Source organism: Pseudomonas sp. OA65 (genome assembly GCF_017498305.1).
GTDB lineage: Bacteria > Pseudomonadota > Gammaproteobacteria > Pseudomonadales > Pseudomonadaceae > Aquipseudomonas > Aquipseudomonas zanjanensis.
Genome location: NZ_JAGDEZ010000013.1, coordinates 114,108 through 160,001, shown reverse-complemented (window position 1 = coordinate 160,001; position 45,894 = coordinate 114,108). Strand labels below are relative to the sequence as shown.

Annotated in this window: 43 protein-coding genes and 1 pseudogene (1 of these 44 cut by a window edge); 25 read left to right on the top strand and 19 right to left on the bottom strand. The window is 61.6% G+C overall.

The features are described from left to right. The coding region (locus J3361_RS14150; protein ID WP_057450451.1) for a carbon starvation CstA family protein at nt 1–280 on the bottom strand (280 nt) is incomplete at its 3' end. A 315-nt stretch (nt 281–595) separates the two neighbouring features. Between J3361_RS14150 and J3361_RS14145 the strand changes: the two genes are divergently transcribed. The 5 genes from J3361_RS14145 (at nt 596) to J3361_RS14125 (ending at nt 6,156) form a co-directional block, all read left to right on the top strand. After that, nucleotides 596–1,957, top strand: a complete 1,362-nt coding sequence (locus tag J3361_RS14145; protein WP_207965106.1) for a cache domain-containing protein — start codon at nt 596–598, stop codon at nt 1,955–1,957. Between the two features lie 29 nt (nt 1,958–1,986). Further along, nucleotides 1,987–2,619: a response regulator transcription factor gene (locus J3361_RS14140; RefSeq protein WP_207965115.1), complete on the top strand. Its 633-nt coding sequence runs from the start codon at nt 1,987–1,989 to the stop codon at nt 2,617–2,619. Nucleotides 2,620–2,674: 55 nt separating this feature from the next. After that, nucleotides 2,675–3,466 (top strand): transporter substrate-binding domain-containing protein, encoded by a 792-nt coding sequence (locus J3361_RS14135; protein WP_207965105.1) that lies wholly within the window; start codon nt 2,675–2,677, stop codon nt 3,464–3,466. 96 nt (nt 3,467–3,562) lie between these two features. Beyond that, nucleotides 3,563–5,440 (top strand): DUF294 nucleotidyltransferase-like domain-containing protein, encoded by a 1,878-nt coding sequence (locus J3361_RS14130; protein ID WP_207965104.1) that lies wholly within the window; start codon nt 3,563–3,565, stop codon nt 5,438–5,440. Beyond that, the gene (locus J3361_RS14125) at nt 5,437–6,156 is read left to right on the top strand and encodes a 3'-5' exonuclease (RefSeq protein WP_207965103.1); all 720 of its coding nucleotides are present in this window, start codon (nt 5,437–5,439) and stop codon (nt 6,154–6,156) included. The genes J3361_RS14130 and J3361_RS14125 overlap by 4 nt, the downstream gene beginning before the upstream one ends. A 41-nt stretch (nt 6,157–6,197) precedes the next feature. On the opposite strand, the gene J3361_RS14120 is transcribed toward J3361_RS14125, so the two are convergent. From J3361_RS14120 to J3361_RS14105, 4 genes are all read right to left on the bottom strand, one after another. Continuing rightward, nucleotides 6,198–7,868 carry a BCCT family transporter gene (locus J3361_RS14120; protein ID WP_207965102.1) on the bottom strand — a complete coding sequence of 557 codons (1,671 nt, stop codon included), beginning with the start codon at nt 7,866–7,868 and terminating at the stop codon, nt 6,198–6,200. 283 nt (nt 7,869–8,151) lie between these two features. Next, nucleotides 8,152–9,171 (bottom strand): TRAP transporter substrate-binding protein, encoded by a 1,020-nt coding sequence (locus J3361_RS14115; RefSeq protein WP_207965101.1) that lies wholly within the window; start codon nt 9,169–9,171, stop codon nt 8,152–8,154. A gap of 51 nt (nt 9,172–9,222) precedes the next feature. Continuing rightward, entirely contained in the window at nt 9,223–10,503 is a 1,281-nt protein-coding gene (locus tag J3361_RS14110) for a TRAP transporter large permease subunit (protein WP_207965100.1), read from the bottom strand. Continuing rightward, complete coding sequence (locus tag J3361_RS14105; protein ID WP_207965099.1) at nt 10,500–11,060, bottom strand: TRAP transporter small permease; 561 nt, start codon at nt 11,058–11,060, stop codon at nt 10,500–10,502. The genes J3361_RS14110 and J3361_RS14105 overlap by 4 nt, the downstream gene beginning before the upstream one ends. 519 nt (nt 11,061–11,579) lie before the next feature. Here J3361_RS14105 and J3361_RS14100 point away from each other — a divergent pair. Continuing rightward, complete coding sequence (locus J3361_RS14100) at nt 11,580–12,023, top strand: phage infection protein (RefSeq protein ID WP_207965098.1); 444 nt, start codon at nt 11,580–11,582, stop codon at nt 12,021–12,023. 231 nt (nt 12,024–12,254) lie between these two features. Here J3361_RS14100 and hpaR (J3361_RS14095) read toward each other — a convergent pair whose 3' ends face one another. Both hpaR (J3361_RS14095) and hpaA read right to left on the bottom strand, forming a co-directional pair. Continuing rightward, nucleotides 12,255–12,677: a homoprotocatechuate degradation operon regulator HpaR gene (hpaR, locus tag J3361_RS14095; protein ID WP_207965097.1), complete on the bottom strand. Its 423-nt coding sequence runs from the start codon at nt 12,675–12,677 to the stop codon at nt 12,255–12,257. A gap of 198 nt (nt 12,678–12,875) precedes the next feature. After that, a complete protein-coding gene (hpaA, locus tag J3361_RS14090) occupies nt 12,876–13,781 on the bottom strand; it encodes a 4-hydroxyphenylacetate catabolism regulatory protein HpaA (RefSeq protein WP_207965096.1) in 906 nt (301 codons plus the stop codon). Nucleotides 13,782–13,964: 183 nt separating this feature from the next. Here hpaA and J3361_RS14085 point away from each other — a divergent pair, with 183 nt between their 5' ends. The 8 genes from J3361_RS14085 to hpaI all read left to right on the top strand — a co-directional run bounded on the left by J3361_RS14085 (nt 13,965) and on the right by hpaI (nt 21,334). Continuing rightward, nucleotides 13,965–14,642, top strand: a complete 678-nt coding sequence (locus tag J3361_RS14085) for a fumarylacetoacetate hydrolase family protein (protein ID WP_207965095.1) — start codon at nt 13,965–13,967, stop codon at nt 14,640–14,642. Beyond that, nucleotides 14,639–15,409 (top strand): fumarylacetoacetate hydrolase family protein, encoded by a 771-nt coding sequence (locus J3361_RS14080; protein ID WP_207965094.1) that lies wholly within the window; start codon nt 14,639–14,641, stop codon nt 15,407–15,409. Before J3361_RS14085 ends, J3361_RS14080 begins: the two co-directional genes overlap by 4 nt. 5 nt (nt 15,410–15,414) lie before the next feature. Continuing rightward, complete coding sequence (gene hpaE / locus J3361_RS14075; protein ID WP_207965093.1) at nt 15,415–16,875, top strand: 5-carboxymethyl-2-hydroxymuconate semialdehyde dehydrogenase; 1,461 nt, start codon at nt 15,415–15,417, stop codon at nt 16,873–16,875. 177 nt (nt 16,876–17,052) lie between these two features. Continuing rightward, on the top strand, nt 17,053–17,910 hold the full coding sequence (gene hpaD / locus J3361_RS14070; protein ID WP_207965092.1) for a 3,4-dihydroxyphenylacetate 2,3-dioxygenase: 858 nt from the start codon (nt 17,053–17,055) through the stop codon (nt 17,908–17,910). A 45-nt stretch (nt 17,911–17,955) separates the two neighbouring features. Further along, nucleotides 17,956–18,348: a 5-carboxymethyl-2-hydroxymuconate Delta-isomerase gene (locus tag J3361_RS14065; RefSeq protein ID WP_207965091.1), complete on the top strand. Its 393-nt coding sequence runs from the start codon at nt 17,956–17,958 to the stop codon at nt 18,346–18,348. Between the two features lie 53 nt (nt 18,349–18,401). Next, nucleotides 18,402–19,706, top strand: coding sequence for an MFS transporter (locus J3361_RS14060; protein ID WP_207965090.1), 1,305 nt, complete (start codon nt 18,402–18,404; stop codon nt 19,704–19,706). Nucleotides 19,707–19,718: 12 nt separating this feature from the next. After that, nucleotides 19,719–20,522: a 2-oxo-hept-4-ene-1,7-dioate hydratase gene (gene hpaH, locus J3361_RS14055; RefSeq protein ID WP_207965089.1), complete on the top strand. Its 804-nt coding sequence runs from the start codon at nt 19,719–19,721 to the stop codon at nt 20,520–20,522. Between the two features lie 14 nt (nt 20,523–20,536). Then, a complete protein-coding gene (gene hpaI / locus J3361_RS14050; protein WP_207965088.1) occupies nt 20,537–21,334 on the top strand; it encodes a 4-hydroxy-2-oxoheptanedioate aldolase in 798 nt (265 codons plus the stop codon). A gap of 138 nt (nt 21,335–21,472) precedes the next feature. On the opposite strand, the gene hpaR (J3361_RS14045) is transcribed toward hpaI, so the two are convergent. The 3 genes from hpaR (J3361_RS14045) to J3361_RS14035 form a co-directional block, all read right to left on the bottom strand. Continuing rightward, nucleotides 21,473–21,895, bottom strand: a complete 423-nt coding sequence (gene hpaR / locus J3361_RS14045; protein ID WP_207965087.1) for a homoprotocatechuate degradation operon regulator HpaR — start codon at nt 21,893–21,895, stop codon at nt 21,473–21,475. A 224-nt stretch (nt 21,896–22,119) separates the two neighbouring features. Next, on the bottom strand, nt 22,120–23,061 hold the full coding sequence (locus tag J3361_RS14040) for a p-hydroxyphenylacetate 3-hydroxylase reductase component (protein ID WP_207965086.1): 942 nt from the start codon (nt 23,059–23,061) through the stop codon (nt 22,120–22,122). 58 nt (nt 23,062–23,119) lie between these two features. After that, the gene (locus tag J3361_RS14035) at nt 23,120–24,289 is read right to left on the bottom strand and encodes a p-hydroxyphenylacetate 3-hydroxylase oxygenase component (RefSeq protein ID WP_207965085.1); all 1,170 of its coding nucleotides are present in this window, start codon (nt 24,287–24,289) and stop codon (nt 23,120–23,122) included. Between the two features lie 311 nt (nt 24,290–24,600). On the opposite strand from J3361_RS14035, the gene J3361_RS14030 reads away from it, so the two are divergent. The 6 genes from J3361_RS14030 (at nt 24,601) to J3361_RS14005 (ending at nt 29,617) form a co-directional block, all read left to right on the top strand. Continuing rightward, nucleotides 24,601–25,899, top strand: coding sequence for an FAD-binding oxidoreductase (locus J3361_RS14030; protein WP_207965084.1), 1,299 nt, complete (start codon nt 24,601–24,603; stop codon nt 25,897–25,899). 188 nt (nt 25,900–26,087) lie between these two features. Further along, complete coding sequence (locus J3361_RS14025) at nt 26,088–26,453, top strand: cupin domain-containing protein (RefSeq protein WP_053122428.1); 366 nt, start codon at nt 26,088–26,090, stop codon at nt 26,451–26,453. A 51-nt stretch (nt 26,454–26,504) separates the two neighbouring features. After that, the gene (locus J3361_RS14020; RefSeq protein WP_207965083.1) at nt 26,505–27,164 is read left to right on the top strand and encodes a helix-turn-helix transcriptional regulator; all 660 of its coding nucleotides are present in this window, start codon (nt 26,505–26,507) and stop codon (nt 27,162–27,164) included. A 78-nt stretch (nt 27,165–27,242) separates the two neighbouring features. Then, entirely contained in the window at nt 27,243–28,064 is an 822-nt protein-coding gene (locus J3361_RS14015; RefSeq protein ID WP_207965082.1) for a molybdenum cofactor biosynthesis F family protein, read from the top strand. Further along, the gene (locus J3361_RS14010; RefSeq protein WP_207965081.1) at nt 28,057–28,857 is read left to right on the top strand and encodes an SDR family oxidoreductase; all 801 of its coding nucleotides are present in this window, start codon (nt 28,057–28,059) and stop codon (nt 28,855–28,857) included. Before J3361_RS14015 ends, J3361_RS14010 begins: the two co-directional genes overlap by 8 nt. Further along, nucleotides 28,850–29,617: an SDR family oxidoreductase gene (locus tag J3361_RS14005; protein ID WP_207965080.1), complete on the top strand. Its 768-nt coding sequence runs from the start codon at nt 28,850–28,852 to the stop codon at nt 29,615–29,617. Before J3361_RS14010 ends, J3361_RS14005 begins: the two co-directional genes overlap by 8 nt. A 68-nt stretch (nt 29,618–29,685) precedes the next feature. On the opposite strand, the gene feaR is transcribed toward J3361_RS14005, so the two are convergent. The 3 genes from feaR to J3361_RS13990 form a co-directional block, all read right to left on the bottom strand. Then, the gene (gene feaR, locus J3361_RS14000) at nt 29,686–30,648 is read right to left on the bottom strand and encodes a transcriptional regulator FeaR (RefSeq protein ID WP_207965079.1); all 963 of its coding nucleotides are present in this window, start codon (nt 30,646–30,648) and stop codon (nt 29,686–29,688) included. Between the two features lie 123 nt (nt 30,649–30,771). After that, the gene (locus tag J3361_RS13995) at nt 30,772–31,392 is read right to left on the bottom strand and encodes a DUF3156 family protein (protein ID WP_207965078.1); all 621 of its coding nucleotides are present in this window, start codon (nt 31,390–31,392) and stop codon (nt 30,772–30,774) included. Further along, nucleotides 31,337–32,836: an APC family permease gene (locus tag J3361_RS13990; protein ID WP_207965077.1), complete on the bottom strand. Its 1,500-nt coding sequence runs from the start codon at nt 32,834–32,836 to the stop codon at nt 31,337–31,339. The genes J3361_RS13995 and J3361_RS13990 overlap by 56 nt, the downstream gene beginning before the upstream one ends. A 293-nt stretch (nt 32,837–33,129) precedes the next feature. Here J3361_RS13990 and J3361_RS13985 point away from each other — a divergent pair, with 293 nt between their 5' ends. Further along, nucleotides 33,130–34,458: an alginate export family protein gene (locus J3361_RS13985; protein ID WP_207965076.1), complete on the top strand. Its 1,329-nt coding sequence runs from the start codon at nt 33,130–33,132 to the stop codon at nt 34,456–34,458. 42 nt (nt 34,459–34,500) lie between these two features. Here the strand turns inward: J3361_RS13985 and J3361_RS29500 are convergent. Next, nucleotides 34,501–34,635: pseudogene (locus tag J3361_RS29500) on the bottom strand (methyl-accepting chemotaxis protein); the annotation flags it as partial. Nucleotides 34,636–34,941: 306 nt separating this feature from the next. Here J3361_RS29500 and J3361_RS13975 point away from each other — a divergent pair. Continuing rightward, on the top strand, nt 34,942–36,429 hold the full coding sequence (locus J3361_RS13975) for an aldehyde dehydrogenase family protein (RefSeq protein WP_207965075.1): 1,488 nt from the start codon (nt 34,942–34,944) through the stop codon (nt 36,427–36,429). Between the two features lie 447 nt (nt 36,430–36,876). Here J3361_RS13975 and J3361_RS13970 read toward each other — a convergent pair whose 3' ends face one another. From J3361_RS13970 to J3361_RS13955, 4 genes are all read right to left on the bottom strand, one after another. After that, nucleotides 36,877–38,334, bottom strand: coding sequence for an amidase family protein (locus J3361_RS13970; RefSeq protein WP_207965074.1), 1,458 nt, complete (start codon nt 38,332–38,334; stop codon nt 36,877–36,879). A 17-nt stretch (nt 38,335–38,351) separates the two neighbouring features. Next, nucleotides 38,352–39,608, bottom strand: coding sequence for an MFS transporter (locus J3361_RS13965; RefSeq protein ID WP_207965073.1), 1,257 nt, complete (start codon nt 39,606–39,608; stop codon nt 38,352–38,354). 12 nt (nt 39,609–39,620) lie between these two features. Then, nucleotides 39,621–40,553, bottom strand: a complete 933-nt coding sequence (locus J3361_RS13960) for a transporter (RefSeq protein WP_207965072.1) — start codon at nt 40,551–40,553, stop codon at nt 39,621–39,623. A gap of 70 nt (nt 40,554–40,623) precedes the next feature. After that, complete coding sequence (locus tag J3361_RS13955; RefSeq protein ID WP_207965071.1) at nt 40,624–41,616, bottom strand: helix-turn-helix domain-containing protein; 993 nt, start codon at nt 41,614–41,616, stop codon at nt 40,624–40,626. Between the two features lie 141 nt (nt 41,617–41,757). On the opposite strand from J3361_RS13955, the gene J3361_RS13950 reads away from it, so the two are divergent. Beyond that, nucleotides 41,758–42,777: a helix-turn-helix domain-containing protein gene (locus J3361_RS13950; protein WP_243458869.1), complete on the top strand. Its 1,020-nt coding sequence runs from the start codon at nt 41,758–41,760 to the stop codon at nt 42,775–42,777. A gap of 26 nt (nt 42,778–42,803) precedes the next feature. Here J3361_RS13950 and J3361_RS13945 read toward each other — a convergent pair whose 3' ends face one another. Then, nucleotides 42,804–43,745 carry a LysR family transcriptional regulator gene (locus tag J3361_RS13945; protein ID WP_279382075.1) on the bottom strand — a complete coding sequence of 314 codons (942 nt, stop codon included), beginning with the start codon at nt 43,743–43,745 and terminating at the stop codon, nt 42,804–42,806. Between the two features lie 388 nt (nt 43,746–44,133). Between J3361_RS13945 and J3361_RS13940 the strand changes: the two genes are divergently transcribed. Both J3361_RS13940 and J3361_RS13935 read left to right on the top strand, forming a co-directional pair. Then, nucleotides 44,134–45,666 carry an ATP-binding protein gene (locus J3361_RS13940; RefSeq protein WP_347709629.1) on the top strand — a complete coding sequence of 511 codons (1,533 nt, stop codon included), beginning with the start codon at nt 44,134–44,136 and terminating at the stop codon, nt 45,664–45,666. Next, on the top strand, nt 45,663–45,894 hold the 5' portion of the coding sequence (locus J3361_RS13935) for a response regulator transcription factor (RefSeq protein ID WP_207965070.1). Its footprint extends 419 nt past the window's final position; 232 of the gene's 651 nt are visible here — the first part of the coding sequence; it begins with the start codon at nt 45,663–45,665; the stop codon falls past the right edge of the window. Before J3361_RS13940 ends, J3361_RS13935 begins: the two co-directional genes overlap by 4 nt.

Here is a 45,894-nt window from a genome sequence, read left to right as displayed (position 1 = left end):
AGTGGTGGCCGAAGAGAATGTGTTTGTTGGTCGGGACGTAGTCCAGGCCATCGTTGTTGAGCACGGCAGGCGTGGCCCGGCGCGCGTCGAGTTGCATCACGTTGTTGGCGATGAAGAGGCTGTAGTAGCGGTAGGCGACCAGGTAGATGGCCACGGCGGCGACGACGATCCAGAGGGCGTTGATGGGTTCGCCGCGGCGCAAGGCCACGACACTCAACGCACAGGCTCCCAGAACAGCCACGGCAAACCAGGCGAGGTGTTTAACCAGACGGGTTGTCATTGCATGTCTCCTGCCGATATCCAGTGGATTGCGGCGATTGTTTTTATAGTGTGCCCCGGCTATTCGGAGCCGGCCCAATATCCCTGCAACGGGTCAATAAATAAATCCGTAGTACTACGTAGAACCCCCAATCCCTCCTGTGGGAGCAAGGCTTGCCCGCGATAGAGTCAATACGGTCTTTCATGAACCGCGGCGCCTGCTTCGCGAGCAAGCTTTGCTTCCACGGATCTTGATCCACAGGTTTTATGCCACATCAATGGGTTTGGCATATGATGCCGCCATTCGCCTCCCCGCCGAGCCCGGACAGGAGTACAGATGCTGCTCAAACACAAAATCGTCGCCCTCGGCATCTTGCCGCTGGTCCTGGCCATCGCGGTCATCTGCGCCCTGGTGATCTCGCTCAACCGCCAATTGGGCGATCAACAGGCGCAACTGATCGAAGACAGCATCCTGGCGAGCAAGCGCGCCGAGCTGAAGAACTATGTCGAGATGGCGCAGAGCCTGATCGCCCCCCTATATGACGACGGCCAGGGCGATGCGCGCGCGCAACAGCAAGTCCTGGAAGAACTGCGCAAGCTCAGCTTCGGCATCAACGGTTACTTTTTCGTGTACGACCGCCAGGGCCGCAGCCTCATGCATGCCCGCCAATCGGAATTGGTGGGGCAGTACCTTTGGGACATGAAAGACCCCAAGGGCCTGCCGGTGATCCAGGCGCTGATCAGAAGCGCCGAGTCCGGCGATGGTTTCCAGCGCTACGCTTGGAACAAGCCCTCCTCCGGCCAGGTGACCGACAAGTTGGCCTACGTCGTGAGGCTCGACAAATGGGGCTGGACGCTTGGCACCGGGATCTACCTGGAGGATGTCGAACGCGCTACCCAACAAGCCCGTGACGAAGTTGCCCATGGCATCCATACCACCATGCAAGCCATCGCTGCCATCGCGTTGGTGGCCGTCCTGCTGGTATTCGCCGGAGGCATGACCTTGAACGTCAGCGAACATCGCCTGGCGGACAAAAAGCTGCAGCGGCTGAACCAGCGCATCGTCAGCTTGCAGGAAGAAGAACGCTCACGGGTTTCCCGCGAGCTTCATGACGGCATCAGCCAATTGCTGGTGTCGATCAAATTCCAGTTCGAACTGGCCAGCCATGTATTGGAGAACGGTCAGGAAAACGGCCTGGGCATCCTGAAGACCGCCACCGACCGACTGGGCGACGCCATCGGCGAGATCCGTAGCATCTCCCACGACTTGCGCTCCTCCCTCCTTGACACCTTGGGCCTGCCCGCCGCCATCGGCCAGCTCGCCAGCGAATTCCAACAGCGCAGTGGGCTGGAAGTGTCCTACCGCAGCAACGAATTCGATTGCCGCTTGGAAAATGGCGCCCCCGTCTCGCTGTTTCGCATTGCCCAGGAGGCCCTGACCAATATCGAGCGCCATGCCGGGGCGAAAAGCGTCGGCATCACCCTGTTCGGCTCCAGCCAGTCCTTGCGCCTGACGGTGGTCGATGATGGGATGGGGTTCAACGTCCCGCAAGTGGAACGCGGCCATGCCGGTATCGGCCTGCGTAACATCCGCGAACGGGTCGAGCATTTCGGCGGACGCCTGGACGTGACGTCGGTGCCAGGCCGTAGCGAACTGGACATCCTGCTGCCCATGAACCTCTCGGTCACGGAAAGCTGATGCACCCACTCCAACAAGAGCAATTGCCGATGACCCTGCCTCCCGTGATTCGCGTCGCGCTGGTCGACGACCATTCCTTGGTCCGCGACGGCATCAGGGCCCTGCTCTCGGTGATGCCGCAACTGGACGTGGTGGGCGAAGCCGAGAACGGCGCACAGGCGATCGAGATGGTCGGTCGCTGCCAACCGGACCTGCTGCTGATGGACATCGGCCTCAAGGACAAGAACGGCCTTGAGCTGACCCGATTGCTGGGCAAGCAATATCCCAGCCTCAAGATCCTGATCCTGAGCATGTACGACAATCATGAGTACGTGAGCGAATCCGTACGCGCCGGCGCCAGCGGCTACGTGCTCAAGAACGCGCCATCGCGGGAAATCATCGCGGCCATCGAGGCCATCATCAGCGGCGGCACCTTCTACAGTGCTGAAATTGCCCAGCGGCTCGCCACCGACCCGCACAGCGACAACGAGCTGACGCCACGGGAGAGCCAAGTGCTGGCGAAAATGGTCCAGGGCCTGAACAACAAGGAAATGGCCCGCGAACTGGACATCAGCGTACGCACCGTCGAAACCCATCGCCTGAGCATCCGCCGCAAGCTGAACATCGACAAACCCGCGGCCCTGGTTAAGTACGCGATCGACCACGGGATCATTTCCCGCTAGGCCCTTGCTACACTTCCCGGTCTTGTTCCCTTCCCTTGCGAGACGTCCTATCCCTATGAAAACCATAACAAGCTCGATGACGTTCTGTGGCCTGTTGGCGCTCTCATGCAGCGCCCTGGCCGAGCCGACACCTTCGCTGCTGGATCAGGTCCTGCAACGCGGCGAACTGAAGGTGTGCACCAGCGGCGACTACAAGCCCTACACCTTTAAAACCCAAGCAGACGAATACGAAGGCATCGACATCGACATGGCGCGCTCATTGGCCGCCAGCCTCGGCGTCAAGGTGCAATGGGTGCAGACCACCTGGAAAACCCTGATGCCAGATATGGTTGCGGGCAAATGCGACATCGGCATGGGCGGGATTTCAGTCACGCTGGAGCGTCAGAAGAAGGCCTATTTCAGCACCACCCTCGACGTGGATGGCAAGATCCCGCTGGTGCGTTGCGAAGACAAGGAGCGCTACCAGACCCTCGAGCAGATGAACCAGCCTTCGGTGCGTCTTGTCGAGCCGGCGGGCGGCACCAACGAAGCCTTCGTCCGCGCGTTCCTGCCCAACGGACAGCTCGCCTTCCACGACAATGTGACCATCTTCCAGCAACTGCTGGACAAGAAAGCCGACGTGATGATCACCGACGCGTCCGAAGCGCTCTACCAGCAAAAACTCAAGCCCGGCCTGTGCGCCGTCAACCCGACCCGCTATCTGCAATATGGCGAGAAGGCCTACCTGCTGCCACGGGATGACAACACCTGGAAGATGTACGTCGATCAGTGGTTGCACCTGAGCAAGGCCAATGGCAGCTACCAGAAGGTGATCGGCCAATGGCTGGCAGTGCCTGAAGGCCAGTAACGAAACGGTGGCCGCGCATACTCGCCAGCAGCGGATTTGTGCGCGGCGCCAGGGTCTGGCATGTTGATCCTCTGAAGCGAACAGCCCCGAGGCTCCATGCAAATCGAACTCTTGGAAATCAGCGAGCATCTGCATCGCTTTCCCCCATTCGATGACCTGCCCCAAGCAACGCTGGAAGACATTGCCCGGCGTGTCGAGGTCGCCTATTTCAAGGCCGGCAGCTCTATCCTCGAAGAGGGCGCTCCCATACATGACCTGCACTACGTGCGCAGCGGCGCAGTCGAAGTCTATCGGCGTGGCGGTGAGTTGTATGACCGTCTGGTGGAAGGCGATATTTTCGGCCAGGCCGGCCTGCTACGCAGCAACAAGGTGCGCTTTCCGGCCAAGGCCCTGGAAGACAGCCTGATTTATTTCATCCCGGCGGATGTCATCGCCCAATTGTGCAAGCGGCACGACAGCTTCGCCGACTTTGTCGAAGCCGAAGGTTACTCCAGGCTCAAATCGGCCGTTGAGGCCCAAGGGCGAGCGAGCGATCTGATCCAGCTTAAATCCCGTGCCTTGATTTCCCGGAAGCTGGTCTGGGTCACGCCACTGACCCGCGTCCAGGAAGCCGCCCAGCTGATGACCGAACAAAGCGTTTCCTGTGTCGTCGTCCTGGAGCGGGACGGAAACAATCCCGGGAAAATGCTCGGTATCGTGACCGACCGGGACCTGCGCACTCGCGTGGTGGCCGCCAATCGCAGCGGCGACACCACCATCGGCGAAGTGATGTCGAACGACCCGGTGTCCATCCAGGCCGACGACTCGCTGTTCGAGGCCATGTTGTGCATGCTTCGAAGCAACGTTCACCATCTTCCCGTGATGCACAAGGGCCGCACCCTGGGCCTGATCAATCTGTCGGACATTATCCGGCATGAGTCCCAGAGCAGCTTGTACCTGGTGAACAGCATCTCCAACCAGACCAGCGTCGAAGGTCTGCGATCATTGCTACGGGATCTACGCGGCACCTACATCCGCATGGTGCGCGACGGTGCCACCGCCCACATGATCGGCAGCGCCATTTCAGGCATTGGTCGCGCCTTCACCCAGCGCCTGCTCGAACTGGCGGAAAGGGCGTTGGGACCGCCGCCCATTCCCTACTGTTTCATGGTGCTGGGCTCGATGGCCCGGGACGAACAGTTGCTGGTGACCGACCAGGACAATGCCCTGGTGCTGGATGATCGTTTCGACCCGGCCCTGCACGATGAGTATTTCAGGAAGTTGGCCACGTTCGTCAGTGACGGGCTCGCCGCGTGCGGCTTTAGCTACTGCAAGGGCGGGATCATGGCGACCAACACCCAGTGGCGTCAGCCGTTGCGAGTCTGGCGCGATTATTTCACTCAGTGGATTGAGAAGCCGAACGCCGCCACCCTCCTCAACGCTTGTATTTTTTTCGATCTGGACGGGGTCTACGGTCGGTTGGAAATGGTCAACGAACTCAAAGCGCTTTGCGCTGAAAAATCAAAGGCCACGCCAGCCTTCCTGACGGCAATGGCGCGTAACGCACTGAACAGGACACCGCCCCTGGGGTTCTTCCGCACGTTTGTCATGGAAACCGATGGGGAGCAAAAACAGATCATCAACCTGAAGGGACGTGGCACAGCGCCCCTTACCGACCTGATCCGAATTCATGCGTTGGCTTGCGGGAGTAGCGCACAAAACTCGTTTGATCGACTCGAAGCCATCGGCACGACGAAATGGCTGCAACCGCAAGCCATTGATCATCTACGCTACGCGTTGGAGTTCCTGTCGATGGTGCGCATACGGCACCAGGTCCATTCGATCGAGCAGGGCCGGACGCCAGACAACTACATCGAGCCCGAGCGCTTTTCCACCATTGAGCGCCACAACCTCAAGGAAGCGTTCCAAGTGTTGAGCAATGCGCAAAAATTCTTGCGCTTCCGCTACCCCGGCCACGCACGGCCAACACGATGAGCGATGCACGGAACTCGAACAGGCAGGCAGCACCGGATTGGCCGGCGCGCTTTGAGCAACTGGCACAGCAAGCCAGACACCCGCTCTTGCAACGGTTCTACCAGGCCGGCGTGGCCGATGGACAGACGCCCCTTGAACAGGTGGAGCTACTGGCCTTGGACCTGGAAACCACCGGGTTGGATGCCCGTACCGACAGCATCGTCAGCATTGGCCTGATACCGTTGACGCTCAAGCGCATACGCTGCGGCGGAGCGCTGTACTGGATCATCAAACCCGCACGACTGACCCACGAATCGGTAGCGTTCCATCGCATCACCCACGCAGATGTTCGCCATGCCCCCCGCTTGCCGGACATCATGGAACAGCTGCTGGAAGCAATGACGGGGAAAATCATGGTGGTGCACTACCGGGCTATCGAACGTGATTTCCTGGATCAGGCGTTTCGTCACCACTGGGGAGAAGGTTTGCAATTTCCAGTCATTGACACCATGCAACTCGAGGCGCGGCAGGTCCGGGGCCATCGCACCTGGCTGGACCGACTGTTGCAACGCCCTCTTACATCCATCCGGCTGGCGGACAGCCGCCCGCGCTATCACCTACCGCCCTACCACGCCCATCAGGCCTTGACCGATGCCTTGGCCACAGCCGAGCTGCTGCAAGCGCAAGTAGCCACTCACTACAGCCCCGACGTTGCGATTGGAGAACTTTGGGACTAAGGCCGATGATGCCCCTTTCCATCATCGGCACTCGTCGAGCATCAGGATCGTGGTTCGGACAGCAATCCCTTGACCAGCGAAATGCAGCCCAGCAGCAGGACAATGGCGAAGGGCAATCCGGTGGACACTGCCATGGCCTGCAAGGCAACCAGCCCCCCTCCCAGCAACAGTGCGATGGCGATCACCCCTTCGATGACCGCCCAGAAGACCCGCTGCGGAACGGGTGCGTCAACCTTTCCTCCCGCCGTGATCGTATCGATCACCAGCGAGCCGGAGTCCGAGGAGGTGGTGAAGAACACGATCACCAGCACAATGCCCAGCAGGGACGAAATTTCCTTGAGGGGCAGCCCTTCAAGCATGACGAACAACTTGAGTTCCAGCACGGCATCCGTCACGCCGCTGAGCCCCCCCAGGGTGGCCTGATCAATGGCCGTCCCGCCAAAGGTCGTCATCCACAGTACCGACACCAAAGAAGGCACCAACAATACCGAGATCAGGAACTCACGAACGGTACGGCCACGACTGACCCTCGCGATGAACATGCCTACGAACGGCGACCAACTGATCCACCAGGCCCAGTAGAACGCAGTCCAGCCTTGGGTAAACTCGGTGTCCGTGCGCCCGAAAGGATTGGACAATGCCGGCAGATATTCAACGTAGGTCACCACATTCTTGAAGAACCCGGTGAGGATGGCCAGGGTTGGCCCCACGACGATGATGAACAGGAGCAACAGGAGCGCCAGGCCCATGTTGATTTCGGACAGCAGCTTGACCCCCTTTTCCAGCCCGGCAAGTACCGACCACAGCGCAATCAGGGTGATGCCGATGATCAACAGCACCTTGCTGACGTTGGTGGAGCGGATGCCGAACAGGTGCTCGATCCCCGCAGCGGCCTGCTCGGCACCGATACCCAGCGATGTCGCCAGCCCAAACAGCGTGGCAAAGACTGCCAGGATATCGATGATATGGCCTGGCCAGCCCCAGACACGCTCCCCCAGCAGCGGGTAGAAAATCGAGCGTATCGACAGCGGCAAGCCTTTGTTGAAGGAAAACAGCGCCAGGGACAACGCAACGATGGCGTAAATAGCCCAGGGGTGAAGACCCCAATGGAAGATCGTCGCAGCCATCGCCAGGTCCGCGGCGCCTTTCATGTCACCTTTTGCACCCTCAAGGGGTGCCCAATCCGTACGCACGCCACTGGCATCGACCGTAACTCCGCCCATTGCGGCGGCGTAATGTGACATCGGCTCCGCAACCCCATAGAACATCAACCCGATGCCCATCCCGGCGGCGAACAACATCGAGAACCACCCCAGGTACGTATGATCCGGCGTGGCATCACGACCACCCAATCGGACCTTGCCCAGAGGTGAAACAATCAGCGCCAGGCACAGCAATACGAAGATATTGCCTGCGCTCATGAAGAACCAGGCCAAGTGCCGGGTCAACCAACTGCGCATTGCGCTGAAAAGCGGCTCGACTTCGTTTTGCAGGGCTAATGTTATGACGACGAACAGCAAAACGGTGGCGGCAGAGATAAGGAAGACTTTGCCATGGATATCCAGAGAGAACGAAAACTCACCACTGATATTGTCCTGTCCTATGACATAGTCGGTTTCAATGAGATTTGCCTCGCCGCTGGGGGCTGGTATGCCCTCCGTGCCGGGCGTCTGGGGTTTTCCTGATAGATCGTCTCCAGGATTTTTACCCACGTGAACCTCCTTTGATGTACGGCACACGAATGCGTGCCATGGCCTGATTAGTCCCGCCGCTCCAAAAATGAAAACGAGATGTGCGTGCCATAGCCTAGCAAGGCTGGAGGCATGACTAGGACATCGAGACCGGCCATGACTGTTCTACAAACGCCAAAACGCGCCTGGGGCAAGACGGATTTTATGGTTCATGCCTTGGAAAAACTCGGTCGCAGACGCAACGAAGGGCGCCGAGACACTGCTCCAACGCCCTTCATCCGTCCCTATAAGGTGTTATTTCAACTCACTGGGCAGCCCGCACCTTGGCAATCTCGTCATACATCGTTTTCACCAGATCGCCATCCAAGGATTTGGCGAATTTGTCGACGACCGGTTTCACCCGCTCACGCAAGCGATCTTTCTCGGCAGGGCTGATTTCATTGATGGTCATCACAGCGGCCAGCGTCGCCTTGGCCTTGTCCATGCTCGCCGCCGTGACTTCACGCTGGAATGTCTGCGCCTCGGCCGCGGCCGCGCGAATCAGCGCTTTTTCATCGTCGTTGAGGCGGTTCCAGGTTTTCTGGCTGATGATCAACGACTGCGGGTTGAAGATATGCCCGGTGATGGAAAGATACTTCTGCACCTCGTAGAACTTGTTGCCTTCAATCACCGTGAAAGGATTTTCCTGGCCGTCGATGGTGTGCTGCTCAAGGCCGGTGTAGACCTCGGGGAACGCCATCGGCACCGGGTTGGCGCCCAGGGCGGTAAAGGTTTCCAGGTAGATTGGCGACTGGATCACACGCAGTTTCAAGCCTTGCATGTCTTCCAGCTTGGTCACCGGGTGCTTGCTGTTGGTCAGGTTACGAAACCCCAGGTCCCAATAACCCAGCCCTACCAGCCCTTTACTGTCCAGTTGTGCCGCGAGTTTCTGCCCGACCGGCCCATCGATGACCGCATGGGCTTCCTCGACGTTGTTGAACAGGAACGGGAAATCGAGCATGGCGTAATCCGGGGCCTGGGCGGCCAGGATGCCGGAGTTGAGCACAGTGATGTCCAGTGTGCCGCCCTGTAACGCCGACACCGTTTGCACGTCACCGCCCAGCGTCCCGCCGGGGAACAGGCGGACCTTGATCTTGCCACCGCTTTTCTCGCTGAGCAGGTCGGCGAACTTTTGCGCGCCCTGGCCCTGGGGGTGTTCCTTGACGTTCTGGAAGGCGAATCGCAGGGTACGTTCGCGGATCTCGTCGGCATGGCTGGCCACGCTGCCCAACAGCAAGCCCGTCGCGCACGCCCCGGCCAGCAGGGTTTTCATCAGTTTTCCCATGTCACTCTCCGATCGTTATTGTTTTTAAGGTCGAGCTAGCCAACACCGGGGTTAGCCGGTGAAGAATTTCAACGGTCCCAGGACCAATTGCGGGAACAGGACCAACAGGAGCAGCACCGCAAGTTGCGCAAGCAGGAACGGCCACACCCCACGAACGATTTCTTCGATATTGAGTTTGGAAACGCCGCTCACCACATTGAGCACAGTGCCCACAGGTGGGGTTATCAGGCCGATGGCCGTGTTGATCAGGAACAACACGCCAAAGTAGACCGGGTCGATGCCCGCCTGGGTGATCGCCGGCATAAGCACCGGTGTGAGGATGAGGATGCTTGGCGTCATGTCCATGACCGTACCAACCAGGATGATCATCAGCATGATCACCACCAACAGCAAGGTCGGGCTATTCATGAACGGCTCAAGCACCGCCGCCAATTGGCCCGGCAAGTCGGCAATGGTCACCAGCCAGGAAGAAACCATGGCGGCGGCGACCAGCAGCATCACCACCGAGGTGGTCTTGGCCGAAGACAGGATTACCCCATACAACTGGCTGACTTTCATTTCCCGGTAAATCACCAGGGAGACGAATAGCGAATAGACCGCCGCCACCACTGCCGCTTCCGTCGGGGTGAAAATGCCGAATTTGAGGCCAAAAATAATGATGATCGGCAAGCCCATGGCCCAGCTGCCCTCCACCAAGGCCCGCAGGACCTCGGCGCGGGATTGCTTGGGTGGCGTCTCGACATTCTCGCTACGGGAGACGAACCACCAAGCAATGGCGAGCGCCACCCCGAGCATGATTCCCGGCACGATGCCGGCCAGGAACAACTTGGAAATCGACACCCCGGACGCCACGCCAAAGACAATGAAGCCAATGCTCGGCGGAATGATCGGCGCGATAATGCCGCCGGCAGCAATCAAACCCGCCGAGCGGGCCCGATTGTGCCCGGCCAACACCATCATCGGCACCAGCAACGCCGCCAGGGCCGCCGCATCGGCCACCGCCGAACCGGACAGCGACGCCAGCAGGCAGGAGGCGATGATCGCCACGTAGCCCAGACCGCCACGCTTGTGCCCCACCAGCGCCATGGCAATGTTGACGATGCGTTTGGACAGCCCGCCGACGTTCATGATTTCGCCGGCCAGCATGAAAAACGGCACGGCCATCAGCGGAAAACTGTCAGCACCGTTGAGCAAGTTCTGGGCAATGATTTGCGCGTCGAACAGATCCAGGTAAGCCATCAACGCCACGCTGACCACCAGCAAGGCAAACGCGATAGGGATGCCTAATGCCATGCTGCCGATCAGGGACCCGAGAAAAATAACCAGTGTCATGGGCGGGTACTCTTGATGGAGTCAGGGGCGGCGGCGTCATGGGGAATCAGCTCTGCGTTGTTGTCCTTGACTATCACCCACTCGTCATCTCCCAGTTTGCCGAACAGCGCCAGGTAGAGTTCGTAGAGCAGGATCGCTGCAGCACTGGCGCCGAACACCAGGCCGGCACTGTAGAACAGCGCCATGGACAAGCCAGACGCCGGAGCGACGACATTCAGGTTGATCGCGGCCTGTTGCCAACTGCCACTGAAAATCAGCCAGCAGATGTACAACATCAAAAGATGACTGATGACCAGGCAGATACGCTTGCCTGTCGGCGGCAGGCGCTTGACCAGGCTATCCATGCCCAGGTGGGCGCGGTCCTTGAGCGCCACCAGGGCGCCGAGAAAAATCATCCAGACGAAGAACCAGCGCGACAGCTCCTCCGACACACTGATGCCCGAGTTGAACGCATAGCGCAGCACCACATTGCCGAACACCAGCACGATCATCGCGACCATGCACAACACGATCAGCAACTTCAGCAGCTTGAAATACAGATCCACGATTTTTGTCATCTTGAAGAACTCCGAGGCTTGTCGAGCGCCGATATCCCACTGGCGCGATCAGACCGCAACAGCGTGGATCGTCAGCGAATCAAACCTGGAAGGCTGGACGGTGCACTTGAGAGATGGATCAAGGAGACGGCGTGGAGCGCTCGCAGACGGACTGCCATGGGGTGTTCCTCTATTTTTATTATGGTCTCGGTCACGTAGGACAAGACAGGTGTCGCTAAAATGTACCACCCGGTTAGTTTGGTCAATAACCCACACCGGGATACACCGCAAAGCGTGCGATTATCGACCAGACAATTTGGCTTCTTTATCTCGTTGAGCACTCAGCAGCGCCCCGCCTCTCCCCATGCTTCAACAGGATTTTGTATCGCTCTGTATATGAAGCACGGCTTGATACGAAACGGCTGATTTCGCCCCCGCCACCCACACATCGTCGATACATCTGCGCGTTTAACTGTGATCACCGGACAGCAACACCTTCGCTGCCACGGACCTACTCAATCAAACGCAAGGAGAATCATCATGTTCAACTTCTCGAAACTGTCGTCCTTGGCAATCGTCCTGGCACTGGCTGGCGGTGTCGGCCTGGCGAACGCCGCCTCGGCAAAAAACACCCCGGCCCAGGCTGCGCATCAACTGGCTGAAGGTGGTTCCGATCGTTTGATCCAGAATCGCGTGGCTGAGGGTGGTTCCGATCGCTTGAGCCAGAATCGTGTGGCTGAGGGTGGCTCCGATCGCTTGAGCCAGAATCGCGTGGCCGAGGGTGGTTCCGATCGTCTGATCCAGAATCGCGTGGCTGAGGGTGGCTCCGATCGCTTGAGCCAGAATCGGGTGGCTGAGGGTGGTTCCGATCGCTTGAGTCAGAATCGTGTGGCCGAGGGTGGCTCCGATCGCTTGAGTCAGAATCGTGTGGCTGAGGGTGGGGCTGATCGGTTGCAGGAGCTGCGTGAACGCAGCCCGGTGTGAAGCGCTTCTGTGGCGAGGGAGCTTGCTCCCGCTGGGCTGCGCAGCAGCCCCCTGCCCCCTCCCACTCTTTCAGGCATCGCTCGCGAGCTTTGCGACTGCTTCGCAGTCGAGCGGGAGCAAGCGCCCTCGCCACAAGAGCTCAAAGATCAAAGATCAAAGATCAAGCCTCACTGACCCAAAACTCAAGGCTCAAGGCTCAAGGCTCATGGCTCAAGGCTCAAGGCTCAAGGCTCAAGGCTTGATGTTCTTCAACTCACCGAGCAGCGCAAGCAGTTGCTGCATCTTTTCCTCGCCGAACTGTTCTTCGATCCGCCGGTAGTTGCTTTCCATGCCCTCGCTCATGGACACGAAACATTGCTGGCCACGCTCGGTCAGGCCCACGAAGACCCGACGCTGGTCCTGGCTGGATTTCTGCCGACGCACCAACCCGTCACGCTCCAGACGACTGAGCACACCGGTCATGCTCGGTTTGAGAATGCAGGCCTGGTGGGCGAGCTGGTGGCTTTCCAACTCACCTTGCTGGTAGAGGATGCGGATCACCCGCCACTGCTGTTCCGTGAGGTCATGCTGGTTCAGCGCCGGACGGAAAAAAGCCATCGCCGCTTCGCGGGCTTGCAACAGGGTCAGGGTCAAAGAAGGTCTGGGGTTGGCCATGTTCGAACTGTGTGAATGGGCGAGTCGGCAGCTTAGTGTCGCCATCACAGCGCTGCAAGAGTAACGGTGGCGAGGAAATTTCTGTGGGAGCAAAGCTTGCTCGCGAATATAGGCGATGCGGTCTTTCAGAAATCGAGGCGCCTGCATCGCGAGCAAGCTTTGCTCCCACAGCAGTAAAAATAAATCCCCTCCCCACAATCAGCGCAACCCCGATTGCCGCTGGCGATACTCCCCGGGCGTGAGTTGGGCGTGACGCTGGAAAAAACGGCTGAAATACGCCGGATCCTTGAAGCCGAGCTGGTAGCAGATTTCATTGGCCGAGCTGCCAGTGAACAACAGCAATCGCTTGGCCTCCTGCATCAGCCGCTCCATGATCAAGCGCTTGGAGGGCAAATCGGCAATACGGCGACACACGTCGTTTAGGCGCGCCTCGGTCACGCCGATGCCTTCGGCGTAGCGCGACAGCGGCCAATGCTGCAGGTAGTGGGCCTCGATCAGTTCGTTGAAGCGGTGGAAGATCTTCAGGTCTTCATGCCGCGCAGGCCTGGCTTCCAGGGAGTTGGAACACAAGCGCAGCAAGCTGATCATGATCAGCCGCGTCAACGCGTCGAGCGCCGCGCTGCGCCCCGGATGTCCTGCCACCACTTCCTCGCTCAGTTCCTCAAACAGATATTCCAGCCTCCGCGCCTCCCCCGCCTGCCCGGGCCCCAATTGCGCCAAGGCCACGCAGGCTGCCGGCATTTGCACGCCAGCCGGCGCCAGGCTCGGGTCGGCATCGATCAACTGCCACACCAATTGCTGGCGCACGGTCAGCACATGCCCGTCGCTGTCGGCCTCGGTCACGAAGGCATGGGGAATGGTCGGCGGGGTCAGGAAGAACATCGGCCCGGATTCAACGTACTGCTGGTCATCGAGGTACACCCGCACGGTACCGCTCTTGACGTAGTGCACCTGGAAGAACCGGTCGTGGCGATGCACCGGCATGTTGCGGCCGAAAAAACCCGCCAGGTTGGCGAGCCGGTCGTAATGCACCTCAGCATCGCTGTAGCGCTGGTCATACACCTGACCAATGTTGATGTTCGGGATCGGCTGGCGGTCGGTCATCACAGTGCTCGTTTTTATTCTGATTCAGGTACCTGCCGCCCTCATCCTGCACCGAATCCGGCAAGGCAACCAGTGCCGGTCATTCTGTCACGCTTGACGATAGTTAACATCTTAATTATAACTGTTAACACATTAACAATAACTGCAGAGCCCGCATCACTCTGCGATCGCCAGGAGACAAGCATGAGCCGTGCCTTGCATGACGTCGCGACCGGCACCCTGTTCGGGGTCGCGCTGAACTACCAGGGGCTGCTGAAACAGCGCCTCGCCGAGTTCGAGGAATCGCCCTATCAGAAGCCGCCGCTCAAGCCCGTGCTGTTCATCAAGACGCCCAACACCCGCAACCAGCATGACGCCGAGGTGGTTCACCCAGGTGGCGGCGAAACGCTGCAACCAGGGCCGGCCCTTGGCGTGGTGATGGGCAAATCGGCCAGCCGCGTCAGCGCCGCCGAGGCCCTGGACTACGTGGCCGGTTACACCGTCGTCAACGAATTCAGCCTCCCGGAAGACAGCTATTACCGCCCCGCCGTCAAAGCCAAATGCCGGGACGGTTTCTGCGCCATTGGTCCGGAACTGGTGCCGAGCGCCCAGGTGGCCGACCCCCACAGCCTGGCGATCACGCTGTACGTCAACGGCGAGGTGCGCCAGCAAAACAGCACGGCCAACTTCGTGCGCAACATTCCCCAATTGATTGCCGAGATCAGCGAGTTCATGACCTTGCATGCCGGCGACGTGCTGATCACCGGCACGCCTGAGGGTCGGGTCGATGTGCTGCCCGGCGATCGCGTCGAAGTGGCCATCAGCGGCCTGGGTCGACTGGTCAACACCATCGTGGCCGAGGAAACAGGAGCAGGTTCATGAAACACGCGCGCATTCGTTTTGCAGGCCAGGATCATGCCGTCACGGTCGAAGCCCACAACGCCGTACGCCTGGCCGACGGTCGCCTGCTGACCGAGGATCAGGTCCAATGGCTGCCACCGGCCACCGGCAGCATGTTCGCCCTGGGCCTGAACTACGCCGATCACGCCGCCGAACTGGCGTTCAAGCCGCCGACCGAACCCCTGGCATTTATCAAGTCACCGGGCACCTACACCGGCCACAACCAGACAACCTGGCGTCCCGACAATGTCGCCTACATGCATTACGAGTGCGAGCTGGTGGCGGTCATCGGCAAAGCCGCGCGCAACGTCAAGCGCGAGGATGCGCTGGGCTACCTGGCCGGCTATACCGTGTGCAACGACTACGCGATCCGCGATTACCTGGAAAACTACTACCGCCCCAACCTGCGGGTGAAGAACCGTGACGCCACCACGCCCGTCGGCCCCTGGATCGTCGATGTGGCCGATGTGCCGGACCCGAGCAACCTGAAACTGCGCACCTGGATCAACGGCGAGTTGCGCCAGGAAGGCAGCACCCAGGACATGATTTTCGACATCCCCTACCTGATCGAATACCTGTCCAGCTTCATGACCCTGCAGCCCGGCGACATGATCGCCACCGGCACGCCGGAAGGCCTGGCGGATGTGGTGCCCGGTGACGAAGTGGTGGTGGAAGTGGAAGGCGTCGGTCGCCTGGTCAATCGAATTGTCAACGAAGCCGAGTTCTTCGCATCCCGTAAAGAGGCTTGAGCAGCATGATCAAACATTGGATCAATGGCCGTGAGGTCGAAAGCAAAGACGTCTTCGTCAACTACAACCCGGCCACTGGCGAGGCTATCGGCGAAGTCGCCAGCGGTGGTGCCGAGGAAGTCGCCCAAGCGGTCGCAGCCGCCAAGGAAGCGTTTCCGAAATGGGCCAACACCCCGGCCAAGGAACGCGCCCGGCTGATGCGCAAGCTCGGTGAACTGATCGAGCAGAACGTGCCGAAGCTGGCCGAACTGGAGACCCTCGACACCGGTTTGCCGATCCACCAGACCAAGAACGTGCTGATCCCGCGCGCCTCCCACAACTTCGATTTCTTTGCCGAAGTCTGCACACGGATGGACGGTCACACGTATCCGGTTGACGATCAGATGCTCAACTACACCCTCTACCAACCGGTGGGTGTCTGCGCGCTGGTATCGCCCTGGAACGTACCGTTCATGACCGCGACCTGGAAGACCGCGCCGTGCCTGGCGCTGGGCAACACAGCCGTACTGAAGATGTCCGAGCTGTCGCCGCTGACCGCCAACGAGCTGGGTCGCCTGGCGGTCGAGGCCGGCATTCCCAACGGCGTGTTGAACGTGATCCAGGGTTATGGCGCGACCGCCGGCGATGCGCTGGTGCGCCACCCCGATGTGCGGGCGATCTCCTTTACCGGCGGCACCGCCACCGGCAAGAAAATCATGCAGACCGCCGGGTTGAAAAAGTATTCGATGGAACTGGGCGGCAAATCACCGGTGCTGATTTTCGAAGACGCCGACCTCGAACGGGCCCTTGACGCCGCGTTGTTCACGATTTTTTCCCTCAATGGCGAACGTTGCACGGCCGGCAGCCGGATCTTCATCCAGGAAAGCGTCTACCCGCAGTTCGTCGCCGAGTTCGCCGCCCGTGCCAAACGCTTGATCGTCGGTGATCCGCAAGACCCGAAGACCCAGGTCGGCTCGATGATCACCCAGGCCCACTACGACAAGGTCACCGGCTACATCAAGATCGGCCTCGAAGAAGGCGCCACGCTCTTGGCCGGCGGCCTGGATCGCCCGGCCAACCTGCCGGCCCACTTGAGCCGCGGCCAATTCATCCAGCCGACGGTGTTCGCCGACGTCAACAACAAGATGCGCATCGCCCAGGAAGAAATCTTCGGCCCGGTGGTGTGCCTGATCCCATTCAAGGACGAAGCCGAAGCCTTGCAACTGGCCAACGACACCGAATACGGCCTGGCCTCGTACATCTGGACCCAGGACATCGGCAAGGCCCATCGCCTGGCCCACGGCATCGAGGCCGGCATGGTGTTCATCAACAGCCAGAACGTCCGCGACCTGCGCCAGCCTTTCGGCGGCGTAAAGGGTTCCGGAACCGGCCGCGAAGGCGGACAGTACAGCTTTGAAGTGTTTGCCGAGATCAAGAACGTTTGCATCTCCATGGGGAGTCATCACATACCGCGGTGGGGGGTATGACCCAGAGAATCTGGTGATAAACCCAGTGGCGAGGGGATTTATCCCTGTTCCTGTGGGAGCAAGGCTTGCCCGCGATGAAGGCGATGCGGTCTTTCAGAAATCGAGTCGCCTGCATCGCGAGCAAGCTTTGCTCCCACAACAAAGATTCAACAAGAACAATTTTTCAGGAGAATCATCATGGGCGAAGTCGTCCTGGCTGCGAAAATCTGCCACGTTCCCTCGATGTACCTGTCGGAGCTGCCCGGCAAGCATCACGGTTGCCGCGCCGCCGCGATTGCCGGCCACAAGGAAATCGGTCGTCGCGCCCGTGAGCTGGGCGCCGATACCGCCGTGGTGTTCGACGTGCACTGGCTGGTCAACAGCGCCTATCACGTCAACAGCGGCGAGCACTTCAAGGGCGTCTACACCAGCAACGAACTGCCGCACTTCATCAAGAACATGGAGTACGAATATTCGGGCGCCCCGGAGCTGGGCGAACTGATCGCCGCCGAGGCCAATGCCGTCGACGTGCGCACCCTGGCCCACAACATCCCCAGCCTGGAACTGGAATACGGCACGTTGGTGCCCATGCGCTACATGCACATGGATGTCCCGCAAGAGCAGAAATTCAACGTCGTGTCGATTGCCGCCTGGTGCGCCTGGCATCGCCTGCAAGACAGCTTCGCCTTCGGCGCCGCGGTGCGCCGGGCCATCGAGAAAAGCGATCGCAAGGTACTGGTGCTGGCGTCCGGTTCGCTGTCCCACCGTTTTTCCGATGACCGCAACGCCGAAGCCAACATCCACAACTGGACGCGGGAGTTCGACAAGCAGGTCGACCTGCACGTCGTCGAGATGTGGCGCCAAGGTCGCTGGAAAGAGTTCTGCGCCATGCTCCCGGACTACGCCGAACACTGCTTCGGCGAAGGCAAGATGCATGACACAGCGATGCTGCTGGGACTGCTCGGCGGGCCGGACTACGACAAGCCTGCCGAAATCATCACCGAGCCTTTCGGCAGCTCCGGCACCGGACAGATCAACGCCGTCTTCCCTGTTTGACACTGCGGTCGTACGGCATCCCCGTACGGCCTGAAGGAGCCGATCATGCCGCATTTCATCGCTGAATACACCGACAACATCGAACAACAAGCCGACCTCCCCGGCCTGTTTGAAAAGGTCCACGCCGTGCTGGGCGACAGCGGCGTGTTCCCCCTGGGCGGCATCCGCAGCCGCGGCGTGCGCCTGGACACCTGGCGCATGGCCGACGGCAAGCATGATTACGCCTTCGTGCACATGACCTTGAAAGTCGGCCACGGTCGGGACCTGGCCACCCGCCAGAAAGTCGCGGAAAAACTCTTCGAGGTGATCATCGCGCACTTCGCCGAACTCCAGGCTCAACGCCTCTTGGCCCTGTCGTTCGAGATGATCGAGCTGCACGAACAGCTCAACTTCAAAGCCAACAACGTCCACGCCTTCCTCAAGGGCCAGGCCAGCTGAATCCGTCTGCCCCGCACTCCCCCATCGGCCTCTCTGACAAAAAGTACAAGATCATGAGCACAGCCAATACCGCCGACACTGTCGGCACCGTCGCCCACGACCGCACCCATGCCACCATCACCTGGCGGCTGATGCCGCTGCTGCTGGTCTGTTACCTCTTCGCCCACCTGGACCGCATCAACATCGGCTTCGCGAAGATGCAGATGAGCGCCGACCTGCAGTTCAGCGACACGGTCTACGGCTTCGGCGCCGGCCTGTTCTTCATCGCCTATGCGCTGTTTGGCGTGCCCAGCAACATGGCCCTGGACCGGGTCGGTCCGCGGCGCTGGATCGCTACCCTGATGGTGGTGTGGGGCGCCTTGTCCACCGGCATGTTCCTCATCGAAAGCGCCGCTGGTTTCTACGTGCTGCGTTTTCTGCTCGGCGTGGCCGAGGCCGGTTTCTTTCCTGGCATCCTGGTTTTTCTCAACCGCTGGTATCCGGCCCGGCGCCGGGCCCAGGTGACCGCGTTGTTTGCCATCGCGGTGCCGATGGCCGGAGTGATTGGCGGGCCCTTGTCCGGCGGTATTCTCGAGCATTTCCATGACCTTGGCGGCCTGCGCGGCTGGCAATGGATGTTCGTCATCGAAGGGCTACCGGTGATCCTGCTCGGCTTGGTTGTGCTCAAGTGCCTGCCGGACAGTTTCGAGACGGTCAACTGGCTTACACCCCATGCCAAGCAACAACTGCGCGATCAGCTGAGCCTTGAAGAGCAGCGCAAATCCATCACCTCGTTCTCGGCGATCCTCAACAACCCCCAAGTCTGGTTGTTGGTGGCGGTGTACTTCGCCGTGATGTTGGCGGTGAACACCCTGGCCTTCTGGATGCCGACCCTGATCCACGGCGCCGGCATCGGCAGCGACGGCAAGGTCGGGCTGCTCAGCGCGGTGCCCTACCTGGCCGGCTGCTTTTTCATGATCGGCTGCGGGCGCTCCTCCGACCGCCATCGCGAACGCCGCTGGCACTTGTGCGTGCCGCTGTTGATGGCAGCGCTGGGCATCGCAGTCGCCGGGCTCTCACCTGGCAACCCGACCCTGGTGCTCAGCGGCCTGATCATCGCCGGCATGGGCGCCAGTGCGGCATTGCCGATGTTCTGGCAATTGCCGCCGGCCTTCCTGTCCAACACCACCCAGGCCGCCGGCATTGCCCTGATCAGCTCCTTCGGCAGCATCGCCTCGTTCTTCGCGCCCTACCTGATCGGCTGGATGCGCGACACCACCCAGAGCGCCAGCCTCGCCCTGTACGTGCTGGCGCTGCTCATCGCCCTTGGCGGCTTGCTGGTGCTGCGCACCCGGGCTGCCATCGTCAATCCTCAATAAGAGACCCTTGCCATGCTTGACCAGACTTTCATCCAGCAAGCCGCCGCCCGCCTCGACCAGGCCGAACGCTCCCGCGAGCAGGTGCGACAGTTTTCCCTCGACCACCCGGCCATCACCATTGAGGACGCCTATGCCATCCAGCGTGCCTGGGTCGCGCAAAAGATCAAGGACGGGCGCAAGCTGGTCGGCCACAAGATCGGCCTGACCTCGCGGGCCATGCAGGTGTCGTCGAACATCACCGAGCCGGACTACGGCGCACTGCTCGACGACATGTTTTTCGATGAAGGCAGCGACATCCCCTTCGAGCGTTTCATCGTGCCGCGGGTGGAAGTGGAACTGGCGTTCATCCTCGGCAAGCCGTTGAAAGGCCCGAACGTAACGGTGTTCGACGTGCTCGACGCCACCGAATGGGTGATCCCGGCACTGGAAATCATCGATGCGCGCATCCAGCAGATCGACCCGCAGACCCAGACGACCCGCAAGGTCTTCGACACCATTTCCGACAACGCCGCAAACGCCGGGGTGGTCATGGGCGGTCGTGCCGTGCGGCCGACCGAGATCGACCTGCGCAAGGTGCCGGCGGTGCTTTACCGCAACGGTGTGATCGAAGAGTCCGGCGTCTCGGCGGCGGTGCTCAATCACCCGGCCAAAGGCGTGGCTTGGCTGGCGAACAAGCTGGCAGCCTATGACGTCACCCTGCAACCGGGACAGATCATCCTCGGCGGTTCCTTCACCCGCCCCGTGGCCGCCAACCCCGGCGATACCTTCCATGTCGACTACGACATGCTCGGATCCATCGCCTGCCGTTTCGTCTGATCGGAGACCGCCTCATGGACATGCCTATCAATACCTTCAAGCAACGCCTGCGCAGCGGCGAGGCGCAGATCGGCCTGTGGCTGGGGTTGGCCGATGCCTACTGCGCCGAACTGGCGGCCAATGCCGGCTTCGATTGGCTGCTGATCGACGGCGAACACGCGCCGAATGACTTGCGCACCTTGCTCGGCCAGCTCCAGGCCGTGGCGCCCTACCCCAGCCAGCCGGTGATACGCCCGGTGATCGGCGATACGGCGCTGATCAAGCAAGTGCTCGATATCGGCGTGCAAACCTTGCTGGTGCCGATGGTGGAAAGCGCCGATCAAGCGCGCGAACTGGTGCGCGCCATCCACTATCCGCCCCACGGTGTCCGCGGCGTCGGCAGTGCATTGGCCCGGGCGTCACGCTGGAACAGCATCCCCGGCTACCTCGACAAGGCCGATGAACAGATGTGCCTGCTGGTGCAGATCGAAAGCCGCGAGGGCCTGGCCAACCTGGATGCCATTGCGGCAGTGGACGGTGTGGATGGGGTGTTCATCGGCCCGGCGGACCTGAGCGCGTCCATGGGGTTTCGCGGCAACCCCGGTCACCCGGATGTGCAGGCGGCCATCGAAGACGCCATCGCCCGCATCCGCCAGGCCGGCAAGGCTGCCGGGATTCTCAGCGCCGATGAAACACTGGCCCGCCGTTATCTCGAACTAGGCGCGGCGTTTGTCGCGGTGGGCGTGGATACGACGGTGTTGATGCGGGGCTTGCAGACACTGGCGGCGACGTTCAAGGACACACCAAAGCCGACGGTTGGCGGCGTGTACTGACCTTGCCGCATCTCCTCTGGCTAGGGGATCTGTGGGAGCAAAGCTTGCTCGCGAAACAGGCACCTCGGTCTCTGAAAGACCGCAGCGCCTTCATCGCGGGCAAGCCTTGCTCCCACAGAAGTTAACCAACCGGCGATCTCAGCGCCTGATCGCCTTCAGCTCATTGAGCAACCCCAGCAACGTCTGCAATTTTTCTTCCCCCAGTTTTTCCTGCAAACGCTGATAGTTCGCTTCCATGCTCTGGCTCATCGAATCGAAACTCGCCTGCCCTTGCGGCGCCAGGCGCACCAGCACTCGTCGCTGATCCTGTTCGGCCTTGCGCCGCACCACCATGCCCGCCGCTTCCATACGCACCAAGACGCCGGTCATGCTGGGCTTGAGGATGCAGGCCAATTCGGCCAGGCGATTGATCTCCAGTTCGTCGTGCTGGCTGAGGATACGGATGACCCGCCATTGCTGCTCGGTCAAGCCGTGCTGGTTGAGGGAAGGCCGGAAAAACCCCATGGCCGCTTCGCGGGCCTGGAGCAGGGTCAGGGTCAAGGATTGGCGCAGCTTGGGCATGAGTATGTTCGCGAGAGGGATTTAGTTAATGAGTTAACTAAATCCTAACATTTTCGATGCCGAGTTACCTGCGGCAAGGGGACTCATTGTGGGAGCAAAGCTTGCTCGCGATACAGGCAATGAAAATCTTTCAGAAATCGAGTCGCCTATGTCGCGAGCAAGCTTTGCTCCCACAACACATCTCTCGCCACAACGGGTGAATGCCAGTCTTTACTGGATGTCGCTCAAGCGCCCTTGATCACACCCTTGAGCACTTGCTTGAAATGCTCGACCTGTTCCTCGCTGAACTGGCCGAACACCTTATCCTGCTGCTCCTTGGCAATCGCCCAGAGCCCTTCCGTCTCATCGATTCCCTTGACCGTCAGGCGTACCCGCTCGCCTTCATCAATCACCAGGCCCTTGCGCTTGAGGTTGGCCACGGCTTCTTCGATCTCGCGCACCGGCATCGCCACTTCCCGTTGCAGGTCGCACAGGCTCAGCCCCGCGTCGTTCTCCAGCACCATCAACATCCGCGCTTCGCTGGTGCGCAAGCCGGTGGACAACTGACGCGGCTGGTAGCTGGCCTGGTAGGCTCGCAGCGCCTGGGTCATCAGGTAATACAGGTTGTGGCTCAAGCGGCCTTGGAAATGACTGCTGGGCGACTGGCCCTCTTCCCGCTTGGTCATGCGCGTGTGAGGCAAGACCATCGAGTAAGCGCCCTGGTGGTAGAGCAACGGCGAACGCCCAAAATCATCAAAGGCCACGACCTTGCCGATCAAGATCCAGTGATCGCCGCCGTCCACTTGCTGGAATTTTTCGCAGTGAAAACGTGCCGCGCAATCGACAAACACCGGAGCGCCGCCTTCGCCGGCCTCGAATTGGATTTCAGCGAAGCGGTCCTCCTTGGGTCGGGCGAAGTTGTTCGACAGGTCGATCTGGTCGGCGGCCAACACGTTCACCGCGAAATGGCTGGCGGTTTCGAACACCTCGTGGCTGCTGGAGCGCTTGTCGATGCTCCACAGGATCAGCGGCGGGTCCAGGGACACCGAGTTGAAACTGTTGGCCGTCACACCGACCTTGCGGCCATCTTCAGTGGCGGCGGTGACCACGGTCACGCCGGTGGCGAAGTTACCCAGGGCCCGGCGGAACGCGCGGGTGTCAAAAGCGGTAGCACAAAGACTGGACATGCAAGACTCCCGGCCGCCTCAAGGAGCGGCCTCGATTATTGTTCTAGGGGACAAGCGATCAAACCATGGACGGATCAGGCTCAAGCCCCATCAGCTCACGACCGAGGATCTGCGCACAGACGTCATAGTCGGTGTAAGCATGGGCGCCGGTCAGGTGGGCGTCGCGGAACAGCCGTTGCAACTCGTTGGTCTCGAACCAGGCGCCGCCACCGGCGGCCTCCATCAAGCGGTCGACGGCCTGGATGCACATCTTGGTGGCGTAGCCTTGGTTGGTCCGCCAGAACGCCAGGGTCTCCCGGCTGGGGTACGCGTGGCGCTCGCCGTGTTCGGCGTGCTCCTGCCAGGTTTTTTCCAGGAAAGCACGGGCCGCCGCCACCTGATGGGTCGACTCGGCCAGGCGCATCAACGCCGGGGTGGCGGCACCGACGGCCGCGCCGGTGTAGGCCCGCACGCGGTTGCGGGTTTTCTCGCGAAAAACCTCCAGCATGCGCTCGGCCACGCCCAGGCTGACCGTGGAGAAACCACTGGCGAAATACGGCCGGTACGGCGAGTAGAAAATCTTGCTGTCGGGATACAGGCCGAATCCGCCGGACTTGCCCTCCATCATGTCCTTGGCTTTCTGGATCCGGTGTTCCGGCACGAAAGCGTTGTCGATGATCAAGGTCTTGCTGCCACTGCCGCGCATGCCCACCGCGAACCAGTCATCGCGAATTTCATAGTCGCTGCGCGGCAGCACCGCAAAGCAATAATCCTGGGTGCCTTCGACGTTTTTTCGGCGAAACCCCACGATCGCCCATTCGGCATGATCGCAGCCGCTGCTCCAGCCCATTTCACCGCTGAACATCACACCGCCATCGGCCTCTTCGGTGCGGCCAAACGGCGCGATGCTGCTGCTGGCGGTGGCATCCGGGTCATCGCCCCAGATTTCCTGCTGGGCCTTGGCCGGGAACATTGCCAACTGATGGCTGTGGGTACACAACAGGCTCATGGCCCAGGCCGTGCTGGCACAGGTACCGGCCAACAGCGCGATGCAATCAGCGAACTGCGGCAGGGAAATCTCCAGGCCACCGTAGGGTTTGGGCTGGAAGGCCCGGTGCATGCCGATGCTCTTGAGCAAGGCGATATTCTCGGCGGGCACGCTACGGTCTTTCTCCGCCTGGAAGGCGTTCGCGGCAATGGCCGGCAGGAGGGGCTTGAGGTCTTCGAGCAGCGGGTTTGGCTTTTTCATGGACGGGCTCTTTTATTATTGGCATCTGCCGATCCCGCCTTTGCCCGGCAACCCGGGGTTGCACAAACAGCGGGGATCAGTGATTAAGGCCGGTCCAGTATGGGCAATCCCGGGAAGGTGAAAAATGCACCTTCCAGATCCAAGATTGTACTTTTCATGGGCAGGTTTCGGCTCCATGGCGCGCTCGGTCAAATACCCCGGCACGGATGATCAAGACAAGCGCCCCGCCAAGGCTCTTAATAGAGCCATCCCTTGCCAAGCCTCGCGTAGACATGGCAACGGAGTTTTCCTTCACTTTGTCAGGTTGCGTCATGATCAATATCGAAACGCCCACCTATTACACAGCCACCAAGAAATACAACCTCAGTTTCCCGACGCTGGAACAGGACGTGGACGCCGACGTCGTGGTCATTGGCGGTGGTTTCTCCGGCATCAACACTGCGCTGGAACTCGCCGAAAAAGGCATCACCAACATCGTGGTGCTGGAGGCGCGTTACCTTGGGTTCGGCGGCACCGGGCGCAATGGCGGGCAGATCATGGCCGGCATCGGTCATGACCTGGAAAAGATCAAGAAGGACGTGGGTGAAGACGGCCTGCGCCAGGTCTTCGAGATCAGCGACCTGGGCGCCGACATCATCAAGGACCGTATCGCCAAGTACGCCATCGATGCCGATTTCTGCCACGGCTACGGCTACATGGGTTTCAACGCCCGCCAGGAAAAAACCCTGCGGGCCTGGGAGAAAGACTTCAAGTCGATCAACAGCAAGCACGAGATCCGCTTCCTCGGCGGCTCCGACGTGCAGCAGATCATCGGCTCCAAGTCCTACAGCAGCGCCTTGCTGCACATGGGCGGCGGACATGTGCACTCGTTGAACCTGTTGCTGGGCGAAGCCAAGGCCCTGGTCAGCCACGGCGTGCGGATTTTCGAAAACAGCCCGGCCCTGGAAGTCAGCTATGGCGAGCGCATCACCGTGCGCACCGGGCGCGGCTCGGTCAGGGCCAGCAAGCTGCTTTGGGCCTGCGACAGTTTCCTCAACAAGCTGGAACCGGAACTGCACCGCTCGACCATCAACACCTACGCTTTCCAGATGATGACCGAGCCGTTGTCGGACGAGCTGATCCAGCGTATCAGCCCGATTCGCGGTGCCTACAGCGATATTCGCCCGGTGATCGACTACTACCGCGTCACCAACGAAAACCGCCTGCTGTTCGGTGCCGCCACGCCATTGGTGGAGCATATTCCCCAGGACCTCAAGGCCTGGAACCGGCGCCTGATGCTGAAGATCTTCCCGTACCTCAAGGACGTGAAGATCGACCTGGCCTGGGGCGGCCCGATGGCCTGCAGCCCGAACCTGTTCCCGCAGATCGGCACCCTGCCCGGCCGCAGCAACGCGTTTTTCGTCCAGGGCTATTCAGGCTTTGGCGTCACCCCGAGCCACATTATCTGCAAGGTGCTGGCCGAAGGCATGAGCGAAGGCTCGGCGCGCTACGACCTGGTCAGCTCGATCCATCGCCCGACCATCCTCGGCAAAGACGCCATTCGCCCATTGCTGCTGACCGCCGGCAAGTCCTGGCATCAGTTGTCGGGTTACTGGAATGGCCGGCGCTGATAGGAGCGACTGAACACAAAACCTGTGGCGAGGGGATTTATCCCCGCTGGCTGCGAAGCAGCCCCCTAAAAAGAGCAGCGTAGATGCAGGTTTTTTCAGGGTCGCTGCGCGCCCAGCGGGGATAAATCCCCTCGCCACAAGAATCCTTTCCAACTTCGCTGTTTTTTCACTCATCAGGAGTCACTGCCATGCCCCTTATCACCCTCGAAAAAGACATCCAGCTGTCCGACCTGGACGCCTGGGGCACCGTCGCCGATCTCGGTTCGCAGATTCTCGAAGGCGAGGTCAAGGCCTTCGGCAAGATGACCTTCGGCGCCCCCACCGACCCGGTCAGCAGCGCCTATTTCGGTACCACCCAAGGCAAGTTCCGGATGGTCTACCCGTTCGCCGAACAAGCCACCGTGGTCACCGGTGAAGTGGTCCTCACCGACGAGGCCACCGGCCAGAGCACCCGTTACAAGGCCGGCGACAGCTGGTTCGTGACCAAGGGCACACCGGTGCTGTGGGAAGTGGTCAGCGAAAGTTTCGTCAAGCACTACTTCGCGGTAGTCTGACCGGACCGGGCTGCCGGCCCCACCGGCAGCCCGCTTGCGAAGGTAACGACCATGAACGTCATCCCGACCCAGGACATCGCCGGCCAGTGCCTGCACGCATTCACCCAACTGGTTCCCGTCAGCCGGGCGGCGTTCTACTGCGTGGATCGGCAGCTGCAAGTCCACGACTTCAGCCTCCATGGGATGAGCGGCGAGATGCACCGCGACTACCTGGACAACTACCGCCAGTTCGATCCACTGCACCCGCGCCGCTGCGCCTCCAGCGAACTGGCCGTGGTGCCGTTGGGCCTGGCAATGGCCCGCCAACCGTTGCGCGACAACCAGCGTTATCGCGACTTCCTGCAACGCTACGGTGTGGTCGATGTGGTGGAAGTCTTCGCCCATCGCGACGGTCAGCCCCAAGCCGCGATTTCGCTGCTGCGCACCGCCGAACAAGGCGCTTTCACCCCTCAGCAGCTAAGCCAACTCAGTGCGTTGCAGGCCTTGCTGCAACTGGCCGTGGCCCATCTGCCGGCCCATGAGGACCCACTGGCCGACCTGACGCCCAAGGAACGCCAGATCGCCTGGCTGCTGCGTCAAGGCGTCAGCAACAAACAATTGGCCCGGGAACTGGAGGTGGGCTTGCCGACCATCAAGACTCACCTGATCCACCTGTTCCGCAAAGTCGGTGTGAGCAGCCGTACCGAGTTGGTCAGCGCGTTGTTCCTCTGATCAACCATTCGGTTGATAGGCCCCCAGTGCCTGGCACCCCATGATCCGAGTGGCTAATTCAACCACCGGAGCCTTGCAATGAGCACATCTACAGATTGGATCACCGTCGGCGCCCTGGCCGATGGCTTTGCCCCCGAAGCCTTCATCCTGCCAAACCTGGCCGACCTGGACGGCAAGACCTTCACCCTGCATTTCGCCAACGGCTGGCAGATCGAGCATCGCTTCGAGCAGGACACCCTGACCTGGAACGCCGCAGACGGCCATTCCAGCGGCACCGCAACCTACCGAGCCACATCGGTACGGCCGGGCCTGTACCTGGTGGACTTCATCAAGCGCGAAGACGAGCTGACGTCGTCGATCAGCCTGGTGCTCGATACCGCCAACGCCGCCTTCACCGCCGTGATCGGCCGCATGCCGAGCCAGGAACAGACCGGCGAAGGCCTCTACCACCGCGCACTGGCCGGCAAGCCACTGACCTCGGTTCAAGCGCAGTTCCTCCACGGCAGCCTCGATCGGCCCTGGCAGCCCGGCCTCTGCCCGCACGCACCAACCACCGAACTGGTGGGGCTGCGCAACCTGTATCGCTACAGCCCGAGCGAAGTCTACGAACACATCTACCTTAACGACCAGTTCTATTCCTGGCAGTGCCTCAAGGGCGTTGAACAAGGCCTGTGCGACACCGATCGCTGCGACACCTACAAGATCGCCGATCAGTTGTACCTCTTCGTCTGGCGAGAAAAGATCATCCCGACCCTGGGCCTGGTACTGATCGATCTGCAACAGCACCGCAGCGACGGCAAGATCTTCGGCTACGCCGGTGCGTCGTTCGATGAGTTTTCCAATTTCCCGGTCAGTTCCTATTGCCAGGTGCTCAACCAGACGGAGTATCCCGATGCCTGACTCACGCACCGTGGTGATCACGGGTGCCGGCACCGGCATCGGTGCCGCTTGCGCCCGGCTGTATGCCAGCGAAGGCGCCAATCTGGTGCTGATCGGCCGCCGTCGCGAGCCTCTGGAAGCACTCGCCGAGGACATCGGTGGCTTGGTGTTGGTGGGCGATGCGGCCTGCCCGCGCACCTGGGACGGCTTCGTCGAGCAGATCCAGGCGCATTACGGCCGGCTCGACGTGTTGCTGGCCTGTGCCGGCGGCTTGGGCATGGGCAGCGCCACCGAGACTCAGCCATCGGCCTGGGAAGCCACCCTGCGCAGCAATCTCGACAGCGCCTTCTACAGCGCCCGAGCGTGCCTGCCCTTGCTGCGGGAAAGCGCCGGCAACATCGTGTTGATCGCCTCCATCGCGTCATTGGCGGCAGGCCCCCAGGTATGCGGCTACACCACCGCCAAGCATGCGTTGTTGGGCCTCAACCGTTCATTGGCCAGGGATTACGGGCCTCACGGCGTACGGGTCAATGCCGTCTGCCCAGGCTGGGTCCGCACGCCCATGGCCGACGAAGAAATGCAGGTATTGATGCAATACCATGGCGAAACGTTGCAGCAGGCCTACGACCGGGTCTGCGCCGACGTGCCGTTGCGCAGGCCGGCCAGTGCGGAGGAAATCGCCAACGTCTGCCGTTTCCTGGCCTCGCCTGAAGCGTCGATCATCACCGGGGCGACGCTGGTGGCCGATGGCGGCTCCAGCATCGTCGACGTGCCGACCCTGGCCTTCAGCCGGATGGAGGCCAGCGATGTCTGATGATCTGGATTTCAGCGGCCAGACCGTACTGGTCACGGGTGGTGCACAAGGTATTGGCCGGGCCATCGTCGAAGCGTTTGCCCTGCGCGGGGCTCGCGTGGTGATTGCCGACCTGGGCCTGGCCCGGGCCGAAGCGGTGGCCAGCGAATTGACCGCCGTGGGCTGTCAGGTACAAGCCGTGGGTGTCGACCTGGCCGACGCCACAGCGATCTGCGCCATGATGACCGCGCTGGAACAACGCTTGGGGCGCCTGGATACCTTGGTGCACAACGCCGGGTATTTTCCGCTGACGCCGTTCGTTGAGATCACCCCGGCAATACTGGAACGAACGCTGGCGGTGAACCTGTCGGCGCTGTTCTGGCTGACCCAGGCGGCGCTGCCGATGTTCCGGCGCCAGGGCCGAGGCTGCGTGCTGGTGACCTCCTCGGTCACTGGCCCGCGGGTGGCGTATCCAGGGCTCAGCCATTACGCGGCGTCCAAGGCCGGGGTCAATGGTTTCATTCGCAACGCCGCGCTGGAACTGGCGGCCGAGAATGTCCGCGTCAACGGGGTCGAACCGGGCATGATCGCCACACCGGCCATGGCCAACCTGGGTGACGATGAGGTCAACCAGGACATCGCCCGCCGGGTGCCGCTGGGTCGATTGGGTCAACCGAGCGACATCGCCGGGGCCATGCTGTTCCTGGCGTCGAGCCTGGCTGGCTATGTGACTGGGCAGACGTTGGTGGTGGATGGGGGTTCGACTTTGCCGGAGGTGTAACAAGGGGACAGCCGGTCAGTTCGCGAAGGCGTCGGTCCGGCCAGCGATGAACTCGGAAAAATCCTCCCTCAAGCCACCCCCTGCCCCACCTGCAAACGACTGGAACGAAACGCCTTGGGCGACTGCTCGAACTGCTTCTTGAACGAACGGCTGAAATGCGCCGAATCGGTGAAGCCCCACTTGTAGGCGATCGAGGTAATGGACTCGTCCCGCAGGAACGGGTTGATCAGGTCATCGGCGCTGCGCTTGAGCCGGGCCCGCTGGATATAACGGCAAACGCTGTCATCCTGCTCTTCGAACAAACGATACAGATGCCGCACCGAAATATTCAGCCGGTTGGCCAGGCCCACGGGGCTGAGGCCGGGTTGGGTGAGTGATTCGTCGATAACCTTCTGCACATAGCTGCGCAAATGGCTGCCCTGCAAGGCTGCCCCCTCGTCACGGCCATCGCTACCCTGTTCCAAGGCCGAGCCCAACAGCGAAACGAAGGCACTCTGCAAGGCTTCACCTTCGCCCGCCGCGCCCTCGCCGTCCGGTGTGTCCTTGCACAGCTGGTCCATCAACACATGCAGCATCCGCCCACACGCCTTGCTCGACGACACCTTGCCGAAGGTCTTGGTGTCCCCACCCAATTGCCGCGATACGTCATGGCGAGACAAAGACAGCACCGCGTGCTCGATCAGGCCGAACGGGGTGATCTCAAGCGCGCCTGCCGAATCCATCAACAATAATTCACCGGGTGCCAACTGGATGCTCTGGCCGTTCTGGGTAATGCGGCAGTAGCCGCTGCGCTGGCTGACCAGGAGGCAATCCTGGTCATCATCGTGATCGGCGTTGGGCGAGTGACGCTTGATGTTACCGGCGTTGGTGCGCAGGTTTGCGAGGGCAAGGCCACCCCGCTGAAAATTCGACACTTCACCAATGAACAGTGTGCGATTGAAGGCCAGTTCGGTGTCGAAGTGGCCGCAAGTCGCCCGCAGATCCCGGTTCCAAGTGTCCAGACCGTCCTGCCCAACCTGTTGCATGCTCATGGCATTCTCCGCAGTGGCTTTTTGTTTTTGTGCGGCAATAGTTAACATGTTATCTATATGCGCGCAACAAGTACCTGATCGCCAGAGCAGTAGCAGGAATGATGCCAGGGCAGCGCAGCAGAATCAGAGCGTCGTCAACACCCGTTGCAGGCCGCTCAAGGTCGCCAACAGGACGCCGCGCTGCTCGCGGCTCAACGGGATATAACGACGAAAGGCCGGCATGCGATTGACCACTTCGCTACCGCCCATGTGCTCCAGGCGCACGCACCACTGGCGGCCCTGCAGATCGATGCGCAGCCGCTTGAAATCCAGGGGCATGAGGGCCTGATACAACACCAAGTCCTGCTCCACGGCCGCCTGCACCCTGGCCGCCAAATCACGGCGCCCGTCCCGCTGCCGGCACCGAATGCCACTGCGCCGGACAGCCCCGCCGTGGTGCAATTCCAGGCGCGCCGTGCCCTCTCGGGAAGCAGGCACGCGCAGCACGAATTCGGTCATCACCAGGTGCATCAACAACTGCGATTCGGTGCGCTCGACAATCTCCAACTGCAAGCTGCCGTCGTCAGTGACGGCCGTGGCCAGGGTCGGGCCTGTGACCTCGAATCGCGCCAATGCGAGGTTGCGCCGCAGGTGTTCCAGGGTCACCCCGGGCCGATAACCGGCCGGGGCGCGCTGGGCGCTGAACACCTCAGACAGTTTTTGCAGCAGGGTCGATAAACTCGCCCGCAGGTTGCCCTGGCTCATGGGAGAACTCCTTGGCCAGTACGTCTTCCACCGACGCTGGCTTGAATGGATTGACCTTCTGCACCACCAGGGTCCAGAACAAGGCGTAAGCCGCGGTGCCGCCGAGCATCACCGCGAAGGGCACGTAGATGTCCGCCGGATTCATGCCGGGCGGCGTGATGAACCACATGCCCAGCAGAATGCCGACACTGGACAGGATCTGCGGCAACGGGAACCACGGTGAGCGATAGGCCCGCGGCAGATCAGGGCGCCGAATGCGCAGGCTAACCACCGACACGGTCACCAGCAGGTAGGCAAAACTCCAGGCGCACACCGCCGCCAACACCAGGTGCATGATGTTGTCCGGATTGCCGCCCAGCCACCACGCATGCAGGCAAGGAATCAGCATTGCCACCAGGATGCACAGCAACGGCGTCTTGAAGCGTGGATGCAGATACGTGAAGACCTTCGGCAATGCGCCGTCCACCGCCATGCCGTAGAGAATCCGCGGTACGCCGGCCATCAGGGTGTTGATGGTCGCCGCGCCGGCAAACAGAAATCCGATGCCCAGCCACATCGGGCCGATATCGCCCATGACCTGTTCGGCGAAGCGTGGAATCGCCATGGGGGTGTCCAGCAGATGCACGCCGCTGGTGGCATCGAGCAGCACGTTTTCCACCTGACGCTTCATCGCCGCACCGTAGATGAACATGCAGGTGGCGACGCTGAACAAGCCCAGCATCATGGCCCGAGGCATGGTCCGGGCGGAGTTGCGCAGATCCGGCGCCAGCGGCGTGACGAATTCGCAGCCGACGAACATGAACATGGCCATGCCCACCAACGACAACACCGTGACCAGATCGGTGCCCACCACGGAGGCACCGAACCAGCCCTCCAGTTCCACCGTCGGCGCCGCGATCAGGCCCAGCACGCCGAACACCATCAGGGTCGTCCACATGCCGAATGTCAGGATGATTTCGGCCCGGCCAAAGGCACTGACGCCGAACGCGTTGAGCACGCCAAACACCACCACGAAGCCCACGCCCAGCAACCAGGAACCGCCCGCCGATTCGGCCAGGGTGTTGAGGTGCTCGAAGTTCACCAGGGCCATGACCCCGGCCAGGATAGTCTCGGCGGTGCCGGCGAACACATGGACAATCAGATAGGCCGACAAGGTGCCGGTAATCGCGAAGAAACGGCCCATGCCACAGTTGATGTAGTCATAGACCGAGCCGGTGGTGGGAAGAATCGACGCGGCCTCGGCGAACGTCGTCGCCTGGGCCAGCATCATCACCACGGCGATCAGCATCGCCACGGCAAAGGCGCTGCCGCCGATGCCAAAGCCCATGGTCGCGGTGAGAATCACGGGGCTTGCCATGATCAGGCCAATGGTGCTGGCCAACGCAGTGGGAAAACCCACCGAACCCCGGTTCAAGTGCTCGGTGAGCCTGTCATTGATCGACATGGTGCAAGGTCCTCGAAAGCGGATTATTAGTATGGATGCCACAGCCGTCCAGGAACCGGCGATCATGCCTTCCCCAACCGGTCCCTGATCGAAACGGCGTTGCGTGCTGCCTTACTCTGCGCCGCCCCGCCCCGGGCGTCTTGCCCATGTCTGCCGCCGGTTTTGTTGCTGCCTGCCAACACCGCCACGCTGGCGGCCTGGGTCAACTCCTTGGCAGGCAGGTGAAAGACTTCCCCGGCTGCCGCTCCCTTTAATGCGCGCTCTGCTGTCCTATCCACACTGGGGAATCCACCATGGAGCACACACGCCGTACACCTTTGCTGCGCAACGCCATCGGCCTGGGCATCGCCCTGCTGGTCGCCGATTCATCGGCCCAGGCCTATGAGCTTTACGCTGACGAAGACACCACCGTCACCGGTAACTTCCTGGCAGTCTACGGGCTGTTCAATAGCCGAAAGAACTACGACGGCACCGCCGGTGGTTCGAGCTGGCGCGAAGGCTTCATCAAGTATGGCCTGAGTATCGACCAGACACTCGGCAGCCTGGGCAGTGTCTACGGGACGGCCAACCTGGTCAGCTCCGGCACCTGGGGTGATGGCGATGCGGCCGGCCTGAGCGACGGCTCCGAACGCACCACCAAGTTCGACGAAGCCTTTGCCGGTTGGCGCTCGGGGGACTTGTTCCCGGCATTGGGCAAGGACGGTGTCGACCTGTCCTTCGGCCGCCAGGTGATCACCCTCGGCGACGGTTTCATCATCAACGACGATGGCCTGAACCTGGGCAAAGGCGTGGCCGATGGCGAGCTCAATCGCGGCGGCGCCTATTACCTGGCGGCCCGGCATGCCTTCGACGAAACCGCCGTCGTGCGCCTGGGCGGCAAGGACGGCGTGCATGGCAGCCTGATGTGGATCAAGTCCGACAACCGCGCCCAAGCCAATACCGAAATGGCCGCCGGCACCCTCGAGTACACCGCCGCACCGGGCACCCTGGGGCTGACCTATATCCATGGCCTCGATGTCGACGACCGCTACGCCAGCGATTTCCAGAAGCAGCGCGACGGCATGGACATCTACAGCCTGCGTGGCGCCGGCAATGCCGGCATCGAAAATGCCCATTTCTCCTTCGAGTACGCCTGGCAGGACAAGGACGCGGGCCCGGAGAAAGCCTGGTACGCCGAAGCCGGCTACACCTTCGCCGACCTGCCATGGACGCCGGACCTGACCTATCGCTACAGCCGCTATTCCAAGGATTGGGACTCGATGTTCAACGGCCAGAACCGTGGCTACGGCACCTGGTTCCAGGGTGAAGTGGCGGGCAACTACGCCGGGCCATTCAACAGCAACACCGCCATCCAGCATGTGGGGCTCAAGCTCAAGCCGGCGGAAAACGTGACCATTGGCGCGCTGTTCTTCGACTACCAGACCCTGCACAGCCGCGAAGCCTTGGACCTAGACGCGCAGGAGCTGGACCTGTACGTGGAATGGGCGGTGAATGAACACCTGATCATCACGCCGCTGGTGGGCCTGTACAAGCCGGAGAAGGATGCGGACAACGGCGGCAATCAGGTCGGTGGCAATGGCACCAATGTCTACAGCCAGTTGGTGGTGGCGGTTCCGTTCTGAATGGGTCGGGAGCTGCTCCGATGGCAGCTCCCGCTCGGTTTATTGTTTGTGCTGGTGCAGCATGGTCTGGATCTGATGGGTCGCCTGCCGGGTGCTTTGCGCGAGCTTGCGCACCTCATCGGCCACCACTGAGAAACCGCGCCCGACATCTCCGGCCCTGGCCGCCTCAGTGGCGGATAGGCGTCGAGCAGCGGCGTGTCCTCCGTTTCGCCGGCCAGTACGCGCTGCACCTGTGCGATCAACGCCCGTTTCTGTTTGTTGGTCTGGAGAAACATCGCCCGCCCCTATGCCATCAAGTCGAAACCCGGATCTGATCGCAAACCGACCGGGCTGGCTTGTCCCTGCCTGCACGGCGCCTTGCTTCTGGCTGCCAACCACCCAGGCTGGCAGCCACAGACATACCGCGCGGCAGGCACAGTCAAGCCGGGCGGTCGCGCCGGGATTACCCTCGGGCTTTCCCTTGTTCGCGATCAGGAACCCCTCATGAGCGATATTGCCCTGCTGCCTCAGGTCGAAGCCTTCCTCGCTAGACATCACGCCCTGTTCATTGACGGTGGCTACGTCGAAAGCCAGAGCCGCCAGACGTTGGACGTCGTCAATCCCGCCACCGGCCAAGTGATCGCCCAGGTCAGCGACGCCGCCCCTGGCGACATCGACGCGGCGGTGGAATCGTCCCGCCGCGGTTTCAAGCAGTGGTCCCGAACAGCGCCGGCGGTCCGCGGCCATGTGCTGCTCAAGTTGGCGGACCTGTTGGAGCGCAACCGCGAAGAACTGGCGCAGATCGAAACCTGCCAGTCGGGGAAGATCATCCACATCTCCCGAGCCTTCGAAGTCGACCAGGCCGCGCACTTCCTGCGTTACTACGCCGGCTGGGCGACCAAGATCAATGGCGAGACGATCACCCCATCATTGCCCTCCTTCGCTGGCGAACGCTACACCGCGTTCACCTTGCGTGAACCGGTTGGGGTGGTGGTCGGCATCGTGCCGTGGAATTTTTCCACCATGATCGCCATCTGGAAACTGGCCTCAGCCCTGGTGACCGGCTGCAGCATCATCATCAAGCCCAGCGAGTTCACCCCGCTGACCATCCTGCGCATCGCTGAACTGGCCATGGACGCTGGGCTGCCGGCCGGTGCCCTGAACGTGTTGACCGGCGGTGGCCAGGTGGGCAAAGGGCTGATCGAGCATCCTGGGACCGATAAGGTTTCATTCACCGGCTCCGTGCCTACCGGCCTGGCGGTGGGCCAGGCGGCCATGGGTGCCGGGTTGACCCGTGCGACCCTGGAACTGGGTGGAAAAAATGCGGCGGGGTTCTTGCGCGATATCGATCCCGAGGTGGCGGTCAACGGCATCATCGAGGCGGGCTTTCTGCATTCGGGACAGATCTGCGCGGCGGCGGAACGGTTCTTTGTCCATCGCTCACAGATCGAGTCGATCATGGACAAACTGGCCCAGCGCTTGAGTAAGCTCACCATTGGCTCGCCCCTGGACGAACGCACCGAATTCGGCCCGGTGACCAACCGCCAGCACCAGCACAAACTCGGGGAGTTCTTCGCCAAGGCCCGCGCGCAGAACAACACCATCGTCCACGGCGGCAAGCTGATCGATGGGCCAGGTTGCTACGTCGAGCCGACCATCATCCTCGCCAACCGCCGCGATGACAGCCTGCTCAACGAAGAAACCTTCGGCCCGATCGCCACGTTCTTTCCTTACGACACTGAAGAGGAGTTGCTGGAACTGATGAACGACACGCCCTACGGCCTCAGCGCCAGCCTCTGGACCAACGACCTGGGCAAGGCCCTGCGCATGGTCCCCGCCATCGAAGCCGGCACGATCTGGGTGAACATGCACACCCTGCTCGACCCGGCCGTGCCTTTTGGCGGCAGCAAATCTTCCGGGATGGGCCGTGAATTTGGCAGTGCATTCATCGATGACTACACCGAACTGAAATCGGTGATGATCCGCTACTGAAACAAAAGGGCTCTGGAGCAACATCCCAGAGCCCAACCCACCAAAAGCCCCTTAGCGGACTGTGTACTGCTACTTACTTAAGAAAAATGATGGGCCCGTGGCGAGGGAGCTTGCTCCCGCTTGAGTGCGAAGCGCTCACAAAGGGGCCGCTGCGCAGCCCAGCGGGAGCAAGCTCCCTCGCCACGGGTTTGTCGGCGGCCTTAAACAAACAGTCCCCCTGTCGGAGCTGAGCTTGCTCGCGATAGCGGTAGGTTGGCTTGCATTCATGTTGAATGTGCCAACGCCATCGCGAGCAAGCTCGGCTCCCACAGGGTAATGGGGTTGCACAAATCCTGGGTTCACCAAAAATCCCCCTGTGGGAGCTGAGCTTGCTCGCGATAGCGGAGGGTCAGTCAATGATGAGCCCACTGCCCCAACGCCATCGCAAGCAAGCCCACTCCCACCGTTTCACCGCTGGCAGGCGTTGACCGGGGGTACTCGGCCGCGCCAGGGTTGGGCGCGTTCCAGTTGGGCGGCCAGGGCCAGCAGGGTGCTCTCTTCACCAAAGCGCCCGGCAAAATGCGCGCCCATCGGCAAGCCATTGGCACTCCAGGACAACGGCACCGACATCGCCGGCTGGCCGCTGGCATTGAACAGCGCAGTGAACGGCGAATAGCTGTGGTAGCGCTCGATCAGTTGATCCAGACTCATGCACACATCCTGCAGATCCAATTCGCCAATCAACACCGGCTCGCGGGTCAGGACCGGGGTCAGGATCACGTCGTAATCCTGCATGAACACCGCCAACTGCCGGCCCAGGGCATGAATCCATTCCACCGCCGCGGCATATTGGGCGCCGCTGACGTTGCCCTTGTCCCGCAAGATAATCCGGGTACGCACCTCCAGCTCTTCCGCCTGCACGGCAAATCCGCGCATCTGGCCCAACAGGTCGACATAGTGACGAGAGCTGGCGCCAATGATGGTGAACACATGGTCGAAAAATTCCAGCAACCCCACCGGCAGGCTCACCGGTTCGACACGATGCCCCAACGCCTCGCACAACCGTGCCGCCTCACCCACCGCCTGGAGGCTTTGCGGCGCGGTAGGCCAAGGGCCGAGCTGTTCGACCAGCGCAATGCGCAGCGGCTTGGGATCCGCCTGCACCGCCATCACATACGGCAACGCCTGGACCGGCGCGGCATAGGGCGCGCCCAGGTCCATCCCGGCAGTGGCGTCCAGCAGCGCCGCACTGTCGCGTACCGACAAGGTGATCCCATGGGGCGTGCCCATCCCCGCCCAGCCCTCGCCCACTATCGGCCCCGACGGCATCAGGCCACGGCTGGGCTTGAACCCGAATACGCCACAGCAAGACGCCGGCACCCGCAATGAGCCGCCGCCATCATTGCCATGGGCGAACGGCACCACACGGGCCGCCACCAACGCCGCAGCGCCGCCACTAGAACCACCGGCGCTGTGCTCGCCGCTCCAAGGGTTGCGGGTGGCACCAAAGCGCGCGGACTCAGTGGAATACGACGTGCCGAACTCCGGCGAAGTGCTGGTGCCCATCACCTGGCATCCGGCATGGCGCAGGCGCGTCACGACTTCCGATTCGAAATCCGCCCGGCAGTCACCCAGGGCACGCGAGCCGTTGGTCATCGCCGCGCCAAGCACCGGCGAGAACAAATCTTTGATCAAGGTCGGCACACCGGCCAGCAGGCCTTGGCCAACCTGTGGTGTGCGCGCCGCCTGCCGGGCCGAATCGTACAAACGCTCGGCCACCGCATTGAGCTGTGGCTCGACCCGCTCGAGGCGCTCGATGGCGGTTTCCAACAGTTCGCCAGGCTGGACTTCGCCACGCCTGACCCACTCGGCCAGCGCCGTGGCATCTTCACTGTCCATCAGTTGGTGAATGTCTTGCATACCCATGTTTCAGGTTCCTTATGTCACGACGATTGATGTGAGCCGACGGTGCTTGCTTGTCCCTGAGCCCTTCTCCGCAGGCCGACGACGACCCAGAGCAGGGCCAAGGCAAAACTGCTCAGGGCCAGCCACTGGATGGCGTGACGCAGATCGCCGGCGAAGACCATCACCAAGGCCACCACCAGCGGACTGACGAATTGGCCGATGTACAGGCATGAGGTAAACCCGCCCATGCCCCGGCCGCGGGTGCTGGCGGTCAGGGCATTCATCACCGGCGCCATCACGTTGGGCACCAGCAACCCAGCCCCCAGGCCCTGAACGAATACCGCCACCAGCACGTCGTTGTAGCTTTGCCCGCGCATCAGCAGCCACAGCCCCACGCCCATCAGGCCGAGCAGCAGCGCGTTGCAACCGGCGATGCCGAAGCGGCGGCGCAGCCACGGCCACATCATCGAACCGCCCAAAGTCGCCAGCAGGCTCAGTCCCGCGGCCAGGCCGATCATGGTGCTAGAGGTGATGCCCAGACTGACCAACAGCGTCGGCGCCTGGATCGGCATGACGAAGGTCAGGACCATGCCACCCAGGATCATCAGGTAGCCGGCCAGCAGTGGCAGCACGGCGACCTTGCCCGGCCCCGACGCGTCGACGCACGGCTCGGTCAGTTGCGGCTTCGCCACTGGCGGTTCCCAGAGCACTTTCAGCATCGCCGGCACCAGCAGCAACGGCAGCAGATACAGCAGGAACGGCGCACGCCATGAATGCTCGCCGAGCACACCGCCCACCACGAAAAACAGTGCCCCCACCAGGCCGATGGTCACCACCTGGCGATTGACGTAGCGCAACCGCTCCTCGCCCTGCCAATAGTCGGCGATCAGCGTCGCGCAGCAGGTCATCACCGCCGCCTCCGTGCAGCCGAACAACAACCGCGCACCGACAATCGAAGGCAGGCTCTCGAGCAGGGCTGGCAACGCGCCAAGCAAGGCGTAGAGCACCGTGGCAATCACCAGCAGGGCCTTGCGCCCAACCCGGTCGGCCAACCAGCCCGCCAAAGGCGCGCACACGGCAATCGCCAGGGCCGGGCCGGTGATCGCCAGCGGCACCAGTAGATCGGCGCGCGGTTCCAAGGGACCGAATTCGGCGCCCAACCTGGGCAGGATCGGCGTGACCATCACCGCGCCCATGATCGTCAGGCTGCTGCCCAGCATCAGCACCCCGCCTTCGCGCCAACCGGCCTGGCGCGACGGGGTGGCCGCCGGTGAAATGGAATTTGATTGGTTCATGGCGAGCCTCTTTTAGAAACTGTGAGAAATACGCAGCGCCGTGGTGTAGCCCTCGGCGCGGTTTCGCACATCGAGCTCCTTGTAGACGTGCAGCCACACCGGGGGTATGCCGGGCTTGAAGTAGCTCACCGCCGGCCCGACCGCCAACACCCGGGCGCGATTGCCCGCTTCCAGGCCCGGCGCATCGTCGTCGGTGAATTGCCGGTAGTAATAACCGCCCACGCCGACGGTCCATGGGCCGACGTGTTGGCCCACGGCGAATTCGTGACGGTACTCGACGCCATTCTTGTAGTTGGTGGCGTGGTTGCGCGTATTGATGTCGGCTTCGAAGCTCGAAGACACCTCGAAACCGCTGTCGGAGATGTACGTGGCGTTGAGGATCGGTGAGAAGGTCCAGTGGTTGAGGCCCGGCGAGATCAAGCGATCCTTGTCGTAGTCGCCCGTGGGGGCCTGGATCTGGAACTGGGCGTTGACGAACAGGTTCGGCGACAAGGTCCACTGCAGGATCACCGGCAGCACCTGCATATCGGCCATGCGAAACGGATCGGCTTCCAGGTCCAGCGGCCCGACAGGCGTCTGCACCTGTACCGAAGCGTCCATCTGGAAGAACGGCACGACGGCGCCGAAGCCATACTTGGCGCCCAGCACGGTGTAATCGGTCATGCGCATGTAGGCGACGCCGATGGACAAGACATCCAGGGAGAAGTTGTTGTCCACGGACTTGCCGTGGCGATCCTTCTGCACGTTGGCCGAGTAGAACGCGGTGCGCAGGCCGACGGTGCCAAAGGGCGTGGCCGGCGGCATCATTCCCGCGCCGAAATCGTAGACCCCGACCGCCGTGGTCGGCGCACCGTTTTCGGTGCCATGGGCAGCGCTACACGCACCAATCAGCCCCAAGGTCAACCAAGTACAGCGCCAGGCGTTTGCTTTTTTATTTTGATTCATCGAATGCCCCTCCAACCCTGTGGTGTTGGGGTCATCCTAGGGAGCCGGCCTGATTAGCCGTTATCCGTTTTCAGCACAGTTGCGTGCGACGCAAGGTTTGCGAAGGTGTCTCGCCGAACAGCACCCGGTAGTCGCTGGAAAACCGGCTCAAGTGCCAGAACCCCCAACGTGCCGCCACCTCCTGTACCCCATGGACAGGGCCGCCGCTGCGCAGTTCGCGGCGCACAGCGTTGAGGCGCAACGCCCGCAAATAGGCCACGGGGTTGATGCCCAGGGTTTCCTGGAAGCAGTACTGCAGTTTGCGTCGGCTGGCACCGATGTGGTTGCACAGGTCGAGGATCGACAGCGGCTCATCGACATGGGCCAAGGCGTACTCCCGGGCGCGGTCGACCATGCGCTTGCGCGCCGTGGGATTGAGCGGCGGCGCCTCGTCCGGTGCCACCAGTTCCAGTATGTGCAGCATCACCGTGTCACGCAGGCCACGGCGAATCGACTCATACCCCAGCAACGAATCACGCCCCTGCTCGCCTCCTTCAAGCTCATCGAACAACGCCGCCAGCTCGACGGGCAGCGTCGAGTCACCGAGACGGTAACACTTGGGAAGATCGGTAATTCGAAAGCGACTGCCTTGGCGCTCCAGCACATGCTCCAACGCCTGCTCGTCGACGGCGACACCGAGCAGGTCCAGATGTTGGGGCGTGCGTAGCTCAGGCAGGTTATGGCCACGAGCGACCATCAGACTGGGCTCGATAATCGGGTGCCCGGAGCAAAAGACCGGCCCGTCCGCACTCAGCGGCACGCTGAAGGTGATGGAGCCCTCCCAGGCCATGCCTTGCTTGGTCAGGGCCTGGTTAGAGCGGTCGCGCACCAGTTGCATCCACTCCGAGCGAAACTCGACCAATTCGCCGTCGAAGCGCCCGGGGGTCAATTGGTCATAGCAAACCTGCCAACCGCCCATGTTCCGAGCGTGCTCGTCGATGTCTGTGGTGCGGAACCGATTGATCGGCAGCATCGGCAACCCATCCGACGAGACTACGGGCTGCGTCATGTTGTGATTGTTCATTGACCTGACCTTTGATGATTCCAGGGCTTATGGATCAAACCGAGGCAAGTTCCATTCCGCCTGGCAGGCCACTCGTTCAATTGTGCCGAAAACGGATAGACTCCTTTACCACTCCTGACGAAAATCCAGCGCGAAGCGATCATGAACGAAATGACCCTGGATATTGGCACCGCCGTCGAGTCCATTTGCCAACCGCGCACCTTGGTATTCCTCGCCTACCCGCAGATGGGCCTGCTGGATCTGACCGGCGCCCAGACCGTGTTCTGGGCCGCCACCAAAGCCATGACCGAACGCGGCCTGCCCGGCTACGCCATGCACACCGCCAGCCTGGCAGGCGGGTTGATGCAAAGCGCCGAGGGCCTGGCCGTGGCTACCCGTGCCCTGCATGAACTCGATGGGACGCTCATCGACACATTGATCGTTCCCGGTGCGCCGGACATACGGCAAGCAATGATTGACTGTGTCGACCTGGTGCAATGGCTGCGCGATGCTTCGGCCCAGGCCAGGCGCACCGCATCGGTGTGCAGCGGCACCTTCCTCATGGCCCAGGCCGGGTTGCTGGACGGACGCCGGGCCGCCACCCATTGGGCCATGTGCGAGATGCTCAAGAGTGGTTTCCCGTCGATTGAAGTGGACCTCAATGCGATCTTCATCCAGCAGGACAACGTGTGGACCTCGGCCGGTGTCAGCGCCGGCATCGACATGGCCCTGGCCTTGGTCGAAGCCGACTGCGGTCGCGACGTGGCCTTGCAGGTGGCCCGTGAACTGGTGGTATTTCTCAAGCGCCCCGGCGGGCAGGCGCAGTTCAGCCAAGTGTTGCAATTGCAGATGCAGGAGCGCGCCGGGTTCGACGAGTTGCACGTCTGGATCTCCGAACACCTGGACGACAACGACCTCACTGTCGAACGGCTGGCCCGCCAGGCCAGGATGAGCCCGCGCAATTTCGCCCGGGTCTACAAACGCCAGACCGGCCGAACCCCGGCCAAAGCCATCGAAATGTTCCGCCTTGAAGCCGCGCGGCGAATGCTCGAAGACTCCCAACGCAACATCGACCAGATCGCCCGGTCCTGCGGTTTCGGTGACGAGGAGCGAATGCGCCACACCTTCCAGCGCCACCTGTCGATTTCCCCTCGGGAGTATCGCAACCGCTTTTCCCGCTGAGTGCGAAGCCCTGCGGCTTCGTCCTGTCAGGCCACTTGCCTGGATCGCTCCTGCGAGTCGTCCTGCTCGGCCAGGAGCGCGCTGCAACGGGAACGCAACCAGCGCTCCCCCGGATCATTGTGCGAGGCGCCACGCCAGACCATGGAAAGCGCGTGCTCGGGCAAGCAGATGGGGGCCGCCTGCGCGCGCATGCCGGTCGTCACAGCCATGGCCTGGGCAACGTAATCCGGCACGATGGCGATCATATCGCTCTCGGCCAACAGCATGGGCAAGGCGCTGAACTGCGGCACGGTCAACACCACCCGGCGCTGTCGGCCCATCAGGCATAACGCGCGGTCCGAATCATCGATGACATTGCCCATGGACGACACGACGGCATGGGGCCGACGGCAGAAGTCATCCAGGGTCAGTTCGCCGGGCTGCGAGTCGGCGCGCAACAGCATCGGCCGAATTGGCCGCAGTGTCTTGCGCCGGGCATTGGCCGGCAGTTCCAGGGTCGGGCTGATGCCCAGGGAAATCTCGCCGCAGGCCAACAGCTGGGACACCTGCCATTGATCGGCCCGGCGCACCACCAAGGTGGTGCCAGGCGCCTCGACCCGCAGGCGCCGCAACAGCTCCGGCAGCAGCGCGTACTCGACGTCATCGCAAAGGCCGACATGGAAGGTCGCCTCGCTGGTGGCCGCCTCGAAAGCCTGGCAGCGGCTCAAGGCAGCGGCGATACCGTCCAGGGCCGGTGACAGATTGGAGAAGATTTCCCGCGCCCGGGAGGTCGGCTCCATCAACCGTCCGGAACGGATGAACAAGGGGTCATCGAACATCAACCGCAGGCGCGCCAGGGCGCTGCTGATCGTTGGCTGGCCGAGAAACAGCTTTTCGCTGACGCGGGTCACGTTTCGCTCATGCATCATGGTTTCGAAGACCACCAGCAGATTGATGTCAGCACGACGCAGGTCATTTCTGTTCATCATAGTCGTCGCCCCAGGCACCAGGCCATTGAGTCAGGAGTGGACACGTTCATCACCTGCGCCTTCCATCAAGGCCTACGGCGACGAGGTGTTGAAAGCGTAATCCCCGAGGCGCACCCGGTCTGTTGTACGTGGGGACACTCGCCTCACCCTTTGGGCCATGCCATCGATACTTCGGTATACACCCACGCCCGGACGAACCCTGCCTTTGTGGCGAGGGAGCTTGCTCCCGCTGGGCTGCGCAGCAGCCCCCTCTCTTTGGCAGGACCTGGCGGGATTTCAGGGTTATATGTCCTACCTCAGGCAAAGCGGCGCTTCGTAAGATACGAACCGATGCTCTGTCCGCGACATCCCAGAGCGAGACCATGTAAAAAACAGAAGGTCTGCCAGCGTGCCCCTACCCTCCGCGATGCTCAAGCATGTCTATGACAGCCTGCGATACACGCCAAGCCAGGGTGGGTCTCGGCCGTCGATGGGCATCAGCACCCACCCACTGGTCAATGCCCTGGGCTGGGCGGTGGGCCTGGTGGTGGCCTGCGGGATTTTCATCATCAATTCCGAAACCCATTCCGACCTGGCCCCGACCCTGCTGTACATCACCTTGTTGTTAATGGCAGCCAACCTGTTTTCCATCAACCTGGTAATCACCGTCGCGCTGATGTGCATGGGCCTGCTCACCGCGATGTTCTTGTACAACGGCGGCTATCACCGCTGGGAATCGACCACCGGTTTCTTCCGCTGCCTGACTGCATTGTCGGCGATCGCCTTCCTGGCCCTGCGCAGCAAGCAGGCTTCCGACAGCCTGCGGCACAACGAGGCCTACCTGATCGGCGCCCAGCGCCTGAGCCAGACCGGCAGCGTGGGTTTTCGCGGTGATCGGCAGGCGCTGTCCTGGTCGCAAGAGTCGGCACGGATCTTCGAGTACCCGCCCAGTAGGCCGCCGACGGTGTCGATGATGCTGGAACGCACCCACCCCGAAGACCTGGAGTTGGCCCGCGGAGTTTTCCAACAGGCGGCCGCTGGCGAACCGCAGATCGAGGTCAAGCTACGGCTGCTGATGCCGGATGGACGCATCAAGCACATCCACATGATCGCCAGCCCCCTGCTGGTCCAGCACGGCCGATGCCAGTACCTTGGCGCACTTATGGACGTGACGGCCAGCAAGCAGGCCGAAGAAGCGCTGTTCCGCGCCCAGAGCCAACTGGCCCACGTCACTCGCCTGACCTCCCTGGGGGAAATGGCCGCGTCCATCGCCCATGAGGTCAACCAGCCGCTGACGGCCATCACCAGCAGCGGCGAGGCCTGCCGCCGCTGGCTCGAACGCCCCAAGCCGGACCTTGGGGAAGCCTTGGATTGCCTCGACCGGATTGTCGCCAACAGCTGTCGCGCCAGCGAGGTCATCAACGGCATCAGGGCGCTGTCGCGCAAGTGCGATCCGTTGCGCCAGCCCGAGGGACTGGACGACATCGTCCGCGAGACCCTGAACCTGGTCCAGCAACAACTGGCGCATCATAAAGTCCGGGCGAAGATGGACCTGGCAGCGCCCGACGGCCAGATCAGCGCGGACCGGGTACAACTGCAGCAAGTGATCATCAACCTGATCATCAATGCCTGTCACGCCATGGACGGGGTCAAGGTACACGAACGAACCTTGCTCATACGCACCTGGACGGAGAATGACGAAGTGCTGCTAAAGGTGACCGACCACGGAACCGGCATTGCGCCCGAGGTCCTGCCGTCCTTGTTCAATGCGTTTTTTACCACCAAGGAAAACGGCCTGGGCATGGGCCTTTCCATCTGCCGCTCCATCATCGACTTCCATGACGGCAGGATCTGGGCGACCAGCGACGCCGGCCAAGGCACCTCGTTCAGGTTCGCGCTGCCGCAGCTCAATTGCAACGCCCTGTCGGGAAACAGCCAATGAACGCCCAACAACCCACCAGCCCGGTCATCGACAACGACCCTATCGTCTATATCGTCGACGACGACGCACCGTTGCGCCAATCCCTCGGCAGCCTGCTGCGCTCCATCGGCCTGCAGGTCCAATTGTTCGCTTCGGTCGCGCAATTCATGAACCATCCCAGGCCTGAGCAACCCAGCTGCCTCGTGCTGGATGTGCGACTGCAAGGTACCAGCGGCCTGGATTGCCAAC

What these genes read in the sequence shown, in the direction of transcription:
- J3361_RS14145 (WP_207965106.1), top strand. Translation starts at nt 596, where the DNA reads ATGCTGCTCAAACACAAAATCGTCGCCCTCGGCATCTTGCCGCTGGTC.
- J3361_RS14140 (WP_207965115.1), top strand. Translation starts at nt 1,987, where the DNA reads ATGACCCTGCCTCCCGTGATTCGCGTCGCGCTGGTCGACGACCATTCC.
- J3361_RS14135 (WP_207965105.1), top strand. Translation starts at nt 2,675, where the DNA reads ATGAAAACCATAACAAGCTCGATGACGTTCTGTGGCCTGTTGGCGCTC.
- J3361_RS14130 (WP_207965104.1), top strand. Translation starts at nt 3,563, where the DNA reads ATGCAAATCGAACTCTTGGAAATCAGCGAGCATCTGCATCGCTTTCCC.
- J3361_RS14125 (WP_207965103.1), top strand. Translation starts at nt 5,437, where the DNA reads ATGAGCGATGCACGGAACTCGAACAGGCAGGCAGCACCGGATTGGCCG.
- J3361_RS14115 (WP_207965101.1), bottom strand. Translation starts at nt 9,171, where the DNA reads ATGGGAAAACTGATGAAAACCCTGCTGGCCGGGGCGTGCGCGACGGGC.
- J3361_RS14110 (WP_207965100.1), bottom strand. Translation starts at nt 10,503, where the DNA reads ATGACACTGGTTATTTTTCTCGGGTCCCTGATCGGCAGCATGGCATTA.
- J3361_RS14105 (WP_207965099.1), bottom strand. Translation starts at nt 11,060, where the DNA reads ATGACAAAAATCGTGGATCTGTATTTCAAGCTGCTGAAGTTGCTGATC.
- J3361_RS14100 (WP_207965098.1), top strand. Translation starts at nt 11,580, where the DNA reads ATGTTCAACTTCTCGAAACTGTCGTCCTTGGCAATCGTCCTGGCACTG.
- hpaR (WP_207965097.1), bottom strand. Translation starts at nt 12,677, where the DNA reads ATGGCCAACCCCAGACCTTCTTTGACCCTGACCCTGTTGCAAGCCCGC.
- hpaA (WP_207965096.1), bottom strand. Translation starts at nt 13,781, where the DNA reads ATGACCGACCGCCAGCCGATCCCGAACATCAACATTGGTCAGGTGTAT.
- J3361_RS14085 (WP_207965095.1), top strand. Translation starts at nt 13,965, where the DNA reads ATGAGCCGTGCCTTGCATGACGTCGCGACCGGCACCCTGTTCGGGGTC.
- J3361_RS14080 (WP_207965094.1), top strand. Translation starts at nt 14,639, where the DNA reads ATGAAACACGCGCGCATTCGTTTTGCAGGCCAGGATCATGCCGTCACG.
- hpaE (WP_207965093.1), top strand. Translation starts at nt 15,415, where the DNA reads ATGATCAAACATTGGATCAATGGCCGTGAGGTCGAAAGCAAAGACGTC.
- hpaD (WP_207965092.1), top strand. Translation starts at nt 17,053, where the DNA reads ATGGGCGAAGTCGTCCTGGCTGCGAAAATCTGCCACGTTCCCTCGATG.
- J3361_RS14065 (WP_207965091.1), top strand. Translation starts at nt 17,956, where the DNA reads ATGCCGCATTTCATCGCTGAATACACCGACAACATCGAACAACAAGCC.
- J3361_RS14060 (WP_207965090.1), top strand. Translation starts at nt 18,402, where the DNA reads ATGAGCACAGCCAATACCGCCGACACTGTCGGCACCGTCGCCCACGAC.
- hpaH (WP_207965089.1), top strand. Translation starts at nt 19,719, where the DNA reads ATGCTTGACCAGACTTTCATCCAGCAAGCCGCCGCCCGCCTCGACCAG.
- hpaI (WP_207965088.1), top strand. Translation starts at nt 20,537, where the DNA reads ATGGACATGCCTATCAATACCTTCAAGCAACGCCTGCGCAGCGGCGAG.
- hpaR (WP_207965087.1), bottom strand. Translation starts at nt 21,895, where the DNA reads ATGCCCAAGCTGCGCCAATCCTTGACCCTGACCCTGCTCCAGGCCCGC.
- J3361_RS14040 (WP_207965086.1), bottom strand. Translation starts at nt 23,061, where the DNA reads ATGTCCAGTCTTTGTGCTACCGCTTTTGACACCCGCGCGTTCCGCCGG.
- J3361_RS14035 (WP_207965085.1), bottom strand. Translation starts at nt 24,289, where the DNA reads ATGAAAAAGCCAAACCCGCTGCTCGAAGACCTCAAGCCCCTCCTGCCG.
- J3361_RS14030 (WP_207965084.1), top strand. Translation starts at nt 24,601, where the DNA reads ATGATCAATATCGAAACGCCCACCTATTACACAGCCACCAAGAAATAC.
- J3361_RS14025 (WP_053122428.1), top strand. Translation starts at nt 26,088, where the DNA reads ATGCCCCTTATCACCCTCGAAAAAGACATCCAGCTGTCCGACCTGGAC.
- J3361_RS14020 (WP_207965083.1), top strand. Translation starts at nt 26,505, where the DNA reads ATGAACGTCATCCCGACCCAGGACATCGCCGGCCAGTGCCTGCACGCA.
- J3361_RS14015 (WP_207965082.1), top strand. Translation starts at nt 27,243, where the DNA reads ATGAGCACATCTACAGATTGGATCACCGTCGGCGCCCTGGCCGATGGC.
- J3361_RS14010 (WP_207965081.1), top strand. Translation starts at nt 28,057, where the DNA reads ATGCCTGACTCACGCACCGTGGTGATCACGGGTGCCGGCACCGGCATC.
- J3361_RS14005 (WP_207965080.1), top strand. Translation starts at nt 28,850, where the DNA reads ATGTCTGATGATCTGGATTTCAGCGGCCAGACCGTACTGGTCACGGGT.
- feaR (WP_207965079.1), bottom strand. Translation starts at nt 30,648, where the DNA reads ATGAGCATGCAACAGGTTGGGCAGGACGGTCTGGACACTTGGAACCGG.
- J3361_RS13995 (WP_207965078.1), bottom strand. Translation starts at nt 31,392, where the DNA reads ATGAGCCAGGGCAACCTGCGGGCGAGTTTATCGACCCTGCTGCAAAAA.
- J3361_RS13990 (WP_207965077.1), bottom strand. Translation starts at nt 32,836, where the DNA reads ATGTCGATCAATGACAGGCTCACCGAGCACTTGAACCGGGGTTCGGTG.
- J3361_RS13985 (WP_207965076.1), top strand. Translation starts at nt 33,130, where the DNA reads ATGGAGCACACACGCCGTACACCTTTGCTGCGCAACGCCATCGGCCTG.
- J3361_RS13975 (WP_207965075.1), top strand. Translation starts at nt 34,942, where the DNA reads ATGAGCGATATTGCCCTGCTGCCTCAGGTCGAAGCCTTCCTCGCTAGA.
- J3361_RS13970 (WP_207965074.1), bottom strand. Translation starts at nt 38,334, where the DNA reads ATGGGTATGCAAGACATTCACCAACTGATGGACAGTGAAGATGCCACG.
- J3361_RS13965 (WP_207965073.1), bottom strand. Translation starts at nt 39,608, where the DNA reads ATGAACCAATCAAATTCCATTTCACCGGCGGCCACCCCGTCGCGCCAG.
- J3361_RS13960 (WP_207965072.1), bottom strand. Translation starts at nt 40,553, where the DNA reads ATGAATCAAAATAAAAAAGCAAACGCCTGGCGCTGTACTTGGTTGACC.
- J3361_RS13955 (WP_207965071.1), bottom strand. Translation starts at nt 41,616, where the DNA reads ATGAACAATCACAACATGACGCAGCCCGTAGTCTCGTCGGATGGGTTG.
- J3361_RS13950 (WP_243458869.1), top strand. Translation starts at nt 41,758, where the DNA reads ATGAACGAAATGACCCTGGATATTGGCACCGCCGTCGAGTCCATTTGC.
- J3361_RS13945 (WP_279382075.1), bottom strand. Translation starts at nt 43,745, where the DNA reads ATGATGAACAGAAATGACCTGCGTCGTGCTGACATCAATCTGCTGGTG.